This window comes from Pseudomonas sp. BN102 (assembly GCF_029871245.1).
Taxonomy (GTDB): Bacteria; Pseudomonadota; Gammaproteobacteria; order Pseudomonadales; family Pseudomonadaceae; genus Metapseudomonas.
On the sequence record NZ_SSON01000079.1, the window covers coordinates 1 to 46,543 of the forward strand.

Genomic DNA, 46,543 nt, shown 5'->3' on the forward strand with positions numbered 1-46,543 from the left:
ATGGACAAGCACAAGGCGGACCTCTGGAAGCAGGTCTTTCCCGCGGTTACGGTCCATGAAGGGGTTGCCATACGCACGGGGGGAGAGATTGCCTGGGCGATACGGAAGGGGAGCCCGCAACTCAAAACGGCTGTTGATGACTTCGTCACTCGTCACCGCAAAGGAACTGCAACGGGAAATATGATTCTGACGCGCTATCTGAAGAGCGCGAAATATATCAAGAACGCTGCATCCCAGGCGGAGCGGAAGAAGTTCCTCGATTTGACTCAATTCTTCAAGCAATACGGTGACAAGTACAGTGTGGACTGGCTGCTGATGGCGGCTCAGGGGTACCAGGAGTCGCGGCTTGACCAGTCCGTTCGAAGCCCCGTGGGAGCCATCGGCGTGATGCAGGTCATGCCGGCTACAGGCAAGGAGCTAAAGGTTGGCGATATCAGGCGAACCCAGTCGAATATCGAGGCTGGGGTCAAGTACATGCGGGTGATGATCGACAGGTACTACGGTGACGAACCGATGACCGAACTGGATAAGGTCCTGTTTACCTTCGCGTCGTACAACGCCGGACCGGCCAGAGTTGCGCGGCTGCGCGAGGAAGCCGCCAAGCGCAGGCTGGATCCCAACATCTGGTTCCATAACGTCGAGTATGTCGCAGCCGAGCGAATCGGCGCGGAGACGGTGACTTACGTCAGCAATATCTACAAGTACTACATCGCCTATCGGTTGATCCTGGAAGCACAGGAGGCGAAGCAGCGAGCCACGGAACAGGTCACGGCTCAGCCTGAGTAGGACTGCTGTGTAGTTCGCGTGCAGCAAGAGAAATTGTGGGTGCGGGCATTGACATGCGGGGCCGGCGAGAGCCCGGTGATGCTCCGGTATGTTCGACTGGTTCGAAGCGCGATCCGGCGAAGCGACCCAGGGCCGCCGGTGCAGGCCGCGCCACGGCGTTGAGGTTCAGCCTAGCGAGGAGGGAAGACGATGAGAACATTGCGAATGGGCACGCTGGTATTGGCGGCATGCGTGACCCTGGCGACGGCATCGGGCATTGCCCGCGCCGACGAGGTGCCCATGATCACCGGCGAGCAATGGATGCAGTCGTCGGAGCAGCTCAAGAAGGCCTATCTCGTCGGCATCGCCAACGCCTACCAGGTGGAGGCGGCCTACCATGGGTCGAAACCGCTGTCCGATGAGCAGAGCCTGATTCCGCGTTTCGGCAGGGGCTTGAAGGGCCACACGCTCGACACCGTGCGTGAAGGGCTCAACCAGTGGTACGCGGCCAATCCCGACCGCGTGAAACGGCCCGTCATCGAGACCATCTGGTTCGAGATGGTCGTGCCCGGTCTGCAGCAGAACAAGTAGCGGAGGTGAACATGAAGCGGTCCCTATTGTTTGCCGCAGTCCTCACTGCAGCGGGCGTGATCGGCTGCACCTCGATGACACCCCAGCAGCAGGGGACGATGAGCGGCGCGGCCATCGGTGCCGCGGCTGGCGCCGGCATTGCCGCGATCGCCGGTGGCAGTGGATGGACCGGCGCGGCGGTCGGTGCCGTCGCCGGTGGGGTTGCCGGCAACATCAGAGGCAGCAAGCAGCAGAAGTAGGCGGGCCAGTCCGCGCTATGGCACGGGCCTCCCGGTGACATGGATCATCGGCAGGCCTGTTCAGCAGTGCGCCGCCTCGATGCCGGGGGACAGGTTGGCCAGGATCAGCTCCGCCAGCCGGCGTACCGTCTGCTCGCCCGGGTAGCGGGGGCGCCACACGAGGCCGACGCGGCGGCGGTGTGCTCCAGAAACTATTCCTCCTCCATAAGCACCTCCAACCGCCCGGACTTCACCGCCTTCACCAGGGCCACATGGTCCCGCTCTGTCTGATCGGCATAGGCAAGGGCAAAGTCGCCCAATGCCTCATCGAATGTGTCTCCATTGCCCAGATAACCCGTGATGGTTGCGCTATCGCCCGACTTGGCATGGGCGCGGGCCAGGGTCAAGCCGCAGTGTCCGGCATAGCGTTTGAGTCGTGTGGCTGAGACACCCTCGATAGGCACCGACATCTTCATGTCGCGCATTTGGCGGACAAAATAATCATGTCCCCCCCGGCCTCGCGTCCAACCCAGGAAAATGTCGCTGGAGGACTGCATGAGCCGCTGCCCCATGACGACACGCTGTCCCTGGTTCGTATAGTGGCTTTTCCCCGCATAGGGTTCGAGGACCGAACGACAGGATTCCTTGAACTGGAGAATCATGGGGTGGTTTTCTTCGGAGAACATCAATCCGATGAAGCAGCGGGTGCCGACGCTGCCAATACCCACGACTTTCATGGCGGCGTCTACCAAGCGATAGCGATCCAGGAGGACGCGGCGTTCATCGGACAGCGTCGAACGGTAGTCCGCCAGCGCCTGGTGGACCACATCCATGAATCCTGGGGTGGCGACGTGGAACAGGATCGGTGGTTGATCGACTATGCGGGGTTGCCCGGCAACTTGGTCGGCAATCTTGGGAAAAACGTTTTCGACCACTCGCTCGCGGGCTTTATCGGCAAGTTGCTGGCGGCTCTTTTTCACCTTTTCATCAGGCGCCGTCTCAATCAGGGTTTGCATATCCAGGCGCGAGTACCAGACCTCCAGTGGGCTCTTCTTAGAGTATTCGCGCAGGCTTTCCCGATAGGCGCGCACACAAGCCACAGCGGCTTCCCGTGACTGGGTATCGGACAGCCCATTATCGCGTCCGGCGACCGCAAAACTGGCGGCCAGCCGTTTGATGTCCCACTCCCAGGGGGCGGGCAGGGTTTCGTCGAAGTCGTTGAGGTCGAACACCAGGTTGCGCTCTGGCGTGGCAAACAAGCCAAAATTCAACAGGTGGCAGTCGCCACAGGCCTGCACCTGAACGCCGATGTTGGGTGTTCGGGCCAGATCATGGGCCATGAGCGCCGCCGACCCTCGGAGGAAGGTGAAGGGACTGCGGAGCATGCGGCCGTAGCGGATCGGCACCAGTTCCTGCAGCCGATCCCTGTTCGACTCTTCGAGGATCGCGATCGGATCCCGGCGCTTGGCCTTTGGTGTCCAGGCGGCGTGGCTATTGCGCGGCACGCTATCGCGCAGCCGCTTCCCAGCATTGAAACGCTCTTCACGGGAGCGGAATAGCGGTGCGGTCTCTTCTGCCTTGGCGGCTTTAGTCTTCGTCTTGCTGGTCGTTCTCTTGCTGGTAGCCATGATTGCATCCGCACATTCCCCCTGCAGCATCCGCTGCGATAAGAGTTCTCACTTGGCCCTCTGGCTCATGCACTGCCCCCATTTCGGTCTTCCTACATAAAAATGAAAGATGAACCTTCGGCCTTGTGCACGCCCATCCCCAAATTTCCCAGGCGAGCGAGCCTTGCGGACGACGTTGACGCTGACAGACCTAGGCTAATCTTCGACATTGAAGCGCCTGATCGGAGTGCCGATCCTGGCGGCGAGGGTCAGCGATATCCGAGTAAATGTACCGGGCGGTACATCACAGCGTGTCGTGGCATCCACCCGGACCGCCGACTCAGGGCCGAACTGGAGAAGGACATTACTCTGGCCGGCATGGAGTCGTGCAACCGATGCGTGAAGTTCGATTGCGTGTCCGTCGCTGTCAGCGCTGGGGTCCGGTCTCCATCTGAGGAAGGCGAGGAAAGGGGAGCATGCTATTGACTCCGAACAGGACGAACTTCCTCGTTACTGCCGTGATGGCTGCACTGGCGCTATCGGGTTGCGCGAGCATCGGCCCCAGTACCGTAACGGTGGATCGCTTCGATTACAGTTCGGCCATAGCCGACTCATGGAAACAGCAGACGCTGCTCAACATCGTCAAGCTGCGCTATATGGACATGCCTGTGTTTGTCGACGTTGCCTCGATTGTCGCCGGTTATTCGCTGGAGACCGGCGGCAACATTGGCGGGCAAATTTCTTCGGCCGATGCCGTCCAGGGCAACAGCGTCGTGCTGGGTGCCAACGGCAAATATACCGATCGGCCCACGATTACCTATGTGCCAATGACCGGTGAGAAGTTCTTGATCGGACTACTGACGCCCATCGATCCGAAGAATATTTTCTCCTTGCTCCAGTCAGGCTATGCAGCGGACTTCATCCTCGGGCTGACGGTCGAGTCACTCAACGGTGTACGCAATCGCACGGCATTGGCTGGCGCAGTGCGCGAGGCTGAACCGGAGTTCCTGCGCGCCCTAGGTTTGCTGCGCGATATCCAGGTGGCAGGCGCAGTGGGTTTGCTCGTGGAAGAAAACAAGGCCACGGGCACGACCGCGCTGCTGGTCATGCGTCGGGATGATGTAGAGCCGGAAATACTGGAAAAGCAGAAAGAGCTCCGCCGCTTGCTGCACTTGCCAGAAGACAGCCAGCGGTTCGTGCTCAAGTATTCGCCGGCACGCGGCGAAGAGGGTGAGCTGTCGGTCAACAGCCGTTCGATGCTGCAGATCATGACGGCGTTCTCCAGTTACATCGAGGTGCCCGAAGTGCACATCCAGGACCAAAGTGCCGTGCCGACTGTCGTCACTAGTAGCACGGAAAATCGCATGTCGAGGATCCTCATTCGCAGCGGCAAGGAGAAACCCGAGCACGCGTACACGTCGGTGCGTTATCGCGATCACTGGTTCTGGATCGAGGACAGCAACTGGCAGGCGAAGCGGGCACTGGCCGCCATCATGTTTTTCTTCACGCTGTCGGAAGCCAAAGGGAGCAACAATCTGCCGCTGATCACCATCCCGGCGCAGTGATGGTGTGTGGCAGCAAGGCCACCCCCCACAACAGGTCAAGGCGTTCCGCCACCTTCACCGACCACCTGGTATCCGGGCAGCCGCGATACCCTTCGACGCGGCAGTGTGGGGCTGTTGCCTCGCTTTTGCTGGCCCCAACGGGACGGTCTAATCTGCAGCGATAGATGAGGCCTGCCGCGATCCCGTCGCACCGTGGTGGAAGAAGACTTGTGCTCTGCATGCATCCAGCCGGGGTGGACTTATGCCGAAAAGCGATGACCCCCTAACCGATGCTGCGACTCCCTCGGCGAACCTCGCCGCCAGCGCTCCGGTTCGCGGCTGGCGTGCAGCCTTCCCTCCGGCCCAGTGGCTCCCTGCGTACCGGGCGCAATGGCTTCGGAAGGACGCTATCGCTGGAGTTACCCTCGCGGCCTACGGCATTCCCGTCTCCCTCGCCTACGCCTTGCTCGCGGGTCTTCCGCCGCAATACGGTATTTACTGCTATATGGTCGGCGGCTTGTTCTATGCGCTGTTCGGCTCTAGTCGCCAGTTGGCCATCGGCCCCACATCCGCGATCTCGATGCTTATTGGCGTCACGGTTGCGGGCATGGCGGGGGGCGATCCGGGACGCTGGGCCGACATCGCGGCGCTGACAGCGCTGGTCATCGCCGCCATGTCTGCGCTGGCGTGGCTGCTACGCCTGAGTTCTCTGGTCAATTTCATCAGCGAGACCATTCTGCTTGGCTTCAAGGCCGGTGCGGCGCTGACCATTGCGATGACCCAGTTGCCCAAGCTGTTTGGGGTCAAGGGGGGCGGCGAAGACTTCTTCGAGCGCATCATCGTCCTGGCCGGCCAACTTCCCGATACCAACCTCGCCGTGCTGATATTTGGCCTTGCGGCCATCGCGATGCTGATGTTCGGGGAAAGGTTTCTGCCAGGCCGCCCGGTGGCCTTGTTCGTGGTGGTGATATCGATCATCGCCTTGTCGGTAACACCGCTGAGTGGCCTTGGCTTCAACGTTGTCGGGGCGCTGCCGACCGGTTTGCCCGACTTCCACCCCCCGGGGCTGCGGCTGCGGGACGTGGACGGGGTAATTCCGCTTGCCTTCGCTTGCATGCTGCTGGCTTATGTGGAAAGCGTTTCAGCGGCTCGAGCCCTGGCCCAGGCCCACGGCCAGGAAATTGATCCACGCCAAGAGCTGCTCGGTCTGGGGGCGGCGAATCTGGGAGCGGCCTTGTTCCAGGCTTATCCAGTGGCCGGCGGCCTGTCCCAGTCCTCTGTGAATGACAAAGCCGGTGCCAAGACGCCCCTGGCACTGGTTTTCGCCTCGATCACCATCGCCTTGTGCCTGATGTTTCTAACGGGCTTGCTCGCCAACCTGCCCAATGTGGTGCTTGCCGCCATTGTGCTGGTGGCCGTCAAAGGCTTCATCAACATCCCCGAGCTGCGCCACGTCTGGCGCGTGAGCCGCTTCGAATTCAGCGTGTCGATGGTGGCCTTTGCCGCCGTGCTGCTGCTGGGGATTCTCAAGGGTGTGCTGTTGGCGGTCCTGGTGTCGCTCCTGTTGCTGATACATCGCGTCGCGCGCCCCCACGTGGCGTTTCTCGGCCAGATCCCCGGCACTCGGAGCTATTCCGACATGGATCGCAACCCCGACAACCTCGCCGTACCGGGCGTATTGGTGTTCCGCGTCGAAGCATCGCTGCTCTACTTCAACGTCGAGCACGTGCGCGATGCGCTCTGGCAGAAAATCCGCTCTACCCCCGACACGCTGAAGCTGGTGGTCTGCGACATGTCCGCCTCCCCCCTCGTCGACTTGGCCGGCGTACGTATGCTTGAGGATTTGCACAAAGAACTGCAAGCCGTGGGGATACGCCTGCGACCCGTCGCAGCCCATGCGCGGGCACGGGACATACTGCGCGCCGAAGGAATGGAGGAACGCTTCGGCAACTTCAGTCACACGGTCTCCGTGGCCGATGTCATCGACGAGTTCCAGGGCAAGGCCGTAACCGGAGCTCGCTCTGATTGACCTGAGTGCGTGTAATTCAACCGAACATGCCTTCGAGGATCACTACATGTTGCGCTGCGGAATGTTCCAGCCGCTTTCGTCCGCTGAGATGCTGCAGATGATAGATAGGTTGCGAATGGCCTCTCCGGCCCGATAAGAAGTAAGCGCTGCCGGCGTGGGACGTCGTAAAGGGCAGCTATTGGCCGATTCTGTTGAAAAAGTCGGTGCCGTCTCGGTGCGCTTGCACAAAGCCGAGAAAACGTCCAATTGAGGCGTTGCTACACGAAATCTGGAGCAGTTCGGTGTCGGCATTAGCTCAGATTTCAACGTCAGCCGCCCACTTTCGCACGCAGAGTATGTGGAGGGCGCTTTTCAACAGAATCGGCCAGAAGAAGACATTCAAAGTTGCCTACAAAAAATGGGGCGATTCACCCCGAGAAGTGGCACGTCATGATCAACAACATGGTTAACAAGCCGCTCCACTGATGCGACCTTCGCACTACAGACCGTGGCGCTTCCAAACAGCGGCGACGGCGGGATGGGCGGTCACACCATCGTGGAGGGCCTTCAGGTTGGGATGCTTGGCGAAGAGGCTCGGCAGATTATTGCTCCAGCCGGCGATCATGGCGGCATAGATGTCGGCTGCGCTCATCGCCGCACCGAGGATGAACGGGCCGCGGCCCAAGGCTTCGGCGAAGATGTCCCATTCCTTGGCCATCAGCCGGATCGCCGCCGACTTGACGCCGTGGGCGCCGTTGGGATCGTCGGTGTAGCCGCTAGGGAAATCCCATCGGCCTTCGGTCATATAGGAATTGGCAGCAAGGAACACCATCCAGCGCAAGTAGCGAGGGCGGAGCGGCGAGGCGAGGCGAGGCCCGGCGCTAGTTGGGCGTCTGGAAAAGCGTCAGCGAGGTAGATGGCCATCGCTGCGCTTTCCGTCATCACGCTGCCGTCGGGAAGCATCAGAGCTGGAACTTTGCCCATGGGATTGAGCTCGATAAACCAGGGCGGAAAGCGCCGCTCGGGGTCTTGCTCGACATCGACGGTTGTATAGGGAACGCCGCACAGGGCGAGCACCGCTTCGACCGCCATCGAACCCCAACTCCTGACTCCGTAGAGCTTGTACATGATTCCTCTCCACCGCTGCGAATAGGTTTTTCAAACAGCTTTTTCGAAAATAAGACGGGCCGGCGTCATTTATCTTCAGGATAGTCCCGGCTTCGACCAACCAGCGCTCCTGCTGCGCTACCCGGAAAATGGGACAGATTTATTTTTCATTCTCTAGAACCGTCTGGATAGGCAGGATTAGAGTAACGAAAATAAATCTGTCCCCAACTCTGTCCAAGGATGTGCTGACGCGGCTGCCGACGCAGCGGGCGAGTGAGATCGGCCAACTGCTACCCCATCAATGGGCGCCTGCCTGAGTCACGCAAGGTGACTTGGGCAGACGCTTATCTTGCTGCTGGGGAGGAGTCCATATCCATCTACGGGTGGGCACCGGTGATGCACGATTTTGCAGAATGCGGTTGAGCACAGCGATACCCATCAAGCCCCAATACTCAACAGCGGCTATTGGCTCGGATTGCGCTGTATACCCGCCGAAGAGAAGCGGGCTACTCGCTGCGCTCACCCTTCGCGCCCGCCTACGGCGCTGCGCACGCCCTCAGTGTCAGGTGTTCGCTGTGTACCAGGGGCGCTGTATGCGCAGCACCAACCGGTCGATCTGCGGCACCAGCAGGTTGGCAGCTAGAACGGCGAAGCAGAGACCATCGGCATAAAGCCCGAATTCGCGAATCAATTCAGTCAGCGCGCCAATGGCCACGCCGAAGAGGATGCGACCGGCGCGTGTATCGGGACTGGTGACCGGATCGGTGGCGATGAAAAAGGCGGTGAAGAGATAGCCGCCGAGACTGAGGCTGTACAAGCTTTCCAGTGGGGTATGGCCGGCTGCCAGGCACAGCAATACCGTGCTAGCGAGCATCGCCAGCGGAATTTCGATTCGGATCACCCGCAGGACAGCCAGTATTAAGCCGCCGGCAATATAGCCGTACCCCGACAGGTTGGGGGTGATCAGTGTGAACTGGTTCCGAGCCAACTGAGTGGCGCCAGCGAACGCATCGAGGTTAAGGCGTGGCGCCAGCTGTAACTGTTGTAGAAGAACCGCTTTGGCGTCCAGGCCGAGAGTCCAGGGGGCATAGTTCGATGGCGCGGGGTACAACTGCTGGTAGAAGCAGATGGCGATGATCCCCAGGCCAACCATGGCGGGGTTGAGACGGTTGCGACCAAGGCCTCCACTGCCGTGTTTACACAGTGCGAGAGCGGCAAAACTGGCCAGGGCGATCATCCATAGCGGCACCAGCAGCGGCAGTGCCCGAGCCAGTATCAGGCCTAGCACCAGCCAGCTCAGGTCGCTCAAACCCTCGCGTACATTACGTCCGCGCAGGCGCAGCAGGCCGGCTTCGAAGCCCAAGGCGAGCAGCACGCACCAGAAGGTCTGCAACCAGACCACGATGCCAAATTGCCAGGCGTACAGGGCGGTGCCCGGCAGGAGACACAAGCTGACCAGCAGCATCACCGTGCGGAGTCGGTGTGGGGTAGGACGGCGTATCAGGCTCATGGACGTAGCTCCGTCTTGCTCTGGCGGAAGCGTTCGCGCAGCGGCAGATTGCTCGGACAGGTACTGCTGCAACTGCCGCATTCGATACAGGCATCCAGTCGCAGCGCCTGCAGGCTGGCCTTGTCATGGCGTTCGGCGGCGTCGTAGAGGTCCAGCGGTCTGAGCGACATCGGGCAGACATCCACGCAGCGCGTACAGCGAATACAACTGCCCGCGGGTTGGGTTGCCGGCAGGTAGCGCTCGGCACCGAATATCAGGCAGCTACTGGTCTTGCTGATGACGGCAGTGGGGTCCGGTAGCGGCTGTCCCATCATCGGGCCGCCGACCTGGGTCAGTTGGCCTTCGGGGTCGGCGCCAGCAACCGCACGCAATGCGCTGACCGGATAACCCACCGGCACCTCGACATTCCCGGGGCGCTCGCAGACCCCGGTCAGCGTCAGCACGCGTGATATCAGCGGTTCGGCGTGGAAGATGGCCTGCCCCAATGCGTAGAGTGTCGCGACATTCAGCGCCAGCACGCCGATCTCGGCGGGCAGGGTCCCTGGCGCCAGGTTGCGGCCACTCAGGCTCTTGATCATCAGAGGCTGGCCCCCTGCCGGGTAACGCTCCGGCAGCGGACAGATCTCGACTCGAGTGCGCGCCTGGCGAGAGGCGGCACGCAACGCGGCCATCGCCTCGGGTTTGTTGGTTTCGATACCGAAGCGGGTCTGCTTTATCCCCAGCAGGGAGGCGAGATAGTCGGCGGTCTCGATCAACGCCTCGGCGCGTTCGCGCATCAGACGGTCATCGCAGGTCAGGAAGGGTTCGCATTCGGCACCGTTGATTAGCAGCAGGTCGGGCTGCTGCGCGCCGGCCAGCTTGAGGGCCGTAGGGAAACCCGCGCCACCAAGGCCAACTATGCCCATCTGCAATGCCCGCTCGACCAGCGCCTCGGGCGTTTGCGGTGGCCCAAGCACCGGGCGTTCAATCCACTCATCCAGACCATCTGCGTTCAGAATGACTGCCATGATCGGCTCGGCCGAGTCGGCCGCAAAGGCGAGGCGAACCTGTTCCACGATGCCGGAGGTGCTGGCATGCACCCAAGGGGTGTTGTCATCGCCTATGCCGATCACCTCGCCCTTGCGCACATGCTGTCCCGGCTGCACGCAAGGCTGGGCACATCGGCGACCCCGCTCGAGCGGGATCGCCAGATGTATAAGTCCGACTGCCACGGGGGTAATCGGCTCGGCGTTGGATAACTCCTTGTAGCCTCTGAGCTTCAACCCTCCATGCCAGCTGCGCTGTGAGGGCGAGGCGATGGCCAGCAGGCGGCGCCAGAAGGGTTTCTGTTGCGGCTGACGTTGGACGCGGACGACGTGCGGCATGCGCTCGACGCCCTGCATCGAATGGCTAGACATTTTCTGCCCTCCAATTTTTGGACGTAAAACACCCCTGTGCGCCAATGCGCATAAGGGGTTATTGCTTCCGGGGTCTTTGAGGAAAAAGCGAGGCGGGGCACTCAATCACTCACGGGACTCAGAGTGCCGAACGGGTGGCTTGTTCAATTTTTAATCAATGCCCTGACAAACGGTAGGTCTATTGCCAGCCTGCGTGGGAGTGTCGCTTTGGACACTCTGCGTCCTCGTCGCCGGACGCTGGAGCGTCCGCGACTGCATCCCACGCGGGCGCGTCGGAACGATGTCAGACCGTGATTGGGGCGGGTTGCGCCAACTTGTGGGGCGTGCTGGGCGCCATTTCCGGCAATGCAGCTTTACTCTCTGGTAAGCCGTTGGTGCCTGCAGTTCGGGTAAATACCGCGCGCCGCGAAGGGGCGGTCGGGATCAGCGAGGTGTCGATTGATGCGCGCAAGCCTGCTGGTGATGCTGTTGACGTTGCTGTATGGCTGCGGCGAACGGATTGAGCGCTTTTCCGGGCCGACCATGGGGAGCACTTATTCGATCCAGTACGTACCCACCGCGCAGACGCCCGACTCGCAGCGAGTAAAGGCCGAAGTCGAGATGATACTTGGGGCGCTCGACCAGCAGTTCTCCACCTGGCGCGGCGACTCCGTGGTTTCCCGCTTCAACGATCTGCCGGCCGGCGCCTGTCAGGCGTTGCCGGAAGATATGCATCGCTTGCTGGCGTACGGTGAGTTTCTGTTCCGCGAGAGCGGCGGGGCTTTCGACCTGACGGTGCTGCCATTGATGAACCTCTGGGGCTTCGGTCCGCAGTCACGGGGGAAGCAGGTGCCGGATGCGAGCGCGCTGGCACGGGAGCGGGCACGGGTAGGGCACCAGCACTTGCGCCTGGATGGAGAAAAGCTGTGCAAGGATGTGGCGGCGCAACTGGATTTCGACAGCATGGTCGCCGGCTATGCGGTGGATCGGGTCGGCGATAGGCTTTCGGCCCTGGGTATCCAGGCCTATCTGGTCGAGATCACCGGCGAACTCAAGGGGGTCGGCCGCAAGCCGGATGGCTCGCCCTGGCGCATCGCCCTCGAGGTGCCGAGCGGCGGGCGCGAGCAGCAAGTGGAGCGCGCCATTGCACTGGATGGCTACGGCGTTTCCACCTCCGGCGATTACCGCAACTATTTCGAGGAAGGTGGCCAGCGCTATTCGCACACCTTCGATCCACGTGTCGGCAGGCCGGTAAAGCACGCGCTGGCGGCAGTGACGGTGGTCGACCCTTCGGCGCTGCATGCCGATGGCTTGGATACGCTGTTGATGGTGCTCGGCCCGGAGGAGGGCTATGCCTTCGCCGAGCGGCATGACGTCGCCGCCTATTTCATCATGCACCAGGGGCTGGGTTTCGTTGCTCGGGCGACGCCGCGATTCGAGTCGTTGTTTCCCAGGCAGGGCAAGACGACGCGGTAGTTGAAGGAAAACCCGCCTACCGGTTGACCAAGCGCTAATGTGCAGCGCTTCGCGGAGCGACTAGGATGGTGTTCACGACACCATCGCCCTTAATACAGGGATCAGGTAGGTGCCTTCGCTGAACGCTTACCGATGAAAAGCATTATCTGTGGCCGCTTGATCAGGTGGATAAGGGTGAGGTGGAAACGCTGTATGCCCAGGGATTCTGCGCCCAGGCTCTTGTTCGACTGATTGAGTCCGATGGGGTCTGGCGTAATGTGCTTTAGACCTCAACTATTTGGCATGAACCGTCAACAATTGGCGCCAGCGAGTGGTGTAAGCGGGTGAGGGCAGTTCTCTGCGCATTGCCCACTTAGGCTGCTTGGCAATCCGTCCGGCCTGCAGCGTACCTTGCCCCCAGCGATTGTTGATGGCATCCAGCGTGCTCATCAGCCGCTCAGTCTTAACGGGCTGCTCCAGGGGGAACAGATCCGGCGTGCACTCATCACGGCGACACAGATCCAGCAGTAGCACTTGAGTCTTGGCATAGCTGAAGCCATCCCGATAGACCGGCCGTAATGAAAGCCAGCTCCTCCTCTTCAGGAGGAGAAGTAGCAAGTGCGGATTACCCTGACCTACCAACTACCGCGAAAATGTCCGCGGCAGTTGGTGCTGATTGATAGGCGAAACAGCCTCATCTACCCCGTTGGGATAGTTGCCTATCGGTTAAAGGAGAGCTTTTAGGAAGGCTTGCGGAAATCGCCGCCTTAAAGGTGACTGTAGTTTCGATTAATACCGATATGTAAACTGAGCTGACAATCCGTTCGCACTATTGTCGAATTTAGCGCTGTATTCCGGTTGAAGACCGGAGTTGTTCGACTGCTTTACTGACGCTGTGGAATCCCAGAGATAACCATAAGCGAAGTCTACTGTCAGATCGGCGTTCGGCGAATAAGCGGCGCCCAAGGTCACGGCTTTGCGGTTACCAACCGGAATACGCACGCTGCGATCGGCATTTCCAACTGGCGCGGGATCATAGGCGTAACCTGCGCGTAGCAACCATTGCGGGGTCAGTTGATAGGATGCGCCAACTGAGGTGGCCCAGGTGTCGTGCCAGTTCAATTTCTCGCCCATACGCCCCATGCCGGCACTCTGGCCGATGGCGGAAACATTGCCATTGATTGCCTCGAACTTGTCGAGCCGACTCCAACGCGTCCAGGTTGTACCCAGGTATCCGGTCCAGCGGTTATTGAAATGATGGGTGATGGACGTGTCCACTGACTCAGGCATATCAAGATCTATCTTGGCGTCATAATTTCCGTCCAGCGAGAGAAAGCTCGGGGAGCCAGAAACCTCGGTATGTCCTTTGAGGCGATAGCTAACCTTCGAGTGATAGGTGATCCCCCAACTAGTTGCGTCATTGAAGTCAACCAAGACACCGACGTTGTAGCCAATAGCCGTGTCATCGCCTTTCATGGTAACCAGTGTGTCCTGGCCGTTGTTCAGGCTGCCGGTGGCTAGGTAATTCTGAAGATTTGCATCGAAACGGTTCAGGGTCGGACCGCCACCAATGGATAAATAATCATTGATTCGATAGGCGATGGTGGGCTGCAGGGTTATCTCCCGGGTCTCGCTATAGGAGCCATGGTAACGGCCCTGAAAAGTGCTCTCGTAGTCATTGATGAGACCACTTGGAACATAGAGGCCAAGACCAATCGAAAGACGATCATCAAGTGGCGTCGACATATAGGCGAAGGGCATGACCCCTATCGGTACCGAGTCTCCCTTATTCGTTCCTGCAACACTGCTCTGCGCATCACTGATGTCGTTGCTCACCGAGATGAGCGCGACCCCGCCGCTGATCTCACTGCGCTGCAGTTTGGTCAGGCCTGCAGGGTTTCCATAGATGGTGCTGGCGTCCAGCGCGGATGACGACCGTCCCGCGTAGGCAGTTCCCGCACTGCTGGCACTTTGTTCGTTAAGAGCGATGCCGTTGGCACTTGTGGTTGTTGAAAGGCTGAATATTGCGGCGGCAAAGGTGAGCCTGGTCCATAGGGGGAGTTCTTGGGCGTTGGAAGTGTATTGAGTTGCACGGCTATTGAGTTTCATCTTTCATCTCTTGTTGCTTTTGTTCGTCGCACACAGACCAAACTTTTGGGTAAGGCTTCTCTTTTCCGAGCACTTTTCAGTGTCAGTTGGAGTGGGCCGAAGTTGCGTAATGGGCCTTGGCCGGCAAAAGCCAGGGCGGGGTTTTCAGGTTTACGGAGTTGAGTTGCTACCTACTTGAACCAGTCAACCTGGAAGCTCTAACGACCGAGAGCGATAAAAAAGGCCGCCAGTCGTGGTGGCGGCCTAGGTCTCGGGCTTGTGGCCTTCAACTAAGTAACGTTGTTTAACGGACCCCGGCGTTGCGCAAGGCGGCAGGGGTGTAGTCGGCGGCAAGGGCTTTGACCCCGAACTCGACACCCTTACTTTCCTCGTTCTTCATGCCTGAAACGATGTAGCGACCGTTCAGCAGGTCAAACACAGTTTCCACGGCCAACCAGGGCACCTGGACGTTGTAATAGGGTTGTAGATGGCCTTCGCCAACCCTCCAGAGAGTGCCGCGCGCGTCGTAGTGGTCGGCCAGGACTATTTGCCAGGAGTCCTCATCAATGAAGAACACTCGCTTGGCATAGACATGCCGCTCGCCGGGCTTCAGGGTGGCCTCCACTTCCCAGACCCGGTGCAGCTCATAACGGGCGAACTCCGGGTTAAGGTGCCCTGCCTTGACGATGTCATCGTATTTCAGCTTGGGTGAGTCCAGCTTGAAGCTGTTGTAGGGGATATACAGCTCGCGCTTGCCGATCAGCTTCCAGTCGTAACGGTCCTGCGCGCCGTTGTACATGTCGAAATTGTCGCCCACGCGCAGCCCCTCGGAGGCGGGATAGGGGCCGTCGTAGGCCACCTGGGGGGCACGTCGCACGCGGCGTTGGCCCGCGTTGTAGAGCCAGGCCAGGCGTGGCTCCTTTACCTGGTCGAGGGTTTCGTGAACCAGCAATACACTACCGGCCAGGCGCGCGGGGGATATGACTTCCTCTTTGTAGTAGAACAGTACATTGCCTGGATTAGCCGGATCGAAGTCCTTTAGCTGATCGCGGTAGGTGAACTCCATCTTGAATGTCACCGGCGTGAAGGCGCCGCTCTTTTCCGGGGTTGCCTGCACGCTGATGCGTTTCATGCTGCCGCCCCGGTAGCGAGTAAGGTGATTCCAGACGACTTCCTGGCCATTCTGCGGGATGGGGAAGGGGTAGGCGGTCTGGAAGTTGGTCAGGCCATTGCCACCTGCCACGAGCTGGGTGTTCTGCGCATTGGACCGTGCTGCGGCGTAGACGGAGTCCGGGAGTGCGACGCTGCGGTGGCTGGGGTAGACCGGCAGCCGATACGAGTCGGGATAACGCTTGAGCATGGCCAACTGGCCGGGGCTCAGCTTGTCCTTATATTGCTCCGCGTTCTGTGCATTGATGGTGAAGAGCGGCTGTTCACTGGCGTATGGGTCGTCGAGAAAGCCTTGGGGGTTCTGCTTGCCACTGTTCTTGCCGAGGCCGCCAGTCCAGGCCGGAATGCTGCCGTCAGCATTGCCCGCTTGCTCTGCGCCGAGCGGGGTCAGGGTCTTGCCGAGCTGGGCGGCTTGCTCCGGGGGGACGGCAGCCAGTGCCGCGCCGGCCAGCAGGGAGAGGCTCAGGGTCGTGCTTTGCATCAAGAGTTTCATGGACTGCTCTCCTGCTCAGAAGGACAAGCCGACGCTGAGCGCGATGAAATCGCGATCGACGTTGGTGTTGTAATCGCCGCCGAAGAAATCGGTGTATGACAGGCTGGCGTTGTAGGTGTTGCGGTACTCGGCATCCACGCCCAGGCTGATGGCCTTGCTGCCTTCGTTGAAGCCCGGCTCGGGACCATAACCGTCAACATCGTGGGACCAGGCCAGGTTCGGCTTGAGCGTCACCGCCGGAATCAGGTCGGTGTATTCCCAGATCGCGCGTGCGCGATAGCCCCAGGAGGTGGTGGTGAGGAAACCCTTGTCGTTGCAGTTCTGCGGCGTGGCGGAGGTGGTGAGGCACAGGTTGTTGTCCGGGAGCAACTCGCCTTGGCCGAACACCGCGTCGCGGCCATAGCGCAGGCCGCCTCGGCCTTCCAGATCCCCGACATGGACCATGCCGACTTCGCCGACCAGGGTCAGGCGGTCGGCGCCCATGACTTGATCGAAGAAGTGCACGGCGGTGATCTGCGCCTGGGTCACGGGTTTGCGTTGATAACCCTGCACCAGCGCATTGTTGGTGGCCTGATAAGCCCCCGAGGAGAGCAGCGGCGAGACGGCGGCGACGCCCGTGCCGGCGAGGAGCTGGTCGTTACCGTTGAGTTGCAGCGGCAGGTTGGGCCGGTAGCTGATTTCCCCGGACAAGGCAGTGCCGGTCGGCAGGGTGGTGGCGAAGCTCAGGCCATAGAGGCGGATATCCTCCGGGTAAGTCACCTGATACTGCGAGGTGCCGAGGCGATAGGCGCCGATCAACTGCTGGCCAATGGCCGAGCCGGCGACGCCGGCACATACTGCAGGGTCGACGATGCCCACGTTGGCGCAGAGCTGCGGGACGAAGGACAGGTCGGCGACGTTCGGGCTGGAGATCGAACTAACGTAGGGCTGACGGCTGTGATAGTTGAGGAAGTAGGCGCCGAATTCGGTATCCAGGCTGGGCACGAACCAGCGAAGGGCGGCGCCCCATTGGCCGCCATCGCGCGCATCGTCATCGGCAGCGCGCGGCACCTCGATGCCTTCCGCGCCCAGGCTGATGCCGAAGGGGCTGAGGGCGGCCTGGGCCAGCGGGTTGGCACTGAGATTCGGGCCGACCGGAAGGGGTTGGCAGCCATCGGCGACGAAATCGCTTTGCGAAAAGAAGGTGCCGCAGTTGTCCACCACGGTCTGCTGCCAATCCAACTGGTAGAAGGCCTCGGCCGTCAGGTTCTCGGTCAGGTTCTGCGACAGGTAGAACATATTGACCGGGATCAGGCCTTCCTTGATCTCGGCACCGGGGCGGCGGAAGGCGGACACGTCCACCGGGTTGATGCTGTTGATCCCGCCCTGGATAAAGGTGCTCTCGCCCCAACTGACCACCTGCTTGCCCAAGCGCACGATGCCGGGTAGTTCGCCGATCACGTAGTTGTGATAGACGAAGGCATCCAGCAACTCGGCGCCAGATGACTTGGCGCCTTCCTTGCGGCCGCTGTCGTCGATGTCCTTGAACAGGCGGCTCTCGTCCTTCAACTCGAAGTCGTACCAGTACTTGCCACGCACGAAGAGCCCGGTCTCGCCGTACTTCAGCTCGAGGTCGTGGATGCCCTTGAAGATCTTCGAGAAGGTCTCCCCCTTCTTGAAGTTCAGTCGGCCGTCGTCCGTGACGCTGGCATCGCCCTTGCCGCCGTTGGTGGCGCCGATCAGCTCGGGATCGGCGCCACGCAGTGCCCAGCTGGCGCCGACGCTGAGCGAGGAGTCGAATTGCCCTTCGATCTCACCGAGGTTGAAGTTCAGGCCGAACGCTGGCGTGGCCAGGCTGCCGGCCAGCGCAGTGGCCAGCGGTAGGCGGGCGTGCCGCCAGGTAAATCGCGTGTTGCTCATGTTCGCTACCTCTTGTTGTTGTTTTGCACGCTGACTGACAGGGATTTGCGGTACTGACTCCGGTGCTAAAGGAGGAGCTGACGGGTTTGCATAGGCGCTGCGTCGACTTTGGTATTGCTACTGACTAGGGGAATGACCGAGCGTGGAGGTCGATGCGGTTGATGGCAGCCACTCGACTTGAAAGCTGTACCGCCCCAGACGAGAGGCCAAGGTTTCCTGGTTGGCGCAGCCTCGGATGCAGGCGACCAGTCCACGGCGACTGTCTTGAACGACCTCCACCGCAACGTCCGACAGCGCCAGGTGTTCGACTTCCTGAAGGACCACCCTGACGACTTCCTGCTGCTGCAAGGCAGGCTTGAAAATCTTGCCCACGGCAGTCAGTGGCAGGGCATCGAGTAATTCGATGCGTTTGGGAACGGCGGCCCGCTCGCTGATGTTGCGATTGGCGAACTCCTGCAGTTCTTCCACAGTGCAAGCCTGCCCCTGGTGCAGTTGGACATAGGCCACAGGAACCTCACCCGAGTAGGCGTCCGGGCTGCCCACTGCCGCGGCCATTGCGACCGCTGGATGGGCCTGCAGAGCCTCCTCGATCTGCTTGGGATCGATGTTGTGGCCGCCGCGGATGATCAGTTCCTTCTTGCGCCCGGTCAGCCAGAAGTAGCCCTGCTCGTCCTGGCGACCCAGATCACCCGTATTCAGCCAGCGCTGACCGTTGATATCGATCCACACGCCCTGGTTATGGCTCTCCTCCAGATAACCATCGAACAGGTTCGGACCGCTGATCGTGATCAGGCCGATCTCATCCGCGTTGGCGTCGCGCAGGTACTCTCCAGCGTCATTGAGCAAGACCGCGCGCATATCCTGGTAGGCGATCCGTATCCCGATGGAACCAACGTGGCGCTCGCCATGGGGAGGATTGACCGAGGAAGCACAGGCGCCTTCGGTAAGGCCGTAGCCTTCGAGGATCTTCACCCCGGTCCGCTGCTCGAACTCTCGGAAGAGCTCAACTGGCATCGGTGCGGCGCCACACAATGCATAGCGCAGGCTGGACAGATCGCGGCCCGACAACTCGGTCTGCAGTAGCGCGGCATAAACGGTGGGAACGGCGGAGAAGAAGTTGATGCCGAAGTGCTCCACCATCTCTCCGAATCGGGCGATCACACCCTCGCCGCGGTAGCCTTGCGGTGTGCCGAGGATCACATGGTCGCCCTGGGTCCAGGGCATCAGACCCGTTACCAGTTGTCCGTTGACGTGGAACAGCGGCAATCCGCAGAAAATGACCTGGCTGCTGTTACGTGGTGCCAGGTGGGCAGCCATGGCCCAGGCGTTGAACACCTCAGAACCATGAGTGCGGGTGGCGATCTTGGGCAGCCCGGTCGTGCCGCCGGTGCAGAAGAAAGAGGAACGCTCCTCGGGACGGATTTGCCGGCCGCTCTTGAGGTGTGTGCCGGGCTGCGCGTCCATCAACGCGCGCAACTCATGAATCGCGGCACCCCTGTGCAGTTCACGTTCCTCCTCTGCCAGGGAGCGGAGGGTTTCGCCTTGAGCTTTGCCGACATAAGGCTCCATGCCGACCCAGACGATGTGGCGGACCTCAGGCAGTCGATCCAGTTGCGAGGCCAGCTTGGGCCAAAGGTCGCTACCCGGCGTCGGCGCCAAGGTCACGACCACGGATGCCTTGGCGGCCTGCAGCAAGCTGGCGATCTGCCCGGCCTCCAGCAGCGGATTGATCGCCATGACGATGCCCGCCGCCTCGCCACCCCAGATGGTGAAGTGGGTCTCCGGCAGGTTGGGCAGGATGAAGGCGATCACTTCGCCGGGCGTAATGCCCAGGTCATGGAAGGCATTCGCTGCGCGGGTGATATCCGCGAAGAGCTCGGAATAGCTCCAGTCGTGGGTTTTCCTGAAGTATGTGGCATCGGCGAAGAAGCTCAGCGCGGGCGCATCCGGGGTGCGCTCGGCGGTGCGTCTCAGTGCTTCATAAGTACTGGAAGCCAGATCACGCTCCGATAAGGGGACCAGTTCGAGCTCCTTGATGTCGTTCAGGCACTGCACGGTCATCAGGCTTCCTCCACGACTCGGTTACGTTGCACACCCAGGTCGATCACGCCATCCGCGCTGCAAATGCGCGCTTCGACCACGTCGCCAGGCTTGAGGTATTGCGGCCGGCTCTCCTGGGCCTTGAGGAACATTTGCCATTTGGTGGCTTCCGGCAGCAGGGCCGCGATACGTTGTTTGGCGGGGGAGGGAATCGACAGGGCACAACCCGCCGGAGTGCCTGTGGCGATCAGGTCACCGGGGGCGAGATCTTGCACGGAGGAGAGTTCGGTCAGGGTTTCAGCGGGGCCGTAGACCAGGTTGGCCGTGCTGTCGCTCTGACGCACCTGGCCATTGACCGTCAGACGCAATTGCAGGTCCTTCAGGTAATGCATGTCCTTGGTATCCAGCAGGCAAAGGTAGGGGCCGACTGGGCCGAAGGTGCGGAAGCTCTTGCCCTTGTAGAACTGCATCTGGGGAATCTGGATGTCGCGGGCCGAGTAGTCGTTGACGATGACGACACCGGCGATGAACTCATGCAGGTTGGCGTCGGTAACGGCGACGGCGCTGTTGATCGCGCGCTTCATCACCAGCCCAAGTTCGATCTCGTAGTCCAGGAATCGCACGTTGCGCGGCTTGATCAGGTCGCTGTCCGCCGCCACCAGGCAACTCGTCGCCTTGGTGAAGATCATGTTGTACTTCTTCGCGTCAGGGTCCATGCCCGACTCGATCATGTGCTGACGGTAGTTGGCGCCCTGGCAGACGAACTGCTGGTTACGGGTCAGCGGCGACAGGAGTTTCACCTCGCCCTCATCCAACTCCGTGCCTCTCACTTGAGCGAGCTCGTCGATGCTGTTCTGGCGAATGAAGTCACCGGTGGTTTCAAAGGTACCGGGGACGACTGTGATACGGCCCTGGCGTATCACGCCCCAGTGGATACCGTTCTGATATTCAAAGCGGACTACATGTACAGCAGACATTGAAGGCACTCCTGGAGCAGCGTCTATTCCACGCTCGGTGGCGCGAGGACTTTGGTGTTGTTCTGAATCTGGGACGGCAAGGCTGTAGACCAGCGAGCCGCCGGCGATCAAAGCGCCGGCTTTGAGCACATCCCGCCGGCCTAGCCTGGTTGAATTGCCTGACATGGCGGCAGCTCTACCCGAACATCCGCATGAGGGTTATCAGCTTGCGCAGCGACAGGTCCGGGCTGCGTCGCAGGTTGCGGTACAGCGCGCGCAGACTGGCCAGGCCCAGAGTGGGCTTGGTGAAACTCTTGGGCATGCGTTGCCCCCACTGCGCCATGGCCTCGGGGCTGACGAAATGAATGCCAGTGGGCTCTGTGGCGGTGAAGATGTCGCCGTCGCAGTAATGCTCGTGCTTGTCGCCCCAGGGGTCCTGCCAGTAATCGAAGATCTGGCTGCCCAGGATGTGGCGGCCGATTCCCCAGGCGTGACGCCAGCCCCGCTCTCGCAGGACGCGCTGTCCCATACCCACTGCATCGGCATCCACGACCTCGTAAGCGCTGTGGCTATAGGTCGCCATGAAGCCTTGGGCGATGGCGAGGGTATGGTGATCGGCGGGAGTCTCACCGAGGTCCAGGCGCAGGAACGTGACGATGGGCGAGCCATCCGGGAGCACCTGTACGTCGCTGGGAATGAACCCCAAATGCTGCGTGTACCAGGCACAGGTCGCTTGGTAGTCAGCGACTTCCACAACGACATGGCCGAGCTTGAGGACTTCCGGCGGCGCTACCGGCGGTCGCTGAGTGCTGTTGACTCGCGGATGCTCGACCAGATTCAGCAGAAGGGCGGCTCTATGCGGCAGAGGTTCACAAGCGGCCTGTCCGTGGATGGCTTCAACAAGGAAGCCGGAGGGATCAACCAGTCTGACCTGCTTTCCGCCACCCGGATGCATGCACGCTTCGACGGAAGAGGCTCCGCTGAGCTGGCTCAGGCGGTCCAGGTCATCCAGGCTGCGCACCTCCAGTCCGAAACCGAGAAAACGCGCCTGCGCCGCGCGATGGATGCGGTAGCAGTAGGGTGAAGGTTCGGCCGCACGGAGATAGAGCGTATCGGCATCCCGATGGCTGACCGTCAGACCGAAGTCGGTCAGGAAGCGTGCCACCTCATCGAGGTCAGGACGCTCGAAGATCAGGTGAGCAAGGCGTTGAGCCTTGACCGTGGGGACGGGATGACGGGCCGGTTGTAGTGTCGCCAGCCGGGGCATTTCAGTTCTGCTGCTCATTGTTCTTGTTGTCCGGTTTTTTGGAGCAAAGCCGATCCCGCACCCCTGAAATGCCAGGGGTGTTATTGGGTTGAGTCGGTTACGAGATCAGTCGAGGGCAGGAAGTGCCGGCAATTCTTCGGTCGCCAACGCACGAGCCTCCTCTGGCGGCACACCCAACGCTCGGAGCACTAGCTCGGCTGTGTCAGAGCCGGATTCGCGCCACGTCTTGTGCCCTTCCAGCACCAGGAAAATCGAGCCCAGGACGCTGCTCGAAATCAGTGTCATGACTGAGAGCAATTGCTCCTGCTGAAACGTGTATCGCCCACTGGAGAGCCCGTTCAGGAGGTCTGTAGTCGCTTGGCTGGCGAACATTTCGCGCAGCGACGTATTGCTCATGGCGAACTTATGGATGAACGCCCCCCACTGGGAGTCCTCGTGAGCGCGACGGATGAAGAATCGAATGCCGTTGGCAAGGCGTTGAGCCGGGTCGGAGAGGGTGTCGAAGCTCTTCTTGACACGTTCATGCATCTCCTTTGCGAGGTGGCCGGCGACCGTCTCGAACACACTCTCCATGCTCTCGACGTTGCTATAGATCGTTCCGCGCGCGACTCCTGCCTCTTGCGCAAGGTCGAGGATGTTCACTTGGGAGGTGCCTTTTGCAGCGAACAGGCGAAAGGCGGCCTGATGAATGCGGCGCTGTGTCGGATTCAGGGATTCCACGCTTTTTTCTCCAGGATTGCTCATGGTGAGATTGAACACGCGTGTTCTGTCTGCGTCAACATGGTTTTTGAATAGAGAACCTGACTTTCAATGTTGAGAATGTTCTAAGCCCTGGTAGACGAGGCACCATGAGCGAATCAGCAGGGTTGGTGAATGTCTATGAGGTCCTGCATATTGACTTGAGTGAACACGCGTGTTCAGCTCTTGGCGTTTTCTGGCTCACCCATCGACTGAGCCACCCGGCCGGCGGGTCGATGCGAACCATCTTGACCTCCAGGCTGCAGGCTGGACGTACCTCAGAGGGGCAAAAAGCCCAAAGGAGCACCGTGCTTGCCGACTTTTCATCTGCTGAAGGACAGAACATGACCAGCTCAAAGCTCTTCGAACCGCTGCGATTGCCCAATGGCGCGGTGATTCCAAACCGAATCGCCAAGGCTGCCATGGAGGAAAACCTGGCCGATGCGGATCATGCACCGGGAGAAGGGCTGGTCAGACTCTATCGGCGTTGGGCGGAAGGCGGGGCTGGTCTGATCATCACCGGCAACGTTATGGTCGATCGCCATGCCTTGACCGGACCGGCTGGGGTGGTGCTCGAGGACGATAGGCACCTCGGCCGATTCAGGCTGTGGGCGGATGCTTGCCGCAGTCGTGGAGCCCAGGCTTGGATGCAGATCAATCATCCGGGGCGGCAGGTTCTGGCCGCCCTTGGACAGCCGGCGCGGGGACCTTCCGCAGTTGCCGTCGACATCCCCGGGCTGTCCAAGGCCTTTGCGCAGCCCAGGGCCTTGGGCGAGCAGGAGATCGAGGAGCTGATCGAGCGCTATGCCCATACGGCAGCACTGGCCGAGCGTGCCGGATTCACCGGCGTTGAAGTTCATGCCGCCCACGGCTACCTGTTCAGCCAATTCCTATCGCCCTTGACCAACTGGCGCAGCGACCGCTGGGGCGGCAGCCTGGAAAATCGAGCACAGATCCTCCTGCGAGCCGTCGACACGATACGTCAGCGAGTGGCGTCGACCTTTTGCGTCGCTGTGAAGCTCAACTCGGCGGACTTTCAGCGCGGCGGATTCGATGCCGAGGATGCGGCTCGGGTGGTGGAAATGCTCAATGCCAAGGCCGTCGACCTGGTCGAGCTGTCAGGTGGCAGCTACGAAAGCCCAGCCATGCAGGGGCAAACCCGCGACGGCAGCCGCTTGGCTCGAGAGGCCTATTTTCTCGAGTTCGCGGAAAGAATCGGGGAAGTCGCGCACATGCCGTTGATGGTCACCGGCGGCGTGCGCCGAAAGGAGGTCGCGGAGCGAGTGGTGGGCGGTTCGGTGTCGGTGGTTGGGCTCGCCACTGCGCTGGCTATCGAACCGACCCTGCCCAGCCAGTGGAAGGAGGGGCAAGACACTGAAGTGGAGCCCATCGTCGTCCGCTGGAAGAACAGGGCGCTGGCATCGCTTGCCGTGGCATCGGTGGTCAAGAAGCAACTCGGGTTATTGAGCCAGGGGAAACGAGCAAGCCCAAGGACTTCGCCGCTCATGGCGTTGATCGGCAACCAGCTGAAGTCCCGTCGTCAGGCGAAACGCTACAGGCAATGGATTGGCCAAGCCTAGTGGGCACTCGAAACACCCGGTTCCATCTGTTCCAACCCGTCGGGAGTTGATGCGTTCTCAAGCAATCAACCCAGGGAGCCGGCCCTCTCCGGCTTGTGAGCCCTGCTGGCGGACGGCAATCGCCGGATGGAGGGAGCCGACCCTGAAACAGGACGCACTGGCACCGAGAAGTCGTCCTGACGTAGTGCCTCGAAACCCCAACACCAGTGGCAACCTGAATGAAAAAAATACTTCTAAAAACAATATTGTTCGCTTTACCAAAGGTACTTGGCTTCACCGCCCGCAAACATCCGCAATTTCACGCGCGGCTCAAGCAGAAGAACTGCACCGTCTATATCGGCCTTCAGGACGGCAGCATCGGCCGCTTCCTGGAAATCCGCGGCGGTAAAGTGTTTTCGCGCGTTGGCAAGGCGGCAGAGGCGGATGTCAGCATGCTGTTCAAGGATCTGCCGACGGCGCTGAAATTCCTCTCGCCCAATCCGGACATGGGCGAGATCGTCCACGCAGCCAAGAACTTCAAGGTCGTCGCCAAGGGGCCGGACCCCCTGGTGGTGTGGTTCACCCAGACGCTCAACCTCAGCCAGACGGTCGGGCTGGAGATGGGCCTGCCGATGCGCGACGGCACCCGGCGCTACACCACCTGCACCAACGGCGGCCCGCTGTTCATTTATGTGAAGGGCGGGCGCATCCAGCGCGTCACACCGCTGGAGTTGGATGAGAAGGATGCGCCGAGCTGGGAGTTGCAGGCGCGCGGCAAGACCTTCCGTCCCAAACGCCGCGCCCTGGTAGCGCCGCATGCCCTGTCGCTCAAATCCCTGGTTTATTCGGACAAGCGCATTCTGCGCCCGATGAAGCGGGTCGATTTCGACCCGGACGGCGAGCGCAACCCGCAGAACCGCGGCAAGTCGGGCTATGTGCCCATCAGCTGGGACGAAGCGCTGAGCATCGTCGCCAAGGAAATCAACCGGCAGAAGCGCGTCCACGGGCCAGGCTCGATCACTTTCCCGATGTCGTCCCACCACCAGTGGGGCAATGTCGGCTATTACCTCAGCTCGCTGATGCGCTTCGCCAACCTGATCGGTTTCACCCGCGTCGCCGCCAACCCGGACAGCTGGGAGGGCTGGTACTGGGGCGCCATGCACCATTTCGGCAACTCCATGCGTGTCGGCGTGCCGGCCGGCTATGGCGCCGTCGAGGACTGTCTGAAGGAAGCCGAGATGATGGTCTTCTGGTCCTGCGATCCGGAGAGCACCAACGGCGCCTATGCAGGTTTTGAGGGCACCACCCGGCGGCTGTGGGCCAAGGAGCTCGGCATCGAGTTCGTCCATATCGATCCGCACAATAACCCCACCGCGCAGCTCCTCGGCGGGCGCTGGATTCCGATCCGCCCGCAGACCGATGCCGCCCTGGCCACGGCCATCATGTACGTGTGGGCCGTCGAAGGCCTGTACGACGCGGATTACGTCGCGACCCGCACCACCGGCTTCGACGAATGGAAGCGCTACCTGCTTGGCGAGACCGATGGCATAGCCAAGACCCCCGAGTGGCAGGAAGGGGAGACTGGCGTGCCGGCCAAGGACGTGCGCGCGCTGGCCCGCAAGTGGGGTAACCGCAAGGTCTATCTGGCGACCGGCATGACCGGGGCCGGATTCGGCGGCGCCGGTCGCGGCGCGACCGGGCAGCAGTGGGCGCGTTGCATGATCATGATGATGGCCATGCAGGGCTGGGGAAAGCCGGGCGTCAATTTCGGTTGCCTGCAGATCGGCTCGCCGGTGGACCATCATTTCTACTTCCCCGGCTATGCCGATGGGGGGATATCCGGCGAACTGATGTGGACCGGCAACGCCGTAAATAACTATCAGCGCATGCCCCACATCCTGACCATGAACCCGGTCAAGCAGCTGGTGCCGCGGCAGCAATTGCCCGACGCCATCATCAATGGCCATGCTACCGGCTATCTGTGGGACGGCATGTCGCAGGAGGCGCAGTTTGCCCCCTTCACCTATCCGATGGCGGGCTATTCGCCCATCCACATGATCTACCGCTACGGCGGTTCGTCGTTCAGCACCGTGACAAAATCCGGCCGCTGGGTCGAGGCCTACCGTCACGACAGCATTGAGTTCGTGGTCAACCAGTCCATCTGGATGGAGGGCGAGGCTGAGTTCGCCGACATCATCCTGCCGGCCTGCACCCAGCTCGAGCGTTGGGACATCGGCGAATGGTGCAATTCAGGCGGTTATGCCCACCATGGCTACACCCTGGTCAATCATCGCGTGGTGGCGCTGCAGCACAAGTGCATCGAACCGCTCGGCGAGTCGCGGTCGGACTACGACATCTTCGCCGCCATCCTCGAGCGCCTGGGCTTGGGCGGGGTGTTCACCGAAGGCTGCGGCGAGCTCGATTGGGTCAAGCGGGTGTTCGATTCCTCCGACCTGCCGGATCACATCTCCTGGCGCGAGTTCTGCCGCAAGGGCTATTACGTCGTGCCGCCGGAAAGGCCCGAACTGCGCCCGCCGGTGGACATGCGCTGGTTCGCCGAAGGCCGTCAGAAGGATCTGCCGGAGCCGTTTCCGCTGCCGTCGCAGTGGGCGGAAGAGTTCGGCAAGGGCCTGCAGACGCCCAGCGGGAAGCTGGAGTTCGTTCCCGAAACTCTCAAACGCCACACCAAGGACAATCCCGACCGGCCGGCGCTCAACCGATACATCCCCTCCTGGGAAGGCCTGGGGACGACCGAGCTGGTCGGCAAGTACCCGCTGCAGATGATCGCAACCCATTCGCGCTATAGCTTCCACACCTCCAGCGATGGCAAGAACGGCGTGACCAGTCGAGTGGCGGATCATCGTGCCCGCCTTCTTGGCCACGATTTCTGGCTCTTGCGCATCAGCCCTGGCGACGCGGCCGCCCGAGGCATTGCCCATCGTGACCTGGTCAAGGTTTACAACGACCGCGGGGCGGTGATCTGCGCTGCCGACGTGTCGGCCCTGGTGGTGCCAGGGGTGGTCAAGTCCTTCGAGGCCAGCGCGGAGTTCCAGTTGGTGGAAGTGGCCGGCGAGACCGTCGAAATCGGCGGCTGCATGAATATCCTCACGCCAGACCGGCCGCAAACCCAGGGTACCAGCAGCATGAGTCCGAACTCTTGCCTGGTCCAGATCGAAAAATGGCAAGGCGCCGACGCGTTCAAGCGCCTGCGCGCCGTGGAGGGAGTCGCCCATGAGTAAGTGGAATCTGATCATCAACGTGGGGCGTTGCGAGAACTGCTACAACTGCGTCCTCGCTGAGCGGGACGAGCACGTTGGCAACGACTATCCGGGCTATGCGGCCCCGGCCTCCCTTGCCGACGAGGCACCGATCCGCATCCTGCGGCGAGTGCAGGGGGCGGCGCCGATGGTCGAGACGACCTACCTGCCGGTGATGTGCAACCACTGCGACGATGCGCCGTGCATGAAGGTCGGCGGCGACGCGATCAGCAAGCGTGCCGATGGCATCGTCGTGATTGATCCGGTGAAGGCCAAGGGGCGCAAGGACATTGTCCGCTCCTGCCCCTATAGGGCCATCGTCTGGAACGAGGAGCAGCAGCTGCCGCAGACCTGGATCTTCGACGCCCATCTGCTCGATGACGGCTGGAAAGGCCCGCGTTGCCAGCAGGTGTGTCCGACGGACGTGTTCGAGGCGGTGAAGCTGGACGACGTGGCGATGCAGCAGAAGGCACGCCAGGAAGGCTTGCAAGTACTGCTGCCCAAATTGAAAGCCAAACCCAGAGTCTATTACCGGGGCCTGGAGCGCTGGGACACCTGCTTCATCGGCGGCAGCCTCAGCGCCAGCGTTGACGGTGTGGTCGATTGCGTCGCCGGTGCCGAAATCACGCTTCTTCAGAACGGGAAACCAATCGCGGTCACCCACAGCGACGCCTTTGGCGACTTCCGCTTTGGCGGCCTGGCCAAGAAAAGCGGCGGCTATCGCATTGAAATCCGCCATGGCCTGGGCGAGGCGCAGCGCGACTGCGAGATCGACGAAAGCCTCTATCTTGGCGAGATCCGGCTGGTGAGCAGCCATCAGGAATGCATTGAGGAGCAAACAGTATGAATCACACCCAGGAACTGAGCGTGCCGCCGGAATATCCGGAAAGCGCGGCGCCCGCCCACGTCAAGAAGCTGGCCCGGCCGAAGGCCTGGCAGAAGGCTACGCAGCTGGCCTTCCTGCGTTTCGAAAAGAAGGATCTCGCCGAGGCTGAGCGCTTCTGGAACGATTTCGGCTTGGTGACGGTGTCGCGCACCGCGGAGCAACTGGTACTGCGCGGTGCCGGGACTGCGCCGGCCATCCTCGTTGCCACCAAAGCTGAGACCTCGCGCTTCGTCGGCTCGGTCTTCGTGGTTCCGGCCGATACCGATTTCGCGCGGCTGGAACGCGAAAGCAATGCCAAGCCGCTGTCGCCCGAGCGCATTCCTGGCGGCGGGCGCGGCGTCACACTCAATGACCCGGACGGCACTGAACTGTGGTTGATCACCGACTGGGGTTCGGTGCCGGCGTTGTCGACCCGGCCGCCGATCCATCGGGAAATGAACGTACTGGGCGAGATCCAGCGGGTGAACCGCACGGTCCGTTCGCCCATCGAGCCGGCGCTGGTCGGTCGCCTGGGGCACGTTGTCTACCAGACCAGCAACTTCGAGGAGATGTCCGAGTGGTACATGCGCCACCTCGGCATCATTCCGACGGACGTGCAGTACCTGGAGGACGGCTCGCCGCTGGTCACTTTCTTCCGCCTGGACCTGGGCAACCAGCCAGCGGATCACCATACCTTCGTCATGGCGAGCGCTCTGCAGCCGCGTTACGAACACAGCGCCTGGGAAGTGATTGACCTCGACGCCCTGGGACAGGGGCAGCAAGTCATGCATGCCCGTGGTCACAAGCACTTCTGGGGCATCGGCCGGCACCTGCTCGGCAGCCAGCTCTTCGATTACTGGAAAGACGCGGACGGCTTCGACTTCGAGCACTACACCGATGGCGACGTATTCACCGCCGATCACGAGACGCGCTACGTGCCGTTCTCGACGGGCAGCATCTGGGCCTGGGGGGACGACGCGCCCAAGAAAATCTTCCCGGCCAAGTCTCTTGGCCTGGTTTGGCGGGCATTGAAGCTTATCCGCCAGGGGCGCCTGACCCTGGCCAAGCTACGCATCATCGGCAAGACGCTCGATACCCCGGCGCGTCCCTGGCTCTGAATTCGACACACAAGGACTTGATCCATGGCTATCGCCCTTATCCGCTTCATCCCTGCCAAGGCAGCTGCCGACACCGATCCCCGCTGGGGTGTCGTCTTCGGTGAAAAGGTCGCACCGCTGGACGGCAGCTACGCGACCACCGCCGACCTCATCCGGAACGGGCGCGAGGCCGCCCGTCAGCTTACGCCAGCCCAGGCAACGCTCGAACTGGGCAGCGTCCGCGTCCTGCCGCCGGTCACCTCGAACCAGCAATTCATCTGCCAGGGCGTCAATTACGAGAGCCATGTGCGGGAATCCGGCCTTGATCCGAAGAACTTCCCGTTCAATACGATCTTTACCAAAGCGCCCTCTTGCATCAGTGGCCCGCACGACGACGTAGTGCGCCCCTCCCATGTGAAACTGCTGGACTACGAGATTGAGCTGGGTCTGGTCCTCGGGCGCGATCTGGTTCCTGGTGAGGTTGTCACGCCGGACAAGCTTCACGAGGTCCTGGCCGGCGTGACCATCGTCAACGACGTCTCGGCCCGCGATGTCCAACTGCCTCAGGGCCAGTTCTACAAGGGCAAGAGCTACCAGACCTTCGGTCCGGTCGGCCCGGTACTGCTCCTGCTCGAACCCCAGGAGTGGCAGCGCTGGCGCGAGCTGAAGATGACCTTGACGGTCAATGGCATCGCCCGGCAGCAAGCCTACTGCGGCGAAATGCTGTTCAAGCCGCATCAGACGCTGACCGAACTGGCGTCGCTGCATGGCATGCACACCGGTGACCTGGTTGCGACCGGGACTCCGGCCGGTTGCGCCGCAAAGGCACCCGGCAAACTGGTCATGTTCATTCTCAAGCATTTCATGTCCGATGCCGGGAAATGGAAGGCCTTCATCGCCAAGGCGACGAAAAACCCGCTCTACCTTCAACCCAGCGATGTCATGAGCCTGAGCATCCGTACCGACGACGGCGCACTGGATCTCGGCCAACAGCGCACCCGGGTGGTGGCGGCTTGAGCGTGGCCGAACGGCTGCTTTGCCTGCGCCCGGCCGAACCACCAGTGTTCTCGGTCGCCTCCATGCCTGTGCCCCGTCCGGCTAATGGCCAGGTGGTGGTGCGGGTCGAGGTCACCGCGGTGAACCCGATCGACGTCCAGCGTGTAGGCGGCTACCCATCAGGAAGCAGTGTTTCTCGCCAGCCAGGCGCTGGTGATCCGTGAGTTGCTGCAACAGCGAATTGCGGTCTTGGCCTGCAGTTTCAGGTACAGGCCTGGGCAAAAAAGGTCGCAGAGGCAATCGGGGGAGCGCGTAATGGATAGCGTTCTGCAGGATGGCTTCGGTCGCAGTATCGATTACCTTCGCATGTCGGTGACTGATCGCTGCGACTTCCGCTGTGTCTACTGCATGGCCGAGGATATGACTTTCCTGCCGCGTCAGCAGGTACTCGGCCTGGAGGAGTTGTACCGCTTGGCGGCGCTGTTTGTGCGTAACGGGGTGAAGAAGATCCGCCTCACCGGTGGTGAGCCGCTGGTGCGCAAAGGCATCGTCCAGCTGTGCGCGCAGATCGCCGCCTTGCCGGGGCTGCGCGAACTGGTGATGACCAGCAACGGCTCGCAGCTGATCAAGCTGGCGCAGCCGCTGGCCGACGCCGGGGTCAAACGCCTCAACATCAGCCTGGACAGCCTTGATGCACAGCGCTTTCGGGCGATTACCCGTACCGGCGACTTGGCCCAGGTGCTGGCCGGCATCGACGCGGCGAGCGCCGCCGGCTTTGCCCGGATCAAGCTCAATGCCGTGGTGATGCAGGGGCGCAATGCCGACGAGGTGCTCGACCTGGTCGAATATGCGGTGAACCGCGGTCTGGACATCAGCTTTATCGAGGAGATGCCGCTGGGCGAGGTGGGCCGCTCGCGTGGCGAAAGCTACTGCTCCAGTGACTGGGTGCGAGAGCGTATCGCCGAGCGTTACAGCTTGCTCGATAGTGCCGAGCAGAGTGGCGGGCCGGCGCGCTATGTACGCCTCAAGGATTTCCCTGGAAGCCGTATCGGTTTTATCTCACCGCACAGCCACAACTTCTGCAGCACTTGCAACCGCCTGCGCCTGACCGTGGAAGGGCGCCTGCTGTTGTGCCTCGGGCACGAGAACTCCATCGACCTGCGCGCCCTGCTGCGCCGCCATCCGCAAAGCGATGCGCCCTTGCTGCAGGCAATCCACGCCGGCCTGACGCGCAAGCCGTTGGGTCACGAATTCAGCGTTGGCGGCGAGTTGCAGGTGCTGCGCTTCATGAACGCCAGCGGTGGTTGAAAGCAGTCAATCGCCCATAGGCACGCCTCGTGCGGCTTTCATTGTGCCTTGGCGCAGGAGGTGCCATGTACACCATTGCGCGGGCGCGGATGCGCCGCTGAATCGGACTTTGTGAGGGTATGACTCGCCCCGGATCATTAAAACGCCACCCAGTTGATTCGCGACTGGGTCAGGTGATGGTGGGTAACGGCAGGCTGGCGATCTTCTTGGACCGGGCGGGGGTAACGCCTAGAGCCTTGAGGACCATCTCTGCGACCTGCACATCGTGCCCCGTCACCGCGCGACCCTCGACGACCGAACGCATCGCGCCGGTTGTGCAAGACACCACGATGTCCATGGCGATGCCTTCGTCCTCGAACCTGAAAGCACCCTCGCGTAGGCCTTCACGCAGGTCGTCAAGGACATGGGTGGCCAGTCGGGAGCGAATGGCCTGATCGAAATGGATGATGCGCAGCAGCGCGTTGGCCCACTGGCGGTCATCTTCGGCGCGGTGGATGAACATGCGTACGCCTATCGAAAGCCGCTGGGCACCGCTTTTTACGTTCGCGCTGAGGGCGGAGATAGCGTCGGAGAACTCGGCTGCCAGGGTAATCCCCACCGCCTCCAGCACTTCTTCGCGCGTGCGGAAGTAGTTGTAGATGGTGCCGTTGGATACCTCTGCTTCGGCGGCGACTTCGAGCAGGGCGATTTCGCCTACCTCCTTGCGTGCGATAAGGCGCAGCGCTGCCTCCACCAGACCGCGACGAGTGCGCTCACGCTTCTTGTGTCCTCGCGTGAGAGGCTGGTTCTCGTCCAGGTCTGGTGGTGGAGTGGGGGTGGGCATACGTCAGGCTCGCATTCGAAGGGGCTCGCTGATGGTAAAGGAAACGCTGTCGGCGGTGGAGTCGCCGCTGGCCATCAGGTCCATGCAGGTTTGAACCAGTTTCGCGGCCTCTGTGCTGGGGGCATGGTGCATGATCTGGCGATCGGGGCGCACCACGACAAGCGTGCCCTTGGGCGCCAGCGGCAGGATGGCGTGGTTGAGATCCTCGATGAGGGTGAAGCTGCTGGCAGGGCGCTGGCCGCATGGTCCGATGTGCAGGAAGCTGCCCCCCACCTTTACCCAGGCAGTGATCTGGGCTGGGGATAGCAGCGACAGCGGGTCGACACCGAATCCTACCAGCGTGAGGTGGTCCCCGAGCGCCTCGTCACTCCGGTGCACCTGCTGCTGAGCATTGCGGACCCAGGCCTGAGGAAACAGTCCACCGCGAACCAGCTTGTCGCCTCGGCTATGGGGCGCGAATAGTCCGTGCTTGAAGATATTCTTGGGCTTGATATCCAGTTCCTCGAAGTACTTTCGAGTAGCCGGCGTCAACGCCAACGTGCGCATCAGCCCATGTATGAGGAAGGCTGCCAGCTTGTTCCGGGGCATTATCAGACGTCCCATGAGCTTGGCCAGGTCGATCATCGCCTTTGCATGGGGTTGGCGCTCCTCGTCATAGGAGCTCAGTACCGAAGCCGAAGCCTGGCCGCGCAGAACCCAGGCGAGTTTCCAGGCAAGGTTGGCGACATCCCGAAGCCCGGCAACGAGGCCTTGTCCGACAAAGGGAGGAGTGATGTGAGCAGCATCCCCCACAAGGAAGATGCGTCCTTTGCTGAAGCTGTTGCAGCAGCGGGCGTGGAATCGGTACACCGCCTTGCGCTCGATCTGTAGCTCGCGCGAATCGAACCGCGGGGCGATCAGCTTGGCGATGCTTTCCGGGCTTTCCATTTCTTCTCGCTTCTCACCTGGGTGCAGCATGAACTCCCAGCGTTCCCGGCCTCCCGGCGCAGGCATATGCGGAGCGGGGCGCTTTGGATCGCAGAGGAACTCGACATGATCAATTGCCGATTGGCGTCGATTGGCAGCATCGACGATCAGCCAGTCTTCGGCGTAGGTCTTTCCTTCGAAATCCTGGCCGATCAGGGTTCTGACCCTGGAGCTCGCACCATCCGCACCCACCAGGTATCTGGCGCGAACGAAGTGTGTATGGCCCTCCTGGTCCCGTACGGAGGCGACGACGCAATCCGACTCCTCTGCCAGGGTCTCGAGCTCGAAGCCCCCCAGGCTGGTCACTGACTTGAACTGGGAGACTTGATCTCGCATCGCGTGCTCGAGGTCGGGCTGGTAGAAGGTCACCAGCTTGGGATGGCCGTCGATGCACCCCGACGTGTTGGCCCGTGCGAATTGCCCGAGTACCGGCGAGTGCATGCGTACCTCGGGAATCACGATCTTTTCGAAAGCGTCTTCGGCCAATCCGGCAAGTTGCAGGATGCGCAGCGCCTCGTTGTCCAAGGCAATGGCTCGGGGCATCAGCAAGACCTCCTGGGTCTTGTCGACAACCAGCGTGTTTACGCCATAGCGACCCAACAGCGCGGCGAGCGTCGCCCCTGCAGGTCCGTAGCCCACTACCAATACATCGACAGTTTCTGGAAGCAGTACGGAGCAATTCTTGTTGTTCATACCGAGCCCTTGTTGTGATTGAGGTCGAGAGACGCGGGGTCTCATCGTCAGGCAAGGTCAAGGTATGCAAATATGAGATATTTTTCAATATTGATGTATCTGTCATTATTTCCTGGGATCATCCCCGCGCCTAAGCGAGATCACATGGGGGCGAGGGTGTCAGGGATGGATTGCGAATCGAGTCCGGGCCGAAGAGATGAATTGTGGCGGTCTGATAGGGGCGGTCGCACTTGGCTTTCCATCTACCGGTCTAGCCGGTCGCGACTTGCTCTTGGGGTGCTTGGAATTGATAGGAGTGTGTGTTCTTCGGGGCGCGGCGGCTGGTTGAGCGGTCCGGGGATGGCCAGCGGATGGTGGATTCACCGAATTCCGACCGGTGAAGCTTGGCTTCTTGGCCGATCGGCGTTGTCATCTGAGTAACGGGCCACTTTCCAGGCCCCCGACGCACAACTGTGTGTTTGTTTAGTCTTCAGGAATCAAGCGTGGCGCGTCCGCAGCCCCATCCGAAACCAGTACAGATCCGCTTCGGCGAATTCGAGCTCGACGAGGAAAACGCCTCGTTGTCGCGCAGCGGAAAGGCCGTGGCGCTTGCGCCTACTCCCTTCACACTGCTGTGCGAACTTGCACGCCAACCGGGATCTCTGTTGACCAAAGATGCCTTGCTTGATGCGGTGTGGGGCCATCGGTTTGTCAGCGAATCGGCGCTGAAGACCGCCATCAGCGATCTCCGCACAGCGCTTGGTGACGAACCCAAGCGGCCACGCTTCATCGAGACTGTGTCGCGGCGCGGCTATCGCTTTATCGCCGTGCCGTCCCCTGTCCCCTCGATGCCGCCTGCATCAGCGACGGTGCCGACGGCCGGAACGCACTCGTTGCCGTCCTTCATCGGTCGCGCCGACGAGGTCTCAAGGTTGCAACGAGCGTGGGAGCGGGCGTACGGCGGCCAGCGCGCAGTGGTCTGGCTCGCCGGCGAACCCGGGATTGGCAAGACCACGTTGATCGAGCATTTCGTCGCCAGCCTTGGCGGAGTCGCCTGCGCACGCGGTCATTGCGTGGAGCACTACGGCACCGGCGAGCCGTACCTGCCGGTGCTGGAGGCGCTGGCTGATCTGTGCCGCAGCGACCCAACCCTGCCGGCGCTGCTGCGAGCCGTGGCGCCGACCTGGTTGCTGCAACTGCCATGGCTGAGCACCGCGGAGGAGCGAGACGCGTTGCGGCGCGAGCTTGCCGGCGTCGGTCCGGATCGCATGCTGCGGGAAATGGGCGAACTGCTTGACCGCTACACGGAGCAGCGGCCGCTGTTGCTGGTAACCGAAGACCTGCACTGGAGCGATCGGGCGACTGTCCAGCTCATCGACTACGTCGCGCGGCGACGTGGTCGCACGCGCCTCATGTGGCTGTCGAGCTTTCGTCTTGCCGAGGTGGTAGCGCTCGATCACCCGCTCAGCTCATTGCGCCACGAACTGCGCCTGCACCGGTTGTGCGAGGAAGTGGTGCTCGATCCGTTCTCGGAGATCGAGGTCGCCGACTATGTCGCGCTGCGTTCGGCGTCGCTGGCGCGCGAAGAAACCTTCGTGCGAGCCCTGCACGAGCGCACCGACGGTGTACCGCTGTTCGTCTCGTCGGTCATCAGTGAAGTGATGGACCGAACGGACGACGATGCCACCATCGAAGCGCGGTTGGCGGGTGTGGCGGTCCCCGAGAACCTCGCGGCCATCATCGATCACTACATCGCCAAGCTCGGGCAGGAGCAGCGTGCGCTGCTCTCGGCAGCAGCGGTATGCGGCGTCGACTTCCGGGTTGAGACAGTTTCGCTGGCCCTCGAGCGCGACCTCGCTTCGGTGGCCCACGCCTGTGAGGAGCAAGTGCGCGAGCAGGTGTGGCTCACGCGGTCGCGGGTCGCCGAAGGTGAAGATACGGCAGAGTTACCCTACTCGTTCCGGCATGCGCTCTTCCGCCAGGTGCTGTACGACCGCACGCCGCGCTCATTGCGCACCCACCTCCATCGCCAGGTTGGCGTTGCCCTCGAGCGCGAGAGCACGGCGGGCGTTCCAGTTGCTGCCTCGGAGCTGGCGATGCATTTCGACCGGGCTCGGCAGCCGATGATCGCGCTGCGCTACTACGCCGAGGCCGCGGAAGCTGCGCTGCTGCACTTCAGCCCGGCCTCGTGCATCGGTCTCACTGAGCGCGCGTTAGTCCTGCTGCAGCAGGCGCCAGAAGGGACAGAGCGCGATGCGCTTGAAATTACCTTGGCCACGCTGCAGGGCGTATCGGCTTTCCACACGCTCGGCGTCGGCAGCGAAGCCAGGAACGCGTTCGAACGCGCGTACACGCTGCTGGCGGATGCACCCGAGCATCCGATGCGCGGTCGCCTGCTGCACGGATTCGGCTATCTGCTGAGTCTGCGTGGCGACTATGCGCTGGCGCTGGCAGTGGCGGAACGTGCCGAAGCCCTCTCGTCCGAGGCGAACGATCCAGCGCTCATGCTGGCCGCGTGCATCGTGCATGGCGAGGTACACCATCTCCAGGGGCGCACGCAGGCAACACGCAGTTGGCTAGAGCGCGCCCTCGCGATCGCCGAGCCGCTGGACATCGGGACGAACGAGATCTTTGCGGCCGATCCTCAGGTCATGCTACACGGCATGCTGGCCATTGAGCTGGTGCGTTCCGGCCTGGTTGAGCAGGGGCGAGCCCACATGCAGCGGGCGCGGACCCGAGCGCAGGTGCTGCGCCAGCCTATGACCTGGCTGGTCGCCGCCTGGCAGGAGGTGTTGATCGAGGTGCGGATGGGCAACCACGTGCGCGTGGCAGCGCTGGCCGACGAGATGCAAGCGCTGGTCGATGAGTATTCGCTCGCGTTAGGTCGCACGGCCTGTCGTTGGTGGCGTGGCTGGGCGGACGCGCGCTGCGGCGCGCCGCGCGACGGTCACCGCCGCATCCGCGAGGCCTACGAAGAACACACCAGGCTCGGCATGCGCTCCGGTGCCAGCGAGGTGCTCGGCTATGCCGCCGAGGCGCTGCTGCTGGCGGGTGATGGCGACGCGGCGCAAGCCGAGCTGCAGGAAGCGCTCCGGGTGGGGGAGGAACTGGGCGAGCGCGTGTACCTGCCACAGCTGTTGTTGCTGGAGGCAGCAATCGCGCGGATGCAGGGCCGGCCTGACGCCGGCAGCGCCGCAGTGCGGCGGGCGGTTGAGGAGGCGCGCGGCCAGGAAGCACCTTGGCTGGAGCTGCTCGCGCTGGTCGAGCTGTGCGGGCAGCACGACGCCGCGGCCGAGGAACGCCAGGCCCTGGCGGCGCTGGTTGAGCAGTTGCCCGAAGCTGACGGAACTGAACTGGTGAAGCGCGCGCGCTCGCTGCTGCAGGCTGCAAAGCCGGGTTGAAGCGACAAGAGCGCGCTCTTCATTGCCTGGCGCACTGACATCGCACCCACCAGCGTTCCTCTGACCGCCGTCTCTCCGCAGTGGGCACGGTAGCGAGAGCCCGTCCCTGGGATGAGCTTGAAGTTCATGCGCCAGACCTTTTCTGCGGGGTGGTGAGGGCAGGTGCCGCTGCGACGTCGACGGGGCACGGTTTCAGCGGGGGAGGGCGCTGTCCAGACCGAAGTCTGACCTTTCGCTTACAACTCTGTCCGGGGGGCGGCCTACGCTGTCGTCGAACTTCCTTGATCCCCTGGTCTGTGATGATCCTGAACCCTGAATCCAAGTACCCGAGCCGACGTTCGTACGTAGTGAAGCTGCGTAGCGATGCTGCGCCGGGGGCCCTCGTGGGCCGTCTCGAAAACCTGGTCACCGGGCGTCAACGCGAGTTTTCGTCCGCCGAAGAGTTGCTGGCGTCGATTGCGTCCGACCTCGCGTCGGCGGCCAGCGAGCAAGCAGCGGACGCTGCCAGCGAGTGACGCCTCCAACATGAATGAGCGCTCGAAATGGCGACCGAACTGCGACGCTTCGCTGACAACTTTGCGCGCGCCGGGTCCTACGCTGATGCAACCTCGAATTTGTACGAGTCCAATCTGATGCCGCGACTTCCAACCCCCCATCCGTTGACCCGCCACGCCGGGCAGGCGCCCCTGCAACATGCCGAACGCTTGGTCGGCGTCGTCGCGGGTGCGGCGCTCGCCGTGTCTATCGCCTTGGTTTTGACCGGTTGTTCCACCGAGGTCGCCAAGCCGTCGGTGGACATGCCGGCCGAGTTCGCCGCGAGCACCGCCTCCGAGATGGAGCCCGAAGCTGCATGGTGGGAGGCTTTCAACGACCCGGTGTTGACGGATCTGGTGCGCCGCGCCATGCACGAGAACCGTGATGTCAAGATTGCCGCCGAGCGCGTGCGCGCCGCACGCGCCGGCGAGACGATCAGTCGCTCCGGGCTATTCCCGAGTGTCGGACTGTCCGCCTTTGGCTCTGACCGAAGTACCGGCTACGACACCGCCAAGAAGAAGGGCTTTCCAGACACCGAGACCGTCGGCGCGGGCCTGGACGTCTCGTGGGAGCTTGATCTGAGCGGTCGCCTGCGCGCTGGCGCGGCTGCAGCTGAAGCCGAGGCGCTGGCCGCGGAACACGGCGTGCGCGGTGTGCGCCTGTTGGTGATGAGCGATGTCGCCAGCAATTACTTCACGCTGGTCGGCGCGCTGCGCCAGGTCGAGACGTTGCGCGCGATCGCGGCGGCGCAGGATGAGACGCTACGGCTGGTTACGGCGCGCCACCGTGTAGGGCTTGCAACCTCCTTCGACATTGAGCGCGCACAGACCGATGCCGCATCGGCGCGCGCGCAGATCCCCCCGCTGGAGACGCTGGCGGCTGTGGCGCGGCATCGCATCGCGGTGCTGATCGGCGACCAGGCATTTAACGCCGCGAGCATCCAGCCCTCGCGTGGCGATGTACTGGTGCCCGAGGCCCGGGCGGGACAGCCCGCCGAGCTGCTGCAGCGCCGGCCTGATGTATTGGCGCTGATGGCGCAGCTCGATGCGGCCAATGCGCGCCGCAAGCAGGCCGCGGCCGAGTGGTTCCCACGGCTGTTCCTCGGTGCTTCCTTCGGGCGCCAGAGCCTGGCGCTGAACGGTCTGGACCTCGGCGCCGCCCGCTTCACTAACGTGGCCGGCCTGCTCACGATGCCGATCTTCAACGCCGGGCGTACGCGGGCGATCAACGAGGTCGCCGAGAGCGGTCAGCGTGAGGCGCTGCTGCGTGCTGAGGACGGCATTGTGCGCGCGCTCGAGGACGTGGAGAACGCCCTCGTCACCGTGGCGCAAGAGCGCCACCGCGCCAAGTCGTTGCAGGCGGCCACAGAGTCCGCGGAGGCTGCGCTGAGCCGCGCGCAGTCGCTCTACGACCGGGGGCAGATCGACCTGCTGCCACTTCTGGACGCGCAACGTGCGCGCCTGGCGGTGCGCCTGAGCGCTAACGACAGCACCACCCGTTTGCTACTCGACAGCGTGCAGCTCTACAAGTCGCTGGGTGGAGGCTGGCAGGTGTTCGAACAACCCGCCAACCCCACCGCAGCCACCGGTGCCGACCGTCCGCCACTTTCCTAAGAACCTGTCGTCTCCAAAGAGGAACCGCCTTGAAGAACTCCCTTACTGCGGCCGGCGCCCTGGCCGTAGCCGCCATGCTTTCCGCGTGTAGCCCGGACCAGCCGACAGTGCAGGCGCCACGACCGGTACGCACCGTTGAAATCAGCTATGACAATGTCCGTGAAACCAATCGCTACGTGGGCACCGTGCAGTCGCGACATGAAGTCGACCAGGCCTTCCGCGTGGGCGGCAAAGTAGCCCAGCGCAAGGTCGATGTAGGTCAGTTCGTACGCGAAGGCGACTTGCTGGCTGTACTGGATGACAGCGACTACCGCCTCGCCGAGGAAGCGTCGCGGCAGCAGTGGGCGGCTGCCGTCGAGCTGGCGCGCCAAGCCGAGTCGGACCGCCAGCGCCTGACCGCACTGAAGGCAGACGGCTCGGTCAGTGCGGCCGACGACGAGCGTGCACACACAAGTGCTCAGACCGCGCATGCGACCGCCGAGGCCGAGGCGCGAAAGCTCGAGCTCGCGCGCAACCGGTTCAAGTACACCGTGCTGCGCGCCTCGCGCAGCGGCGTCGTCACGTCTGTGCGCTTCGAGGTGGGGCAGGTCGTGGCGGAGGGCCAACCGGTTGTCTCGATCGCGAATCCGGGCGAGCCCGAGATCGTCGTCGATGTGCCCGAGGATCACCTTGCTGCCTTCAAGGAGGCACGTTTCAAGGCCTGGCTGGCCAGCGCACCGAACGAGACCTTTGATGTTGCGCTGCGCGAGCTGTCGCCGCAGGCGGCAGCGCAAACGCGCACCTTCCGTGCGCGATTGAAACCTGAGAGTGGGCGGTCGCTGCCGCTGGGTGCCACCGCCACCTTGGTTGCCGAGCGCGAGGTGGCGGGTATTCCGATAGCAGTGGTGCCGGCCACAGCGCTGACCCAAAGCCGCGGCCAGCCGGCGCTGTGGGTGGTCAAGCCCGAGGACTTGAAGCCAGTGGGCACTGTCAGTCTGGAACCTGTGGTGGTTTTGGGGTACCGCAATGACGAGGTGCTCGTCTCCGGGCCTCCCCCCCGAGCACTGGTCGTTACCGCCGGGGTGCAGAAAATGGCGCCCGGGCTGAAGGTTGCGTTACCCGACGTCGGGGGCGCGGAAACGAACACCATGCAGCAGGCCGCCCGATGAACAACTTCAACCTCACCGATTGGGCGTTGCGCCACCGCGCCGTCGTTCTGTTCATGCTCATCCTCGTCGCGGTGGCCGGCGCATTCAGCTTCACCAGGCTCGGTCAGCTCGAGGACCCGAGCTTCTCCGTGCCCTCGATGACCGCCATCGTCATCTGGCCCGGCGCCACCGCCCAGCAGTTGCAGGACCAGGTCCTGAACCGCATGGAAAAGAAGTTCGAGCAGATCGACAACTTCGAGAAGGTGGTCACCTACGCGCGGCAGGGCTATGCGGGCATGACGCTCACCGTGCGCGGTGGCACCTCCAAGGCCGACCAGCGCGAGGCCTGGTACCAGGCGCGCAAGAAGCTCAACGACCTGAGCCTCGAGCTGCCCGAAGGCGTGATCGGCCCGATCGTCAACGACGAGTACGGCGACGTGTACGGCCTGATGTACGCCATTAAGGGCGACGGCATTGACCAGGCTGACCTGTCCGACGCAGCCGAGGACATCAAGCGCCGCATGCTGAAGGTGCCGATGGTCAAGAAGATCGATGTCGTCGGCAAGCAGGCCGAGCGCGTCTATGTCGAGTTCTCGCACGAGCGGCTGGCCGCGCTGGGCATCACGCCGCTGACCATTGCCGAGAGCCTCAAGAGTCAGAACGCCATGCTTCCCGCGGGCCAGATCGACACTCGCGGCGACCGCCTCATGGTGCGCGTGAGCGGCCAGTTTGCCAGCGAAGATGCCATTCGCAACCTGCCCCTCTCCGCAGGCGGCCGGCTGATCAAACTCGGCGACATTGCGACCGTCACGCGTGGCGTCGAGGATCCACCGACCTACACGGTGCGCCACAACGGCCAGCCGGTGCTGATGCTTGGCATCACGATGACCAACGACGGCAACATCGTGGACCTCGGCAAGGCGATGGAGACGGCAGTGGCCAAAATCCAGTCGGAACTTCCATACGGTGTGGAGCTGGAGCTCGTGGCCGACCAGCCCACCACGGTAAAGGGCGCGATCCTGGACTTTGAGCGCGCGCTGGCCGAGGCGCTGATCATTGTGATCGCGGTGAGCCTGGCCAGCTTGGGCTGGCGCGCCGGCCTCGTGGTCGCGACTACGGTGCCCCTGGTACTGGGCGGCGTGGCGCTGGTGATGCTGGCGATGGGCTGGAACCTCGAACGCATCTCGCTCGGCTCGCTGATCATCGCATTGGGCCTGCTGGTGGATGACGCCATCATCGCGATCGAGATGATGGTGGCGAAGATGGAGACTGGCTGGGACCGCGTCAGGGCGGCGGCCTTCTCCTACTCGGCCACCGCCATGCCGCGCCTGACCGGCGCGCTGATCACCGTCGTGGGCTTCCTGCCTATCGGTCTCTCGCAGTCCACCACCGGCGAATACGCGGGCGGCATCTTCTGGATCGTCGGTGCCGCGGTGCTGTTCTCGTGGATCTGCTCCGGCATTTTCACGCCGTATCTCGCGGTCAAGATGCTGCCCAACGACCTGGGCAAGCACCAGCATGGTGGCGACCTTTACGACACGAAGTTCTACCGCAGCCTACGCGGCCTGATCGACGCCGCTATCGAACGCCGCTGGGTGGTCATCGGCGCGACATTTGGTGCGCTGGCGCTCGCTCTGGCCTGCATGAAGCTGGTGCCGCAGCAATTCTTCCCCAACAGTTCACGTCCTGAGTTGGTCATCGACCTGCGCGTCAAGGAAGGTGCCTCGTTCGCCGCGACGACCGAGCAGGTTAAGCGCATGGAAGAGATCCTGGCGAAGGACGAGGACGTGCGATTCTTCACCGCCTACACCGGCGCCGGAGCACCGCGCTTCTATCTCTCGCTCAACCCCGAGCTGCCGAATCCGGGCTATGCCCAGTTCGTCGTGATGACCAAGGACCTGGACGCACGCGAGCGAGTGCGCGCGCGGCTGATGACGGTGGCCGACCAACAGTTTCCGCAGGCGTGGTTACGCGTGACCCGGCTTGAGCTGGGGCCGCCCGTTGGCTACCCGGTACAGTTCCGCGTCGTCGGCGCCGACACCCAAGTGGTGCGCCAGATCGCCCGCGAGGTAGAGCACGTGGTCGCGTCCAGCCCGAAAGTGCGCGACGTCCAGCTCGACTGGAATGACCCGGTGCGAACGCTGAAGGTGCAGTTGGACCAGGACAAGGCGAACGCGCTGGGCCTCACACCGGCCGACGTGTCGCTGGTGACCCAGACCGTGATGAACGGCGCGACCCTGTCGCAGCTGCGCGAACGTGAGGACCTGATCGACATCGTGGCCCGTGCCGTACCGGAGCAGCGCCTGAACCTCGACACACTCAAGGATATCAACCTCTACACGCGCCAAGGCACCGTAGTGTCGTTGTCGCAAGTGGCACAGGTGAGCTACGAGCTGGAAGAGCCAGTGCTGTGGCGCCGCAACCGCGACATGGCGATCACCGTGCGCGCTGACGTGAAGGATGGCGAGCAGGGTGTGTCGGTGACGCAGGAGATCCAGCCGATGCTGAAGGACATCGAGGCGAAACTGCCCTCGGGTTACCGCATCGACGTGGGTGGCGCGGTGGAGGAAAGCGACAAGGCCAACAAGGCGCTGCTGGCGGTGGCCCCGCTGATGCTGGTCACCATCCTGCTGCTGCTGATGCTCCAACTGCAGGACTTCTCACGCATGTGGATGGTGGTGCTGACTGCGCCGCTGGGCCTGATCGGCGTGGTGCCCGCGCTACTGATGTTCCAGTCGCCGCTGGGCTTCGTCGCGATTCTGGGCATTATCGCCCTCGGCGGCATGATCATGCGCAATTCGGTGATCCTGATCGACCAGGTGCAGATCGAGATCGCCGAAGGCCGCGACCCGTGGAATGCGGTGCTGGATGCCGCCATTCACCGGGCCCGTCCGGTGATGCTGACGGCGCTGGCCACTGTGCTCGCAATGATCCCGCTGACGCGTAGCGTGTTCTGGGGGCCGATGGCAATTGCGATTATGGGCGGCCTTACCGTGGCGACGCTGCTGACGATCTTCTTCGTTCCGGCGCTGTACGCCGCATGGTTCAAGGTGCGCCGCGATACGGCCGCTGACGCCCGACAGGTGACGGCCGATGCTGCACTCGCTTCCTGAGTGACGAGTGCGGTGGCATTGCGCCCCGTCTTCACCGACGAAGGCTGATCATGCCTGATCGGCCTTCGTCGAATCGGGGCGGGTGCTTGGCTAACGTGATCGCGGCGGCCTCGGATACCTCCCTTGTCATTTGCAAGGAGTAGCAGATTGTCGACTTCTCGCCTCATAGCCACTCTCAGTGTCAGCACGACGCTTACCCTGGGGTTCGTCCCGGTCCAGCTCATGGCATTCTTGGAGTGCAAAGGTTGGAGCGGCTGGCCGTGCGCAGCGAGAAGATGGGCACCATCACCGAACTTACGAGCTGGTGCAGCATGCCAACTGCCGCAACCTGACTAGTGACATGTGCCTAACCTGCAATGAGGGTTTGTACCAGCGACGCGATTGGTAGGACTGCCATCTATAGGGGAGTCTCTGGACGTCTGCCTCGATGCACTATCGCCATGGCAATACCGGCCAGAAGTATGGCTAGGGTGTATGCGAAGAGGCCCAGGTTGATGCCGAATATCATCTTCTCCGAGCCGTCCGTGAGGACCATCGAACCACCGTATGTGGTACGCAGCCAGTAGCTCATCAGGAAGCCGCCAGTGACGAACACGGTCAAGAGGCTGGCAAGACGAAGGTCGCCCTTGAACCACACCAGCCAGAAGCTGAAAGCGCCTAGCGCTGTATTGGTAAATAGCTGCCACACCTCATGGAGCCGGGCGTGGGGCTCCCAGGCCGGATTGAAGACATGGGTTTCATTGATCTCCAGCATGGGCACAACGACGGCGTAGAAGATGATCCCCACGGTCACGAGTAGTTTGGGTATCACGTGGAACCTCCTTGTCTTTACAGGGCTAGTCAGCCCGCGCTGCAGGGCGGGCACGCGGTAATCCGCTTCCCGATCCGGGGTTTCGATGGCGGTCATTTGGGGGCCTCCTGGGAGGTCGTTGTGTTGGGCTTCGGTGTGCTCAGCGCCAACCTACAAGGCCCTGTAAGTTGGGTTGAGCGCAGGAAGCCCAACGGATCAGTCCAACTGCGCTTCCAGTCCTACCGGCTGCCCGCCGAACTCATCCATGGCATCCAGCATGGCGCCGTGGAAGTAATCGAGAGATGCCCGGTCGCAGAGAATGTGGAAGCGCGGTAGTTCGCCCGTTGCGGCGTTGATCACGATGACGTTGATCCGTGCCGCTGAAGTCTGCGCTACGGCACCCACGGGAAAGGCCTCGGACCGCAGGTCGACCCCGCAGACCTTGGCCATCACCTCCGCCACATGGCGTCCAGAGAGCTGCAGCCACGCATGGCTGTCCTGGCGGGGCAGCAGGTAATTGCCCAGCTCGCCCAGCTGCCAGCCGGCTTCCTCGGCGGCGATGCGTTCGCCCCGGTCCGCCAGGCTTCCGAGCAGCAGGTACTCGGTCTGCGACAGGCGTGCCACCAGTGAGCCGTCCGCCTGGGCCAACGCCCGGTTGGGCGGCTCCGGCAGCTGGTAGCCGCGCCCAGTGAGCCAGGCGGCGCTGTCCGCTCCGCGAAAGCCCACCCGTGGCAGGTTGGTGAGGTCGATGAGCGCGCAGCGCTCGATGGGGTTGAGGCTGGTCATGGCTCAGAGCTCCTGGCGCAGGTTGTCGGGGTCGTAGAAGGGCAGTCGCACCACGGTGGCCTGGACCAGTTGGCCGCCTTCGACGCGGATCGGGATCCGCGAGCCTGGTTCGGCCTGGTCGGCACTGGCGTAGGCCAGGCCGATGATATGGCCGAGGGTGGCGGAGAACTCGCAGGAGGTGACGTTGCCGCTGATGTCCGACCCCTTGAGTACCAGGTGGCCCTCCAGCGGCTGCGGGCTGCCCTTCGGCAGGCTGAAGCCCACCAGCTTGCGCTTCAGCGGTTGCGCTTCAAGGATCTCGATGGAGCGCTTGCCGACGAAGAAGGCCTTCTTGCGGCCGATGGCCCATTCCATGTCGATCTCGCCCGGATGGGTCATGCCGTCGGTGTCCTGACTGATGATCACGTGGCCCTTTTCCAGGCGCAGGAGGCGCTGGGTCTCGACGCCGAAGGGACGAATGCCGAACTCGGTGCCGGCGGCCATCAGCGCGTCCCACAGCTTGCCGCCGTGACGGGCGGGGACGTGGATTTCGTATCCCAGTTCACCGACGAAGCCGACTCGCATCAGCCGCGCCGGAATACCGGCCACGGTGCCGGTGCGCACGGCGAGGTAGGGGAAGCCTTCGGCGGACAGGTCGACGTCCTCGCAGAGCTTCTCCAGCACCTGGCGCGACAGCGGCCCGGCCAGGTTCACCGCAGCCAGGGCAGCGGTGACGTTGGCGATGTCCACATTGAGGCGCCACTGGGCGTTCCACTTGAGCATCTGCTGGTAGATGCGGTCCACGCCGCTGGTGGTGGCGGTGAC

35 protein-coding genes are annotated in these 46,543 nt (G+C 62.4%); 17 read left to right on the plus strand and 18 right to left on the minus strand.

Going from position 1 to position 46,543, the window contains the following annotated elements; all coding sequences use genetic code 11:
* The 3 genes from E8F12_RS27515 to E8F12_RS27525 form a co-directional block, all read left to right on the plus strand.
* A partial coding sequence (locus E8F12_RS27515; RefSeq protein WP_280323906.1) for a transglycosylase SLT domain-containing protein occupies nt 1–786 on the plus strand: 786 nt, incomplete at its 5' end.
* Nucleotides 787–975: 189 nt separating this feature from the next.
* Complete coding sequence (locus E8F12_RS27520; protein ID WP_280323907.1) at nt 976–1,356, plus strand: hypothetical protein; 381 nt, start codon at nt 976–978, stop codon at nt 1,354–1,356.
* A gap of 11 nt (nt 1,357–1,367) precedes the next feature.
* Entirely contained in the window at nt 1,368–1,595 is a 228-nt protein-coding gene (locus E8F12_RS27525; RefSeq protein ID WP_280328390.1) for a YMGG-like glycine zipper-containing protein, read from the plus strand.
* A 191-nt stretch (nt 1,596–1,786) separates the two neighbouring features.
* On the opposite strand, the gene E8F12_RS27530 is transcribed toward E8F12_RS27525, so the two are convergent.
* Nucleotides 1,787–3,202: a DUF2252 domain-containing protein gene (locus tag E8F12_RS27530; protein ID WP_280328391.1), complete on the minus strand. Its 1,416-nt coding sequence runs from the start codon at nt 3,200–3,202 to the stop codon at nt 1,787–1,789.
* A gap of 455 nt (nt 3,203–3,657) precedes the next feature.
* Between E8F12_RS27530 and E8F12_RS27535 the strand changes: the two genes are divergently transcribed.
* Both E8F12_RS27535 and E8F12_RS27540 read left to right on the plus strand, forming a co-directional pair.
* Nucleotides 3,658–4,746 (plus strand): hypothetical protein, encoded by a 1,089-nt coding sequence (locus tag E8F12_RS27535; protein WP_280328392.1) that lies wholly within the window; start codon nt 3,658–3,660, stop codon nt 4,744–4,746.
* 241 nt (nt 4,747–4,987) lie between these two features.
* Nucleotides 4,988–6,754 carry a SulP family inorganic anion transporter gene (locus E8F12_RS27540; protein WP_280328393.1) on the plus strand — a complete coding sequence of 589 codons (1,767 nt, stop codon included), beginning with the start codon at nt 4,988–4,990 and terminating at the stop codon, nt 6,752–6,754.
* 478 nt (nt 6,755–7,232) lie between these two features.
* Here the strand turns inward: E8F12_RS27540 and E8F12_RS27545 are convergent, their stop codons facing one another.
* From E8F12_RS27545 to rsxC, 4 genes are all read right to left on the minus strand, one after another.
* A complete protein-coding gene (locus E8F12_RS27545) occupies nt 7,233–7,538 on the minus strand; it encodes a glutathione S-transferase family protein (protein ID WP_280328394.1) in 306 nt (101 codons plus the stop codon).
* On the minus strand, nt 7,535–7,861 hold the full coding sequence (locus E8F12_RS27550; RefSeq protein WP_280328395.1) for a glutathione S-transferase N-terminal domain-containing protein: 327 nt from the start codon (nt 7,859–7,861) through the stop codon (nt 7,535–7,537). The genes E8F12_RS27545 and E8F12_RS27550 overlap by 4 nt, the downstream gene beginning before the upstream one ends.
* Before the next feature lie 541 nt (nt 7,862–8,402).
* Nucleotides 8,403–9,350, minus strand: coding sequence for an RnfABCDGE type electron transport complex subunit D (locus E8F12_RS27555; RefSeq protein WP_280328396.1), 948 nt, complete (start codon nt 9,348–9,350; stop codon nt 8,403–8,405).
* Nucleotides 9,347–10,747, minus strand: coding sequence for an electron transport complex subunit RsxC (gene rsxC / locus E8F12_RS27560; RefSeq protein ID WP_280328397.1), 1,401 nt, complete (start codon nt 10,745–10,747; stop codon nt 9,347–9,349). The genes E8F12_RS27555 and rsxC overlap by 4 nt, the downstream gene beginning before the upstream one ends.
* A gap of 441 nt (nt 10,748–11,188) precedes the next feature.
* Here rsxC and E8F12_RS27565 point away from each other — a divergent pair, with 441 nt between their 5' ends.
* Nucleotides 11,189–12,202 carry an FAD:protein FMN transferase gene (locus tag E8F12_RS27565; protein ID WP_280328398.1) on the plus strand — a complete coding sequence of 338 codons (1,014 nt, stop codon included), beginning with the start codon at nt 11,189–11,191 and terminating at the stop codon, nt 12,200–12,202.
* Between the two features lie 273 nt (nt 12,203–12,475).
* Here E8F12_RS27565 and E8F12_RS27570 read toward each other — a convergent pair whose 3' ends face one another.
* From E8F12_RS27570 to E8F12_RS27605, 8 genes are all read right to left on the minus strand, one after another.
* Nucleotides 12,476–12,631, minus strand: a complete 156-nt coding sequence (locus E8F12_RS27570; protein WP_280328399.1) for a DUF4113 domain-containing protein — start codon at nt 12,629–12,631, stop codon at nt 12,476–12,478.
* A gap of 339 nt (nt 12,632–12,970) precedes the next feature.
* Nucleotides 12,971–14,290, minus strand: a complete 1,320-nt coding sequence (locus tag E8F12_RS27575; protein WP_280328400.1) for an outer membrane protein transport protein — start codon at nt 14,288–14,290, stop codon at nt 12,971–12,973.
* A 283-nt stretch (nt 14,291–14,573) separates the two neighbouring features.
* Nucleotides 14,574–15,932 (minus strand): DUF1329 domain-containing protein, encoded by a 1,359-nt coding sequence (locus tag E8F12_RS27580; protein WP_280328401.1) that lies wholly within the window; start codon nt 15,930–15,932, stop codon nt 14,574–14,576.
* Nucleotides 15,933–15,947: 15 nt separating this feature from the next.
* Nucleotides 15,948–17,831, minus strand: a complete 1,884-nt coding sequence (locus tag E8F12_RS27585; protein ID WP_280328402.1) for a DUF1302 domain-containing protein — start codon at nt 17,829–17,831, stop codon at nt 15,948–15,950.
* A gap of 117 nt (nt 17,832–17,948) precedes the next feature.
* Nucleotides 17,949–19,892 (minus strand): acyl-CoA synthetase, encoded by a 1,944-nt coding sequence (locus tag E8F12_RS27590; RefSeq protein ID WP_280328403.1) that lies wholly within the window; start codon nt 19,890–19,892, stop codon nt 17,949–17,951.
* A complete protein-coding gene (locus tag E8F12_RS27595) occupies nt 19,892–20,848 on the minus strand; it encodes a fumarylacetoacetate hydrolase family protein (RefSeq protein ID WP_280328404.1) in 957 nt (318 codons plus the stop codon). Before E8F12_RS27595 ends, E8F12_RS27590 begins: the two co-directional genes overlap by 1 nt.
* 175 nt (nt 20,849–21,023) lie before the next feature.
* Nucleotides 21,024–22,112 (minus strand): VOC family protein, encoded by a 1,089-nt coding sequence (locus E8F12_RS27600; RefSeq protein ID WP_280328405.1) that lies wholly within the window; start codon nt 22,110–22,112, stop codon nt 21,024–21,026.
* 87 nt (nt 22,113–22,199) lie between these two features.
* Complete coding sequence (locus E8F12_RS27605; protein ID WP_280328420.1) at nt 22,200–22,814, minus strand: TetR/AcrR family transcriptional regulator; 615 nt, start codon at nt 22,812–22,814, stop codon at nt 22,200–22,202.
* A gap of 362 nt (nt 22,815–23,176) precedes the next feature.
* On the opposite strand from E8F12_RS27605, the gene E8F12_RS27610 reads away from it, so the two are divergent.
* From E8F12_RS27610 to moaA, 6 genes are all read left to right on the plus strand, one after another.
* Nucleotides 23,177–24,412, plus strand: a complete 1,236-nt coding sequence (locus tag E8F12_RS27610; RefSeq protein ID WP_280328421.1) for an NADH:flavin oxidoreductase/NADH oxidase family protein — start codon at nt 23,177–23,179, stop codon at nt 24,410–24,412.
* Nucleotides 24,413–24,657: 245 nt separating this feature from the next.
* Nucleotides 24,658–27,630 carry a molybdopterin-dependent oxidoreductase gene (locus tag E8F12_RS27615; protein ID WP_280328406.1) on the plus strand — a complete coding sequence of 991 codons (2,973 nt, stop codon included), beginning with the start codon at nt 24,658–24,660 and terminating at the stop codon, nt 27,628–27,630.
* Nucleotides 27,623–28,495 (plus strand): 4Fe-4S dicluster domain-containing protein, encoded by an 873-nt coding sequence (locus E8F12_RS27620; protein ID WP_280328407.1) that lies wholly within the window; start codon nt 27,623–27,625, stop codon nt 28,493–28,495. Before E8F12_RS27615 ends, E8F12_RS27620 begins: the two co-directional genes overlap by 8 nt.
* Nucleotides 28,492–29,631: a VOC family protein gene (locus E8F12_RS27625; RefSeq protein ID WP_280328408.1), complete on the plus strand. Its 1,140-nt coding sequence runs from the start codon at nt 28,492–28,494 to the stop codon at nt 29,629–29,631. Before E8F12_RS27620 ends, E8F12_RS27625 begins: the two co-directional genes overlap by 4 nt.
* A 24-nt stretch (nt 29,632–29,655) precedes the next feature.
* Nucleotides 29,656–30,627, plus strand: a complete 972-nt coding sequence (locus E8F12_RS27630; protein WP_280328409.1) for a fumarylacetoacetate hydrolase family protein — start codon at nt 29,656–29,658, stop codon at nt 30,625–30,627.
* 294 nt (nt 30,628–30,921) lie between these two features.
* Complete coding sequence (gene moaA / locus E8F12_RS27635) at nt 30,922–31,914, plus strand: GTP 3',8-cyclase MoaA (protein WP_280328410.1); 993 nt, start codon at nt 30,922–30,924, stop codon at nt 31,912–31,914.
* A 169-nt stretch (nt 31,915–32,083) separates the two neighbouring features.
* Here the strand turns inward: moaA and E8F12_RS27640 are convergent, their stop codons facing one another.
* A complete protein-coding gene (locus E8F12_RS27640; protein ID WP_280328411.1) occupies nt 32,084–32,737 on the minus strand; it encodes a TetR/AcrR family transcriptional regulator in 654 nt (217 codons plus the stop codon).
* Between the two features lie 3 nt (nt 32,738–32,740).
* Nucleotides 32,741–34,396: a bifunctional 3-(3-hydroxy-phenyl)propionate/3-hydroxycinnamic acid hydroxylase gene (locus E8F12_RS27645; protein WP_280328412.1), complete on the minus strand. Its 1,656-nt coding sequence runs from the start codon at nt 34,394–34,396 to the stop codon at nt 32,741–32,743.
* Nucleotides 34,397–34,878: 482 nt separating this feature from the next.
* On the opposite strand from E8F12_RS27645, the gene E8F12_RS27650 reads away from it, so the two are divergent.
* The 5 genes from E8F12_RS27650 (at nt 34,879) to E8F12_RS27670 (ending at nt 44,163) form a co-directional block, all read left to right on the plus strand.
* Complete coding sequence (locus E8F12_RS27650; RefSeq protein ID WP_280328413.1) at nt 34,879–37,776, plus strand: AAA family ATPase; 2,898 nt, start codon at nt 34,879–34,881, stop codon at nt 37,774–37,776.
* Nucleotides 37,777–38,075: 299 nt separating this feature from the next.
* The gene (locus E8F12_RS27655; RefSeq protein ID WP_280328414.1) at nt 38,076–38,291 is read left to right on the plus strand and encodes a hypothetical protein; all 216 of its coding nucleotides are present in this window, start codon (nt 38,076–38,078) and stop codon (nt 38,289–38,291) included.
* A 117-nt stretch (nt 38,292–38,408) separates the two neighbouring features.
* Complete coding sequence (locus tag E8F12_RS27660; protein WP_280328422.1) at nt 38,409–39,923, plus strand: TolC family protein; 1,515 nt, start codon at nt 38,409–38,411, stop codon at nt 39,921–39,923.
* A 29-nt stretch (nt 39,924–39,952) separates the two neighbouring features.
* Nucleotides 39,953–41,071 carry an efflux RND transporter periplasmic adaptor subunit gene (locus E8F12_RS27665; RefSeq protein WP_280328415.1) on the plus strand — a complete coding sequence of 373 codons (1,119 nt, stop codon included), beginning with the start codon at nt 39,953–39,955 and terminating at the stop codon, nt 41,069–41,071.
* Nucleotides 41,068–44,163 (plus strand): efflux RND transporter permease subunit, encoded by a 3,096-nt coding sequence (locus E8F12_RS27670; protein ID WP_280328416.1) that lies wholly within the window; start codon nt 41,068–41,070, stop codon nt 44,161–44,163. Before E8F12_RS27665 ends, E8F12_RS27670 begins: the two co-directional genes overlap by 4 nt.
* Before the next feature lie 397 nt (nt 44,164–44,560).
* Here E8F12_RS27670 and E8F12_RS27675 read toward each other — a convergent pair whose 3' ends face one another.
* From E8F12_RS27675 to E8F12_RS27685, 3 genes are all read right to left on the minus strand, one after another.
* A complete protein-coding gene (locus E8F12_RS27675; RefSeq protein WP_280328417.1) occupies nt 44,561–45,070 on the minus strand; it encodes a hypothetical protein in 510 nt (169 codons plus the stop codon).
* Between the two features lie 99 nt (nt 45,071–45,169).
* Complete coding sequence (locus E8F12_RS27680; protein WP_280328418.1) at nt 45,170–45,739, minus strand: sarcosine oxidase subunit gamma family protein; 570 nt, start codon at nt 45,737–45,739, stop codon at nt 45,170–45,172.
* Between the two features lie 3 nt (nt 45,740–45,742).
* The coding region (locus E8F12_RS27685; protein WP_280328419.1) for an aminomethyltransferase family protein at nt 45,743–46,543 on the minus strand (801 nt) is incomplete at its 5' end.

What these genes read in the sequence shown, in the direction of transcription:
- E8F12_RS27520 (WP_280323907.1), top strand. Translation starts at nt 976, where the DNA reads ATGAGAACATTGCGAATGGGCACGCTGGTATTGGCGGCATGCGTGACC.
- E8F12_RS27595 (WP_280328404.1), bottom strand. Translation starts at nt 20,848, where the DNA reads ATGTCTGCTGTACATGTAGTCCGCTTTGAATATCAGAACGGTATCCAC.
- E8F12_RS27680 (WP_280328418.1), bottom strand. Translation starts at nt 45,739, where the DNA reads ATGACCAGCCTCAACCCCATCGAGCGCTGCGCGCTCATCGACCTCACC.
- E8F12_RS27540 (WP_280328393.1), top strand. Translation starts at nt 4,988, where the DNA reads ATGCCGAAAAGCGATGACCCCCTAACCGATGCTGCGACTCCCTCGGCG.
- E8F12_RS27580 (WP_280328401.1), bottom strand. Translation starts at nt 15,932, where the DNA reads ATGAAACTCTTGATGCAAAGCACGACCCTGAGCCTCTCCCTGCTGGCC.
- E8F12_RS27525 (WP_280328390.1), top strand. Translation starts at nt 1,368, where the DNA reads ATGAAGCGGTCCCTATTGTTTGCCGCAGTCCTCACTGCAGCGGGCGTG.
- moaA (WP_280328410.1), top strand. Translation starts at nt 30,922, where the DNA reads ATGGATAGCGTTCTGCAGGATGGCTTCGGTCGCAGTATCGATTACCTT.
- E8F12_RS27660 (WP_280328422.1), top strand. Translation starts at nt 38,409, where the DNA reads ATGCCGCGACTTCCAACCCCCCATCCGTTGACCCGCCACGCCGGGCAG.
- E8F12_RS27655 (WP_280328414.1), top strand. Translation starts at nt 38,076, where the DNA reads ATGATCCTGAACCCTGAATCCAAGTACCCGAGCCGACGTTCGTACGTA.
- E8F12_RS27535 (WP_280328392.1), top strand. Translation starts at nt 3,658, where the DNA reads ATGCTATTGACTCCGAACAGGACGAACTTCCTCGTTACTGCCGTGATG.
- E8F12_RS27645 (WP_280328412.1), bottom strand. Translation starts at nt 34,396, where the DNA reads ATGAACAACAAGAATTGCTCCGTACTGCTTCCAGAAACTGTCGATGTA.
- rsxC (WP_280328397.1), bottom strand. Translation starts at nt 10,747, where the DNA reads ATGTCTAGCCATTCGATGCAGGGCGTCGAGCGCATGCCGCACGTCGTC.
- E8F12_RS27630 (WP_280328409.1), top strand. Translation starts at nt 29,656, where the DNA reads ATGGCTATCGCCCTTATCCGCTTCATCCCTGCCAAGGCAGCTGCCGAC.
- E8F12_RS27530 (WP_280328391.1), bottom strand. Translation starts at nt 3,202, where the DNA reads ATGGCTACCAGCAAGAGAACGACCAGCAAGACGAAGACTAAAGCCGCC.
- E8F12_RS27550 (WP_280328395.1), bottom strand. Translation starts at nt 7,861, where the DNA reads ATGTACAAGCTCTACGGAGTCAGGAGTTGGGGTTCGATGGCGGTCGAA.
- E8F12_RS27670 (WP_280328416.1), top strand. Translation starts at nt 41,068, where the DNA reads ATGAACAACTTCAACCTCACCGATTGGGCGTTGCGCCACCGCGCCGTC.
- E8F12_RS27600 (WP_280328405.1), bottom strand. Translation starts at nt 22,112, where the DNA reads ATGAGCAGCAGAACTGAAATGCCCCGGCTGGCGACACTACAACCGGCC.
- E8F12_RS27555 (WP_280328396.1), bottom strand. Translation starts at nt 9,350, where the DNA reads ATGAGCCTGATACGCCGTCCTACCCCACACCGACTCCGCACGGTGATG.
- E8F12_RS27610 (WP_280328421.1), top strand. Translation starts at nt 23,177, where the DNA reads ATGACCAGCTCAAAGCTCTTCGAACCGCTGCGATTGCCCAATGGCGCG.
- E8F12_RS27675 (WP_280328417.1), bottom strand. Translation starts at nt 45,070, where the DNA reads ATGACCGCCATCGAAACCCCGGATCGGGAAGCGGATTACCGCGTGCCC.
- E8F12_RS27640 (WP_280328411.1), bottom strand. Translation starts at nt 32,737, where the DNA reads ATGCCCACCCCCACTCCACCACCAGACCTGGACGAGAACCAGCCTCTC.
- E8F12_RS27570 (WP_280328399.1), bottom strand. Translation starts at nt 12,631, where the DNA reads ATGAGCACGCTGGATGCCATCAACAATCGCTGGGGGCAAGGTACGCTG.
- E8F12_RS27565 (WP_280328398.1), top strand. Translation starts at nt 11,189, where the DNA reads ATGCGCGCAAGCCTGCTGGTGATGCTGTTGACGTTGCTGTATGGCTGC.
- E8F12_RS27625 (WP_280328408.1), top strand. Translation starts at nt 28,492, where the DNA reads ATGAATCACACCCAGGAACTGAGCGTGCCGCCGGAATATCCGGAAAGC.
- E8F12_RS27585 (WP_280328402.1), bottom strand. Translation starts at nt 17,831, where the DNA reads ATGAGCAACACGCGATTTACCTGGCGGCACGCCCGCCTACCGCTGGCC.
- E8F12_RS27590 (WP_280328403.1), bottom strand. Translation starts at nt 19,892, where the DNA reads ATGACCGTGCAGTGCCTGAACGACATCAAGGAGCTCGAACTGGTCCCC.
- E8F12_RS27575 (WP_280328400.1), bottom strand. Translation starts at nt 14,290, where the DNA reads ATGAAACTCAATAGCCGTGCAACTCAATACACTTCCAACGCCCAAGAA.
- E8F12_RS27545 (WP_280328394.1), bottom strand. Translation starts at nt 7,538, where the DNA reads ATGACCGAAGGCCGATGGGATTTCCCTAGCGGCTACACCGACGATCCC.
- E8F12_RS27620 (WP_280328407.1), top strand. Translation starts at nt 27,623, where the DNA reads ATGAGTAAGTGGAATCTGATCATCAACGTGGGGCGTTGCGAGAACTGC.